Genomic DNA, 54,311 nt, shown 5'->3' on the forward strand with positions numbered 1-54,311 from the left:
CGCCAACACGATCTCAGCCTCACGCAGCTTGCCGATAATCTCTTCCGGCTTGTGCCTCTTGCCCATTTCCAAACTCCTTCATAATCCAAAATAACAGAGATTCTGGACCACTCAGAAGGGGGCAGATCAGTCGCCGACCAGGCCTGTCAACGGGTAGGATTTTATGCTACCCAGATATGCGGAGGCTTGAGTCCATGCAGCACGCCGAAAAGATCAGTATCACGATGACCGCGGAGCAGCTCGAAGCAATTCGGGCGAGCGTTCAGGCGGGTGAATATGCGTCGACCAGCGAGGCCTTGCGCGACGCGGTCCGCCTGTGGCAGCGCCAGCGCACCGCAGACGCCGAACGCCTGGCGTCGATCAAGGCCCGCATCCGCCGATCCATCGACGATCCGCGTCCCAGCCTGTCCGAAGCAGAGGTCGATGCACGCCTCGAACGCCTGTTCGCCGATGAATGAGGCCGAGGTTGTCTATCGTCCCGAGGCCATCGACGATCTCGAACATATCTTCCGTTCCATCCTGAAACTCAGCCTCGATCGAGCGACGGCACGCGCCTATGTCGCCAGAATAAGAGAACGGTGCAGGCGGATTGGCAATGTGCCGAAAGGCGGATCCATCCGTGACGACCTCGAACCAGGGCTACGGACTGTTCCTTTCGAACGACGAGCGGTCATCGCCTATCGCCTGAACGACGAGCGCGTCGAGATCACGAACATCTTCTACGGCGGACAAGACTTCGAGGCCATCTACCGCGCACGGCGCACAAGTGAGGATGAGTTCCCCACCGAAACGCACTGACCGCAAGGGGACCGGCGCGTTGGTTCATCATCATCCGCATGTAACCGCCCGATAGCAGCGGGACACACCACAAGGAAATCATCGGCTATGCACCTTCCGGGCATAGGACCCTCATAGCCTGCTGAACGATTTGTGGGAGGGAAGGAGGGAAGGGGTGGCGCTCTCGCCAGGGGAGCGGCTCCCGGAGACTTCCCTCATGCAAATCGAACTGCGCCGCATCACCTACAGCGCTGCGCACTCGCAAGAGACCAGCGCATATACCGCTGACGTCTATATCGATGGCGAACTCGCCTTCCATGCCCGCAACCAGGGCCATGGCGGGTGCGATTTCTACCACAAGGCCGGCCGATGGACCGAGGCCGAGGTCGATGCGTGGCTCAAGGTCAACCGGCCTGCCCGTTCGCATCAAGGCATCACCCTTGAGCACGATCTCGAAACGGAAATCGGCGACCTGCTCGCCCGAGAGCTTGAATATCGTCGCCTCAAGCGCCTGTTTCGCACCAATCTCGTCACGATCGAGCGCGGCGAGATATTCCAGTATCCGCTACGCAAACGCCCCCTGGCAGTCGTCACCCGCGCCGTCCTCGCCACCAATCCTGACGCGGTCGTCGTCAACGGCGCGGACGATGCGCGCCTTCGCGAGGCGGTCGATATTCTCATCGCCGCCGCCGGCTGACCAGGCTCCGCCTGCAAAATCCACTTTCACCGCATCGCCATCAAGGAGACCAGAGATGGCCAACAACTATCTGGAAACGGCGTTCAACATCGCCGTGACGCCGGAGGAAGCGGCGTTGCTCGAAGAATGTTTCGCGACCGCAGGAGAAATATCCAGCGGTTTCGCCAGCGTTCCGCAGGACGAGATGAATGCCGCCAAGGCCTGCTATGCCGCGCGCAGCGAGACCTTCAGGACGGTCTTCCCGCTGATGGTGGGCGAGGAGGATCCCTTTGCCAGTTTCCTCGCGCTCTGGTCCGATCCGGACTTCCCTGACTTCGACGCCGGTCTCAGCATCAACGACAATCCCGACAGCAAGGAAAAGATCGCCTTCATCAGCGGGCAGCAGGCCGATGTCTCGGCGCTCGCATCGCTGATCCAGAAGGTCTGCAAGTCGGCGCTGCCTTACGGCTTCGAATGGGCTGCGGTCTGCGACAAACTCCGGCCGGGCGAGTTGGGTGGCGGCTATTTCGTAATCACCGATACCGAAATCCTCGGAGGCTCGACGCATTGGCTCATGCAGGAAACGCTGCAGGGCCTGCGCGCGGGAGCATGACCATGGCAGGCGGCACCAACGCCAGCATCACGCTCCTTGTCGAGATATTCGATCCCCAAGCCATGTGGGACCACGCCCTGGGGATATTTGCAGGAGCGAGCCTTCCTTACAAAATCCACGATCAGGCGGACCCGACCCGCGTCGGCGACGAGCTTCACGACGGATTCGTCGCGATGTGCGGCAGCCGCGATGACCCCGACATCTGCGAATGCCTCCGCCAGATCTTCGATCCAGTCGAATGCCCGCCAGGCGTCCAGATCGACGACAGCACGGCCGAGCTCGCCCCGCCCACATGCGATGAAAAATATCCGCACTTCATCGGAGACCGCGGTGAACTGGGCGTCGATGGCTTTGGAGCCGGGCATGAATAAGGCTGTCCTCACCCAGCCCTGCAGCGAATGTCCGTGGCGCCGCAAACACCCACCCCGACTATGGCGAGGCGCTCAACACGATCGAGCAGGACACGCTGACCGTGTTCCAATGGGCGCATGAGTTCCTCGAACACCACAACAATCCCGGCGCCTGGGCCGAGAAGATCAGGGCCACTCTGATGGAGACGCACGATGGGAAAAGCGAACAAGACACTTGACGAGGCCGAGCTGGATTTCCGGCATGCGCCGGGTCCAGAGGGCGCCGCCGACCTGCTGACTGTCGCCACCGTCTATTGGAACGACGCCATGATCGGCGATGAAACCTATGCCGAGAAGGTTCGCCTGGTTCGTGACTGGCTGACCAGGCCAACGAACTCCATCGACCAAGCGCATGAAGGTCCGATCGCAAACGCCGCGCGCCGTATCGCGAGCTATACCGACGGTGCCGCTCGCATCAACATCTACAAGGCCGCGAAACAGGAACTGGCCCGGCACGGTGACGCACTTCGCTCGCTGCTGAAGGAACTTGCCGGCATCTTCGACGCCATCGATGACCTGCCGCTCAATGATGACGGTGCGCGGGAATTGCGTCCCGGAATGCTCGACCGCGCTCGTGAAATCTCGGCCATCGCTCAGGGTCAGGGAGGTGCGGCATGACCGAAGACGAATTCGACGCGCTGGTCGACGACGCGACGCATGCCGTCAACAATCTCATTCCCGATCGATATCTCACGCCGATGGGCGACAACGCACGCAGCGGACTGCTGGTGTCGATCAATGACGCCCTGACCGCGATCCTGCGCGACGTCGTCGAACCGGACAACGAGGCCTGACGCCATAGCCGCCTTGCTCGCTACTCGGCCGTCCCGTTCGGTTTAGCCCGGCGCGCGATCGGCCTCAGACGCCCGCATCACACCAACAACATCGAGATCCCCATGTCAGCATCGACAGCGGGTGTGTTCGAGCACGCCCTCCCGCCGCTCGCCATCGACGAGCCGATCCGCAAAGCCCTTTCCGACGGCGCATGGGTGGCCTTCAGCCTCTCGGGCGGCAAGGACAGCGGCGCCTCGGCCTATGCCGTCAGTCAACTGCTCGACCGCATGGGCCACCCCCGTAACCGCCGCATCGCCGTCCATGCCGACCTTGGTCGCGCCGAATGGAACTCGACGCCGGCCCTGGTCGAGGCGATCGCCGTGCGCATCGATGTCCCGCTGACCGTCGTTCGCCGCCCGGCCGGCGACATGGTCGCACGTTGGGAACAGCGGTTCGAGAGCGGCAAGCGCCGCTACGAGGCCCTGGAAACCTATAATCTGATCGGCCCCTGGTCATCCTCCTCGCTGCGCTTCTGTACGTCCGAACTCAAGGTTCAGGTAATCGGGCCGGACCTCGCTCGACGGTTTCGTGGACAGACGATCGTCTCCGTCATCGGACTCCGGCGCTCGGAAAGCCTGGGACGCCGCAATACACCGATCTCTCGCATCGATGACCGCTTCGCCAAATCCGGCAACGCCGCCGGCACGCGCATGATCAACTGGCATCCTCTGGTCGACTGGTCTGACGAACAGGTATTCGCCGCCCATGCCCGTCATGGCCTGCCGCTCCATGAGGCTTATCACCTTCATGGCGCAAGCCGTTTGTCCTGTGCCTTTTGCGTGCTCGCCTCGCTGCGCGATCTCTCTGCCGCGACGGGCGCGCCTGACAATCTCAACCTCTATCGGCATTTGGTCGGCATGGAGACGCGCTCGACCTTTTCCTTCCAGCCGCAGCGCTGGCTCGCCGACGTCGCACCGGCGTTGCTCCCTGCATCGCTCCTGCGAGACGTGCAGCGCGCCAAACGGGACGCCGGACAACGCCGCCAGATCGAGGCCGCGATGCCGTCCGGCCTGCGATTCGTGAAAGGCTGGCCGCCCCGGCTGCCCACACCGGCAGAAGCAACGCGGATAGCCATAGCACGCTATCCGATCCTTGAGCGGCACGGCCTCGAAAACCGCTTCCCCAACGGCCCGGCCGTGTTCGCCCGCTTCGCAGAACTGCTCGACTCCAAGGCGAGCCGCGCCACAGCCCTCTGAGGCAGATCACCGGAAGGAGAGGGGGTGAGCGGGAGGCGCGCGCGAATGCGCATGACCTCTCGGAGATCGCCCAATGTCCTATGACATCGCTGCGCGCTTTCAGCAGGCGCTCGATCCTTCGGCCCTCAACACGATCCCGGCCTGTCTGCACGCGCTCATCGCCGCGATCGAAGACTGCCGCAACGCCGGCAAACCGCAGGATGTCGACCCGGCCGTCCTGTTGCTCGCCCGCCACCTCGGGACGATCGCCGAAGACACCGGCGCACCCAGCATCCAGCTCCGGCACGACTGCATGGACGCCGTTGCCGATCTTCGGCGCCGTCCAGCCCTGATCGCGCTCGCCAACAAAGGCGTCGGCTATGATGCGCCCGCCAAGAAGCTCTTCCACGCCGATGGCCGCAAGGCGCTCAAGCGGCTCGCTGACGCGCTTGGACTGCCTTGCGAAAGCTACACCATTCGAAGCAGCCCGGGAGGCATCGCAGTCAGCGGTGAGATCCTGCTGCACGGCGCGGAAGTCTATGTCCAGCTGAGCCTCGGCTGCCTCGGACCAGGCCATGAAGTCCTGTTTCGCCGCGTTGCGGGCCGCGCCGATCATATCGGCGAACGCAACCATTGGGCCTCGGTGAACGAACTTGTCCAGCCCGACCGATTTGCCGCGCACATTCGGCGCGAACTTCATCTCACCGCACCGGCCGCAGATCGCGACCGGCTGTTCGCCTGACGGAGGCATGCCATGCAGATCATCGTTTCACGCACCCGCCTGTCGGGAACGCCTCCCGATTACGAATATCGAGCGCTCGCACTCGCCGAAGGGCTGACGGCCGAGCGCCTGGCGCGCGCGCCCACGGTTCCCGGCCCGAAATCCACCGCTCAAATTCCGTGCGTACGGATCGCGCAACTGATCGCACCGGAGCGCTATTTCACGATCGAGCGAGACCATGACAGGGCGGAACTCGCCACGCGCATTCTCATTGTCGCGAGGCGCATTGAGACGCTGATCGTGCGCAGCATCTTCCCCGAGATGACAGCCGACTGGCTGCCGATCACCTTCCGTGTCGAGCACGATCCTGCCGACGCCGCGACATGGACCTCCATCGACGATCTCGACGGGGCATTCGACAGGTTCAAACCGGATCGGGACATCCTCACCGCTTTCGACTTGGGACTGCGTCAGGACAGCGACCGCCGTGCCGCCTGAATTCCGCGTTCCCGAGCCAGTGCGGGCACCGCACACAAAGGAGATTTCCATGGGCGATATGTATCTGGCCGCCAGCCTCGAAACGGCCGCCTGTCTCTGGGAAGCCGTCCTGGAGATGCGCGACACCAGGCATGCCGCGGATCCGGCGACGGCCGCTCGATCGGCGGCTATACGCGCGGCGTTCGGTCGGATCGGCACCAGCGTCATCCGGCTGACCGTGCTTGGTTGGACCGAACCCGTCGACCTGTCCTGGGCGCAGGTGCGCGACAGCTACGACGCGCCGTTCGACTGGGAGTTCGTCCCCGGCTGGATTGCCGCCAACGTCGACTGGTCGACCGAATATCCCTCACTTCGGGCGCCATCGCCTGGGTTCGAACCATCCGCTGATCCACCCGGTTACGATCTGGAAATTCCACTCATGCTGACGGCGGTCGTGCGTACCCATCACGGGGAAGCCGCCGTCAACGCCGCGGCGAGGGCGCTCCTGTCCCGCATAGAAGCTGCAAACGACTGCCTGACCGGCGATGACTATGGCGTCGTGGCGGTCACAGAATTCGGCATCGGCAGGACCGGCGATGCTTTCATCATTACTCCCATCAGCGAGGACGTAATCCCATGAAGATCTTCATCGCCATCGGCGCGCACTATGCCCATCCCAACGAGCTTCGGCGTTACTGCGGCACCTTGCCGGGTGCGCGCGAAGCTGCCGTCACGATGGTCAATCTGCTCCGCAGCGATATCCACAGCGATATCCTCCCGCCAGTTCCCGCCGCCCAATGGGAGGAAGGGCTTCTGCAGGCGCAGCGCCAGCGCCTCGCCCAGCACGACCTGGACACCAGCGACCTCGATACCGAGGCTCTCGCCACCGCGGCCGAATGCGGCGTCTGGATTGTCGAGGCCGAACTTGAAGGCCATCAACTCCTTCCGGCGCTGGATGACCACGAACTGGCCACGATCCTCGCGGCCCTGCGTCTCTTGCAGGAACAGGGGTGCCCCGAGCACCTGACAGACATCGCAACGGAAGGCTTTTCCCTCGATCCGATGGCCGCTGACGAAATCGACGATCTCTGCGAGCGACTCAACATCGGCGGTACGCCCCATGAACTGCCGCATGTCGTCGTCGCGCTCGAAGGCGGGCTGGTTTCCGGCGTGGTGGCCGACCGTCCAATCATCTTGCGCACGGTCGATTACGATACCGAAGGCGCCGACGACGACGAAATCTCCCTGGTACCGCAGGACAACCGCGATCCCGTGGCGGCTATCGTCGCCTGCTGGTCAGACGATGCGGTGCTGGTCGACCCGACCTGGATCGTAGACCTCGAGACTTCGCTGGAATTTTGACCGTGGCCGGCTATTTCGCGAGAGCCAGCTACCGCACCAGGTCCGGCAATCCCCGATACTGGACCGGCCCCGTCGACGCCCCGGATATCGAAGCTGCCTTGAGCAAGGCAATGACGAGCATTGCCCGACGACATCGTGGCGCTAGCAAGATCGACATCCATCTCACAGCCACGCCGCTCGTTGACATCCGGGCACCGTCACGCCGGGAAAAAGGGGAGGCGGAGTGAACGGGCGTGACGGGGGAATGGTCCGCCCGTCCGTCCGGAGTGCTCTTATGTCGCTTCCACGCACCATCCAGACCGCTGTCGGTCAAACCCTGATCGGCAAGGTCGGCCGCCTGTTCAACGGCAGCGTCTCTGACGTTCTCCATGAACTCCTCCAGAACGCCAGGCGCGCGGGCGCGACCCGCGTCGACATCGACAGCCTGGACCTGGCTGGCCATCCAACCCTCATCATCCGTGACGACGGCGCCGGGATCGACGATCCGGCCAAACTCGTGACTCTCGGCGAGTCCGGCTGGAACAGCGACATCGCCGATCGCGAGGATCCCGCCGGAATGGGCGTCTTCAGCCTTGCCGGCCACCGCGTCGAGATTCGCTCCTTTTCTCCTGCGGCCAGCCAGGGCTGGCGCGTCATCATCACGCCCGACGCATGGGAAACGGGCATGCCGCTGGAAATCGCACCTCATTCCATCGATCGCGGAACCGAAATTCTCATCGACATGCCCGAAACCTGGGGCGACCAACTCGCGCCCGCAGCCTCCAGGGCGACTAAATATTATCCTCTTCCGGTCCGCTTGGGCAGCGACCCGCTCGAACGCCTGGACTTCCTCGCCGGCGCGAGGCGTGTCGAGGAGTGGAACGGCTGCCGAATCGGTGTCTTCCACGACCGTGAACTGTACACTTCGCAGGATCCCCGCATCAATTTCCACGGTGTCAGCATCCCATGCGAGCTGCCGCAAGTGCATGAGATCGAGGGTCAATATGCATGGAGGGTCCGCATCGATATCGTCGACGCCCCGGCGCTGCAGCTCGTCCTGCCGGCGCGCAAGGAGATGGTCCAGAACGCCGCGCTCGGGGCGCTCCGTGAAGCTGCCGAGCAGGCCATCTATCGAACCATAGCGACCAACGACAGCCATCGCCTGCCTCACGCGCAATGGCTGCGGGCCGTGACGCTCGGCATAATCTTGCCCGAGGCCGAACCGTGGCTGTCCGCATGGGAGCCGCGCATCGCCGACGGTCACGGGATCGCCGAAGGCAACCGCATCGCGGGCGAAGCGATGATCCTTCTGCCCACTGAAGAGCCCCATATCGAACAATGCGCCAACCGTGTGCTGCGTACCGGCAAACCGCTCGGCGGCACCCTCGTCCGGGAGATCCATGCCCTTGAGGGCTATTCCTGGTACGACGCTCTGCCGCGCGTCACGGGCCTTTCATTCCATGTCGACAGCGAAGCCGCCATCTACGACTATAATGCCGATTCCATCGTGCCGGAGGGCGTTGAGTCGGGCCGCGTCTCCGCCATCACCCTCGAGATAGCGATCAGCGCCTCGCGCGACCCGTCCGAAGACAGCGACGTCTACGCCTTTCCGACTGACGTCCTCATCGCGCCCGATGACGCCTGGTACGCAGACATCGACCAGACGGCGATCCTTCTCGCCAGCGACGCCATCATCTCTCCGATATCGCTGGCGGTTCTAATCGACGCAGCCTGTTTCTCGCCCGGCGACGATTGCGGTTACGATAGCTGGGAAACCCAGCACGCCTATTTCCAGAAACGGGCCCGCCATATCGCTAACGAACTCCTGCTCGGCGAGGAGACGGCGATCATCGAACGCATCCGCGGCGCACTGTGGGATGAAGTCAGCTGGCTCGTCCCCGACGGCCGCAAGATCAGCATAGTCGCTGGCCGAAACGAGATGACGGTCGCCTACATGCCGACGCCGGACGGCCCGGCGGCTCCCTCGGCCGCTTAGCCCAGCCGCGCCAACAACAGACCGCCGCCGCGCCCCAAGTTACGGCGGTCTGCCACCCGGTTCCCCTCATTTCCATCCAATGGGCCACCCGCCAGCGGCCAGGCGCTGTCATATATTGCCCGATTGCCAAGCTGCCGCGTGGCGTTCCCGCGCCGCCGACATCTACGCGACGAGCAACGACCTCATGACGAAGGGAAGGGGGAGGGCGCCTCGTGTCGCGTGAGCAAGACGCTCGCCCGACTCCCAGTGCGTTGCCGTCAGCTAACCTGGTCCGACATCCAACCGGCTCGATGCCACGCACGCGCACCATGCAGGAACGCCGCCATGCATATCGACTATTTGATCGAAGGAACTTTCCCCGTGCCGGACGGCACTACACCGGTTGAGGGGATCGCGAACCAGTTCAGGCTGCCGTCGGGCGAGATCATCTCCGTCCATCCGATTATCGAGATGGCGAGCGGTCTCCACACGGATGACCATCGTGACCTGAGCTATTCGCAAGCCGCCGAATATGGAATCGCGCTTGCGTCGCCGACCGCAAAGCAACAGTGATCTGCTGCGAACGCCACGCCGGAATGGAAAGCGTCGCGCCATCCAGCGTCAGGTCGGAAGGCGCGCGAAAGCAATAGCGAGCGCGCATGAACCCGCCAGGCGGCACGGTCAGGCTGGCCGGGACATTCGCGGCGCGTTCGAGCCATACGGTCCGGACAGATCCGGCAGCCCCGATCCGTGCCTCGATTCGGTCGGGCAAGGATACCGTTTGTGGATCTCGGTCCCCGTTGAGCAATCGCAGATCGACCAGAATGGCGCCGTCCTGGTCGCGCTGGCCGGCGTCGCCGATCAGGATCTCGACCGGCGAGGCGGCATGGGCCGTCGGCGCGAGGAGAATCGATGCGCCAGCCATGAACCAGAAGTGCGGACGGATCGTCATGCGCGCAGGTGCCAACCGCTGTCGCCTGCACCACGGACCGGATAATCGAACAGCCGCGTATGTTCGCGCGCGATCCTGGCGTTGCGCCGCGGTCGCTTGCCCGGCGGGAGGGCGAGGTGAAATGTCCGGTCGGAGAAGACCTGGAGGAGCATTGCGGGCGGAAAAGCCGAGGCGAGCCGGGTAACCGCGGCGCGAATGAATGTCTCTGCAACGTCTTCCAACGGGTCTGGTGGCGAAGTGGCGGCGGATGTGTCCATGTTCCTCATCTCCAATCGGACATGCCCTTCCATCGCCTGACAGCGAGGAACACGCACTACGCGATGACGTAGCCTGACTCAGCATCCTCCCCTGAAACCGCCTCCGATTATACCATCGTTATCAAGCGGCTACTCTCATCTTACCACCACGCATGTCTTTCCGAGAGTCGCCAATTTCACAGAACGGTACTGCAGGGGAGAGATAAGGCGCAACCCCGGCCATCAGTATATTTGCGCCTGGCCCGACACAGAATATGTCCTCCGCCATCCGATTTGTGACGATCCTGCCGCTCCAGCCGTCGTCCATTCCTCACGCTTTCCCGGATGGAAAGAGGAACGAATTAGCGTCGATACGAAACGCATAAGTATAGTTCCCGATGGCGGGGTGGTGCTCCGGCGATGCACATGAACCGCATATCCCGTGGTGATCGGGAATCCAAAACGCCAGGGAGAGGTGCCGGATCGGCTTGGCGACGCCCGTTTTGGGCGGCGGCTTTCGTGCGCTCTGGAGAACCGGATGTTCGACTTCAATGACAAGGTCGCGATCGTGACCGGAGCCGCCAGCGGGCTGGGCGAGGCCATCTCCCGTGAGTTGGCCGCCTCCGGCGCCCGGCTCGTGCTCGCCGATCTCGATATCGACCGTGTACACGCTCTCGCTGCCCAGATCGATGACGGCAGGGCCTTTCCGCTTCGGACGGACGTGGCGAATGCCGCGGATGTCGAGGCGATGGTGGCTTTCGCGGTGAAGACCTTCGGCCGGCTCGATCTTGCCGTGAACAATGCCGGCGTCGGCGGCGCCTCCGCTCCGGCCGGTGAATATGATCTTGCCGAATGGCGGCGCGTGCTCAGCGTCGACATGGACGGCGTGTTCTACGGCATGCGCTATCAGATCCCGGCGATGCTGGTTTCGGGCGGCGGTGCGATCGTCAACATGAGTTCGATCTGCGGCATGCTCGGCCTGCCCGGCACCATCGCTTACGCGGCTGCCAAGCACGCCGTGGTCGGCATGACCCGGACCGCAGCCGTCGACTATGCCCGCAAGGGCATTCGCATCAACGCGGTGGGGCCAGCGGTCATCGATACGCCGCTGATCCGGGCGCAGGGCGAACCGTCGCCCGCGCTGATCGATCAGCATCCCATTGGCCGGCTCGGCCGGCCCGAGGAGGTGGCGGCGCTTGTCGCCTTTCTGCTGTCCGATCGCGCCTCGTTCATGACCGGCGGCTACTATCCCGTCGATGGCGGCTATCTCGCGCAGTGACCGCGTCGCCCACTCCCTTTTCATCAGCACCAGCAGCAAGGAATTTCTCATGTCCCGTATAGCGCTTATCACCGGCGGCGTGAGCGGTATCGGCGCCGCGACCGCACGACTCCTCAAGGCGCATGGCTACACCGTCGTCGCCAATTATTTCGGCAACGAGGCCGAAGCCCAGGCGTTTCACGACGAGACGGGCATTCCGGTCTATGGCTGGAACGTGGGCGATTTTGCCGCGAGCCAGGCGAGCGTCGCCAAGGTCGTGGCGGAGGTCGGGCCGGTCGACATCCTCGTCAACAATGCCGGCATCACCCGCGACGGCACGCTCCACAAGATGAGCGAGGAGCAATGGCGCAGCGTGATCGACGTCGACCTCGGCGGCTGCTTCAACATGTGCCGCGCGGTGATCGAGGGCATGCGTGAGCGGCGCTTCGGCCGGATCGTCAATGTGAGTTCGGTCAACGCGCTGTCGGGGCAGTTCGGCCAGACCAACTATGCCGCCGCCAAGGCGGGCGTGATCGGCTTCACCAAGGCGCTCGCGCTCGAGGGCGCGGCGCGCAACGTCACGGTCAATGCGATAGCGCCGGGCTATACCGACACCGCCATGGTCGCCGCGGTATCGGCGGAGGCGATGAAGGCTGTTCTTGGCGCCGTTCCCGTGGGCCGTCTCGGCACGCCCGATGAGATCGCGCGCGGCGTCCTCTTCCTTGTCGAGGACGAAGCCGGCTTTGTCACCGGCGCCACGCTTTCGATCAACGGCGGCAAATACATGGCCTGAAGCGGCCGAATGGAAGGAGAAGATCATGACCAAGAATGTTGTTCTTTGCGCACCCGTGCGAACCGCGATCGGAAGCTATGGCGGCAGCCTCAAGGACATGGCCGCGCCGAGACTCGGCACTATCGCCATTGCCGAGACGCTCAAGCGCGCCGGCGTAACCGGCGACGCGATCGATACGGTCGTCATGGGCCAGGTGGTGCAGGCCGGAGCGAAGATGAACCCGGCGCGGCAGGCGGCGATCGGTGGCGGAATCCCTGACACTGTGCCGGCGATGACCGTCAACCGGGTCTGCGGCTCCGGAGCCCAGGCGATCGCCACTGCCGCGCAGGAGATCATGCTGGGCCTGACGAATGCCGCTGTCGCGGGCGGGATGGAGAATATGGACCAGGCGCCCTACCTTATCGAGAAGGGCCGCTGGGGTTATCGCATGGGCGACGGCAAGCTTTTCGACAGCATGCTCCATGACGGTCTCAACGACGCGTTCGTCGATCAGCATTCGGGCTGGGTGACCGAGGACCTCGTCACGAAATTTCAGATCTCGCGCGACGCCCAGGACAGTTGGGCAGTGCGCTCGCAACAGCGGTTCAGTACGGCCCAGGCGGCCGGCAAGTTCGACAGCGAGATCGTGGCGGTCGAAATTCCGGGACGAAAGGGGCCGACCAGCTTTTCGCGGGACGAGCAGAACCGACCGGATGCGACGCTCGAAAGCCTCGCCCACCTCAAGCCGGCCTTTCGTCCGGAAGGAACAATCACGGCAGGCAATGCGCCCGGCCTCAATACCGGCGCGGCGGCGATGATCGTGGCGAGCGAGGACTGGGCCAGCCAGCACGGCGTAGCTCCGGTCGGTCGGCTGGTCGCTTTCGGCGTGGGTGCGGTGGAGCCCGGACTGTTCGGGCTGGGGCCGGTCCCGGCCGTGCGCCAGGCGCTCACCCGTGCGGGCTGGTCGGTGTCGGATCTCGAACGGGTCGAGATCAACGAAGCCTTTGCCGCGATCGCCATCGCCGTCGTACGGGAACTCGGGCTGCCGGAGGACATCGTCAATGTCGAAGGCGGGGCGATCGCCCATGGCCATCCGATCGGCGCGACGGGCGCGGTGCTGACGACGCGGCTGCTCGAGTCGATGCGGCGCGACGGGCTCAGGCGCGGGCTTGTCACGCTTTGCATCGGGGGCGGGCAGGGCGTTGCCCTGGCTCTTGAAGCCGTCTCCTGAGCGAAGAGGCTTGGGGCGGCGATCGATCTTCCGTCGACGCCGCTCCGGTCCGAACGCAACCGATAAGGTGTCGCGTGCCCATGCTCATCGCGAGCTTTCTGGAAAACCCACTCTCGCAGGGGAACCGGAGAGCCGTGGATAGCGGCACGTCTGTTCATACGGATGGCGGTCCGGTGACCGGTCGACTAGGCGAATTGCAGAGTTCCGCCGGTGCGGCCGAAGGGCTCTCGATTGTGGGGATCGAAAAATCATTCGGTGCCCGAAAGGTCCTCCACGGCGTTTCGCTCAACGTCAAACCGGGCGAGATCGTGGGGCTGCTTGGTCCCAACGGCGCCGGAAAGACGATCTCCTTCTATGCGATCATCGGCTTGACGAGCGTCGATGCCGGCAGGATCCTGCTTGGCGGAGCGGATGTCACGGCGCTTCCGATGGACAGGCGCGCGGCACGGGGTCTGGGCTATCTTCCGCAGGAGCCATCGGTCTTTCGGGGCATGACGGTCGCGGAAAACATCACCGCGGTGCTCGAGTGCCGCACGGATGATCCCGCGGTGATCGCGGCGCGCCTCGATGAGCTGCTCGCCGAATTCAGCATCGCCCATGTCCGCGATACGCCGGCTCCGGCTTTGTCAGGCGGAGAACGCCGCCGCACCGAGATTGCTCGTGCGATGGCCGCGAAGCCGGCCATCATGTTGCTGGACGAGCCCTTTACCGGCATCGACCCCCTGTCGATCGTCGATATCAAGCTGATGGTGCGCGACCTCAAGCAGCATGACGTCGGCGTTCTCATAACCGACCATAATGTCCACGAGATGCTCGAACTGGTCGACCGGGCCTATGTCATCCATGAGGGAAGGGTGCTGTTCGAGGGGACGCCCGACGCGGTGCTTCACAATCCCGATGTGCGCAGACTCTACCTTGGTGAGGACTATGAGCAGTGACCTGTCCTTTGGTTGATCATAGCGCTCCGTTGCCGTCGGTCAGCACAGGCCATCTTTGACGGCGTCCTGCTCGTGCTCATGCATCGGGGCGACGCCATGGTGCCAGATTTGCGGTCGGAGTCCATGTCCAACAGGATCGAACATGGAGTTAACCGGAACAGTCTTCGTCCAGGAAGGGCATTCCGCGCGCGATGAGATTCATGGTGCGCTCAAGATAGTCGGATTTGGCGCGAGACGTGTTTTCCAGCTCATGCCGCAGGAGAATGCGCTGCCGCGGGCTTGTGACGAACGCGTCGAAGAGGAACGCCGCCAGGAACGACAGGTCGACCGAGCTGTCGCTGCCGTCGTTGCGATGGGCCTGCTCGAGAATTGACTGGATGATCGCAATTCCCGCCTTGGCTCCCATCGAAGGCTTGGCCTGGCCGGCTTCCGATTCATGATCGGCGATCCAGTTGATCAGGGAATCCAGGCCGATAACCTCACGCTTGAGCGATGCATCCAGGATTTTCCTGCCGACATGGAGCAGCTTGTCCCGCGTCGAGCCGGCCGGAATGGTCGATGCGATCGGCCTGAGATGATGCGCGATTCCATGCTCGACGGCAGCGACAAGCAGCGCCGTTTTGGACCCGAACCGGGAATAGAGCGTGCGCTTGGAGACGCTGGCGGCGATCGCGATCCCCTCCATGCTGGCGCCTTCCACGCCATGGGCGATGAACTGTTCGAGCGCCACATCAAGAATATGAACGCCCAGTAGCGCCGCGATTTCCTGCGTCGGCCGGCCCCCTTTGGGGTCACGCGGCGGCAGGCGCCTGGCACGTCCGGTTGATGTTGCTCTTGTCATAAAACCGTCTCTAACCCGATCATCCAGGTCTTGCATGAGTTTTGACTTGATCCGGTATCGCCAGGAGGCGATAACAAAACCGCTAAGTATACATACGCATTGTCCGGGGAGGAGCTGTGGGGGAAACCTCGCGGCGCATCTGAAACAGGAACGGACCCGGACGATCATGACGGATATCGCACTCGTAACCGGTGGCACGCGCGGGATCGGCGCGGCCATCGCCCGATCGCTGAAGGCCGAAGGCCATGAGGTGGCGGCCGTCTATCATGGCAATGACGCCGCCGCCGCCCGGTTCAAGCAGGACACCGGCATATCGGTGTTCAAATGGGACGTTGCGGACGAGGCGGCCTGCCGGGACGGCGTGGCCCAGGTCGAAGAACGGCTTGGGCCGGTGTCCATCCTCATCAACAATGCGGGCATCACCCGCGACGGGGTCTTCCACAAGATGAGCTGGGACAATTGGCGGTCCGTGCTGGCGAACAACCTCGACTCGATGTTCACCATGACCCGCGCAATCATCGAGGGCATGCGCGAGCGGCGCTTCGGCCGGATCATCAACATCTCGTCGATCAATGGGCAGAAGGGCCAGATAGGGCAGGTCAACTATTCCGCGGCGAAGGCGGGCGTGATCGGCTTCACCAAGGCGCTGGCTCAGGAAAATGCCGCGCGCGGCATAACCGTCAACGCGGTCTGTCCCGGTTATGTCGACACCGACATGGTCGCCGCCGTCAAGGAGGAGGTGCGCGCCGGGATCATCGCCGGCATCCCTGTCGGCCGTCTCGGCGACCCCGACGAGGTCGCGCAAGCGGTCTCCTATCTCGCCTCGCCAAAGGCGGCTTTCTGCACGGGCTCGGTGCTTACCATCAACGGAGGGCAATATATCGCCAATGGCTGAGCCTCGTCTGCCATCGTGCGTAAGGACAATCCCTCATATCGCAGCGCAGCATCGCAACGGAAACTGTTTTTCCTCCCGCCTCGATTCTCGAAAGGACCTGACCCATGAGCTATCCCCTCGATCAGATTACCGCCCTTGCCAAGGCCAATGGCGAGCTTGTCCTCAAATTCGCCGAGATCGCCCGGAGCGGTGGCGAGGAGTATGCACAGATCGGCAGCAAGGCGGCGACCCTCTTCGTCGATCAGTTCAAGGAACTGAAGCCGGGGACTGTCCCGAGCTTCAGAAGCGACGCGGTCACGAGCCTGCTCGGCGAGGTCGAAAAGAGCCGGGAGGCCTCGGTGAGCAAGATCAAGGCGGCCGTCGACGAATGGCAGGGTAGCTGGAAAGATCTGCTCTCGCAGACGACCAACCAGCAGGAACTGTCCGATACGTTCCGGACGTGGTTCCAGCCCCTGGCCAAGCAGATATCTGTGGCCGAGCCCGAGAAGGCGAAGGCGCCTGCAAAAGTTTCCGCGACAGCCTGAGGGTCGCAACTCACGGCGAACAACGGCTCCCGCCCGGTCCCCCGGGCGGGAGCTGCCTATTTGAAGACCGAACCAGGGGGCAGTGCGCGACGATATGGCCGTTCCAGAGATCACAGGGGCCAGATACCGACGGCCAGCGATAAGCGCAGCCTGTCTCGCTGCGTCCATGCTTCTGGCCGGCTGCTCGTTCGCGCCGGCGCATGTCCGTCCGCCGCAGCCCGTTCCGCAAACCTATGCCGCATCGGCCTCCGGCTCGCCGTCCATCGCCCGGATCGGCTGGTATGATTTCTTCCGCGAGGCGCAGCTTCGCACGCTGATCGCTGCTGCGCTGGAGAACAACCGCGATATCCGGATCGCTTCAGGGCGCGTCGCGGAGGCGCGGGCGGCGTGGCGGATCCAGGGATCGGCGCTCTACCCCCAACTCGATGCCGTGGCGACCGGAACGCGGGGACGAACCCCCGCCGATCTGTCGGTGACGGGCCAGGCGGTCACCGGCAACCAGATCTACGCCCAGCTGAGCGCCGGCTGGGAGATCGAATTCTGGGGCCGGCTGCGCAACCTCAACGAGGCGGCGCGGGCGCAATATCTGGCGACGGAGGAAGCGCGGCGCGCGATCGCGACCGACCTCATCGCCCAGGTCGCCAACGGCTATCTGCTCGAGCGCGAATATGAAGAGCGCGCGGAATTAGCGAGCCGGACGATCACGACGCGCGAGGAGTCGTTGCGCATCCTACGCCGGCGGTATGAGGTGGGATCGGGCTCGAAGCTCGAGATGACGCAGGCACAGACCCTGCTTGCGCAGGCGCAGACGGCGCTGCAGGCGCTCGACCAGGATCGCGACGTCAATCGCAACGCCCTGGCGCTGCTGGTCGGGCGTCCGGTCGACATCCCGCCCGGGCCGCTCGGTCTTGCCGAATCGGCCCCGGAGATGGCGCTTCCCGCTGGCCTGCCGTCGGAGCTTCTGGCCAACCGGCCCGATATCGTGGCGGCGGAATATTCCCTGCGCGCCGCCAATGCGAATATCGGCGCCGCGCGCGCCGCCTTCTTTCCCAATATCAGCCTGACCGGCGCCTTCGGCACGGCGAGCAGCGAGCTGGACGGTCTGTTCAGGGATGGAAGCCTCTCCTGGAACTTCACGCCGACCATCAGCCTGCCGCTGTTCAACGCCGGACGCCTCAAGGGCAATCTCGACGTCGCGAAGGCCCGGCAGGTGATTGCCGTCGCGGACTATGAAGGGACGGTGCAGGCCGCGTTCCGCGATGTTTCGGATGCCCTGGTCCGGCGCCGGCAACTCGGCCTCCAGATCGAAATGACGCGCACGATGCTCGCGGCGCTTCAGGAACGCGCGCGCCTTGCCCAATTGCGTTTCGACAACGGGCGCTCGGCCTATCTCGAAGTCCTCGACGCGCAGCGCGACCTGTTCGACACCGAGCAGACGCTTGTCCAGCTTCGCCGCGCCCATCTCGGGAGCGCCGTCGCCCTCTATGCGGCTCTGGGCGGGGGCTTCATCCAGAATCCAGCCTTCGACATCAACACGGCTGAAACCAGGAATCCAGTGCAATGACGATGCCCCAGAAGACGTGGATCATCAGGGGCGGCATCGCCATGGCCATTGTTGCCGTGGCCATCATCCTCTGGCTGCTGCTCAAGCCCGCTGACCTTCCAGACGGCATCATTGGCGGCAACGGCCGGATCGAGGCGATCGAGATCGACATCTCCGCCAAAACCCCTGGGCGGATACGCGACATCGTCGCCGACGAGGGCGACTTCGTGAAGGCGGGACAGGTTGTCGCGCATATGGACATCGATGTCCTCAACGCCCAGCGCTCCGAGGCACAGGCGCAGCTCGCCCAGGCGCTCAACGCCATCCTGATCGCGCAAAGCCAGGTGTCGCAGCGCCAGAGCGAGCGCGCGGCCGCCTTTGCCGCCGTCCGGCAGCGTGAGGCGGAGCTGAACGCCGCGCGCAAGCGGCTGGCGCGTTCGGAGACGCTGGCGCGCGAGGGCGCCACTGCCGTGCAGGAGCGCGACGACGATCAGGCGCAGGTCGAAGGCGCGACGGCCGCCGTCGAGGCGGCGCGCGCGCAGATGGCGGCGGTCGATTCGGCCATCGGCACCGCGCGCAGCCAGGTGATCGGCGCGCGCTCGAACGTCGATGCGGCCCGCGCTACGATCGAGCGGATCGAGGCCGATATCCGCGACAGCGACCTGCGCGCTCCGGTGGCCGGAAGGGTCCAGTATCGCGTGGCCCAGCCGGGCGAGGTCGTCGCCGGCGGCGGGCGGGTACTCAACCTCGTCAATCTCGGCGACGTCTACATGACCTTCTTCCTGCCCGAGACCGGGGCGGGACGCGTGGCCCTGGGGAGCGACGTGCGGATCGTGCTCGATGCCGCGCCCGACTATGTGATCCCGGCCAAGGTGTCGTTCGTCGCCGATGTCGCGCAGTTCACGCCCAAGACCGTCGAGACGGCAAGCGAACGGCAGAAGCTGATGTTCCGGGTGAAGGCGCGGATCGATCCCGCCCTGCTCGATCGCCACATCACCCAGGTCAAGACCGGGCTGCCCGGCATGGCCTATGTGCGGACCAGCCGCGATGCCGAATGGCCGGCGAAGCTGACCGTCAACGTGTCGCGATGACCGCGCCCGGCATGTCGGAGGGCGCCTCGCCGGAATTGGCGGCACGCCTTTCGGGCGTCAGCCTGCACTATGGCAGGACGCGGGCGCTCGACAGCATCGATCTGGAAATTCCGGCCGGACGCATGGTCGCGCTGATCGGCCCCGACGGCGTCGGCAAGTCCACCCTGTTCTCGCTGCTCGCCGGCGCGCGCGTGATCCAGGAGGGCAGTGTCGAGGTTCTTAGCGGCGATATGGCGGACCGGCGCCACCGCGAAGCGGTCTGTCCGCGCATCGCCTATATGCCGCAGGGCCTGGGCAAGAATCTCTATCCGACCTTGTCCATCGACGAGAATCTGGAATTTTTCGCGCGCCTGTTCGGGCAGGATGCACAGGAACGCGAGCGGCGGATCGCCCAGCTCACCGAGAGCACCGGCCTTGCGCCGTTCCGCAAACGTCCGGCCGGCAAGCTCTCCGGTGGCATGAAGCAGAAGCTCGGGCTGTGCTGCGCCCTCATCCACGACCCCGATTTCCTGCTGCTCGACGAGCCGACCACGGGCGTCGACCCGCTGTCGCGCGCGCAGTTCTGGGACCTGATCGACCGCATCCGCGCCGACCGGCCTGGGATGAGCGTGCTGGTCGCCACCGCCTATATGGAGGAGGCTGCGCGGTTCGATTGGTTGGTGGCGATGGATGCGGGGCAGATCCTCGCAACCGGCACTCCGGTGGATTTCTATGAACGCACCGGCACCGACGGCCTGGAGCAGGCGTTCATCGCCCTGCTGCCCGAAGAGCGCCGGCGTGGTCACAAGCCCGTGACCATCCCTCCGCGCAGCGACGGGAGCGATGCCGAGGTCGCCATCGAGGCCAAGGGGCTGACGATGCGGTTCGGCGACTTCACGGCGGTCGATCATGTCGACTTCCGGATCGAGCGCGGCGAGATCTTCGGCTTCCTGGGTTCGAACGGCTGCGGCAAGTCGACGACGATGAAGATGCTGACCGGCCTGCTCAAGGCGAGCGAGGGCCAAGCGTGGCTGTTCGGGCGCGAAGTCGAGAATGACGACGTGGCGACGCGTCGGCGCGTGGGCTACATGTCCCAGGCCTTCTCGCTCTATTCCGAGCTGACGGTCCGGCAGAATCTCGAGCTGCATGCACAGCTCTTCCATGTGCCGGCGGAAGAGATTCCCGCCCGGGTCGAGGAGATGGCCGGACGCTTCGACCTGACCGACATCATGGACGCGCTGCCCGACGCGCTGCCGCTCGGCCAGCGCCAGCGGCTCAGCCTGGCGGTGGCGATGATCCACAAGCCCGAGATGCTGATCCTCGACGAGCCGACATCCGGCGTCGATCCGATCGCGCGCGATCAGTTCTGGCAGATGATGATCGACCTGTCGCGGGGCGACAAGGTGACGATCTTCATATCTACCCATTTCATGAACGAGGCCGAGCGTTGCGACCGCATCTCGCTGATGCATGCCGGCAAAGTGCTCGTCAGCGATACGCCGGCGAAAATCGTCGAGAAGCGTGGCAGCAAGACCCTCGAGCAAGCATTCATCAGCTATCTGGAAGAGGCGGCGGGCGGAGACGAAAGGGCGGAGCCGGGAGGGCGCGCAGCGGCGTCAGCCACCGAGACAAAGGCCGAGTCCGGTTCGTCCTTTTCCCGCACCTTCAGCCGCCGACGCATGATGAGCTATTCCCGGCGCGAGGCGCTGGAGCTGCGTCGCGATCCGATCCGCGCGACGCTCGCCCTTTTGGGCAGCGTGCTGCTCATGTTCATCATGGGGTATGGGATCAGCATGGATGTGGAGGATCTGCCCTTTGCGATCCTCGATCGCGACGGCACCACCACCAGCCAGAACTATGCGCTCAATCTCGCCGGCTCGCGCTACTTTGTCGAGCGCCCCCAGATCACCGACTATGCGCAGCTCGACCGTCGGATGCGCGACGGCGAGCTTAGCGTCGCGATCGAGATTCCGCCGGGCTTCGCCCGCGATCTGAGGCGTGGCACGCCGGTGCAGATCGGCGTCTGGATCGACGGCGCGATGCCGCAGCGCGCCGAGACCGTGCAGGGCTATATCCAGGCGATGCACGCGCAATGGCTGGGCGACATGGCGGTGCAGGAACTCGGCGCGCGGCCCGCGGCCGGCCTCGTCACCATCGAGACCCGCTATCGCTATAATCCCGACGTCAAGAGCCTGGTGGCGATCGCGCCAGCGGTCATTCCCGTCCTGCTGCTGCTGTTTCCCGCGATGCTGACCGCCTTGAGCGTCGTGCGTGAGAAGGAGCTGGGCTCGATCATCAACTTCTACGTTACACCTATCACGCGAATCGAGTTCCTGCTGGGCAAGCAGTTGCCCTATGTCGCGCTCGCCATGCTGAACTATGTGCTGCTGGTCTTGCTGGCACTATTTGTCTTCCGCGTGCCGATTACCGGCAACGTGCTGGCGATGACCGTCGGGGCGCTGCTCTACGCTTTGTCGGCGACGGCAATCGGGCTGCTCTTCTCCATCTTCATGCGCAGCCAGATCGCTGCCTTGTTCGCCACCGCGATCGGCACGATCCTGCCGGCGGTGCAGTTTTCCGGACTGATCAACCCGGTATCGTCGCTGGAGGGCGTCGGCGCGTTCGTCGGGCGCATCTTCCCCACCACCCATTTTGTGACGATCTGCCGAGGTGTCTTCTCGAAGGGGCTGGGCTTCGGCGATCTGGCTCAGCCGCTTCTGGCGTTGGCGGCGGCCGTGCCGGTCCTGCTCGCGCTGTCCGTCGCGCTTCTCAAGAAGCAGGAGTACTGAGATGCAGCACGCCGGCAATATCCTGCGTTTGGGCGTCAAGGAGCTGCGCAGCCTGTGGCGCGATCCGATGATGCTGGTGCTGATTGTCTACGCCTTCTCGCTTGGTATCTATGTGGCGGCCTCCGCCATGCCCGAGACGCTGAACAAGGCGCCGATCGCGATCGTCGACGAGGATCAGTCCCCGCTCTCCAGCCGGATCACCGGGGCATTTTATCCACCCCATTTCAAACAGCCGGCGCTGCTCGCTTTGGGTGAGGTCGATCCGGCGATGGATGCCGGCCGCTACACCTTCGCGCTGGACCTGCCGCCCGATTTCCAGCGCGACGTGCTCGCCGGCCGGCAACCGACCGTCCAGCTCAACATTGACGCCACGCGCATGAGCCAGGCTTTCACCGGCGGCGGATATATCCAGCAGATCGTCCAGGGGGAGGTGTCGGAGTTCATGAGGGGCACGCGGGCGACATCCGCCCCGCCCGTCGACCTTGCCCTGCGCGCCCGCTTCAACCCGACCCTTGCGCAGAGCTGGTTCGGGTCGGTGATGGAGATCATCAACAACGTCACCATGCTCTCGATCGTGCTGACCGGTGCCGCGCTGATCCGCGAGCGCGAGCATGGCACGATCGAGCATCTGCTGGTGATGCCGGTCACGCCCTTCGAGATCATGGCGAGCAAGGTCTGGGCGATGGGGCTCGTCGTGCTGGCCGCCTGCGCCTTCGCGCTGCTGGTGGTGGTCGAAGGGATATTGAAGGTGCCGATCGAGGGATCGATCCCGCTGTTCCTGGCAGGGGCGGCGCTCCACCTGTTCGCGACCACGTCGATCGGCATCTTCATGGGGACGATCGCACGATCGATGCCGCAGTTCGGGCTGCTGTTGATGCTCGTGCTGCTGCCGCTCCAACTCCTGTCCGGCGGAATGACCCCGCGCGAGAGCATGCCGGAGTTCGTGCAGACGGTGATGCTCGCCGCGCCCACCACCCATTTTGTGAGAATGGCGCAGGCAATCCTCTATCGGGGAGCGGGCTTCGACGTGGTGTGGCCCCAGTTCCTTGCCATCGCCGTGATCGGTGCAGTGTTTTTCCTGGTCGCGCTCGCGCGGTTCCGCCGGACGATCGGAACGATGGCATAAGCAGGCACATGGTGATGGCCGCCTCAGTAACACTACCGATATGCCCGCCGGCCCGGCTGCACGAAACTTTTCTCACCACAAAGGGGAGAATCTCCATGCACGCCCTGGACAGAATTCGTCAGTCGATCGACGTCATTTTCCTGTATGGATTGACAGCAGGTCTGGTGATGGCGATCGCCGCCATCATCATGGCGAAGCTTCCCGAATGAAAAGGAAGACGCGTCTCCGGCGTCTTGCGCCGCTCGTTCTGAGTGTTCTTCTTGGGCTTTCTATTCACACCGCCGCCCAGTCGGCGCCCGCTGCCGCCGAAGCGACCGCCCCGGCGGGCTTCCGCCTCGATTCCGACGGGACCTTGGTGCATGTGGGAAGCGGTGCGCGCTTTCCCCATGTGCTCGCCGGATTCACCCGCGTAGCCGAGCAGGGATATGATCCCAGCGGCCAGTATGTTTCCGTCGAATATCGTTCGCCGGTGCACGGTTCGACGATCGTTGCCCGCATCTCGCTGGTTCATATCGAGCAAATGTCGGCGAAGGAGCATTATACGATCATGAAGTGGCTTGCGCGCAGCTATTTCGATGAAAGCACGCCGCTGTCCGAGGGGCCGGTCGTTCTTCCCGACATGCCAAAGGATGCCGTCTGGCGCGGACGGTTCCGCGGCAGCCGCGAAGGCGTTCCCTTTGAATTCAGCCTCACGACGGTCGATTTAGGCTATTGGGGCGCTCGCGTCGCGACGGCCTATCCCGAGGCTGATCAAGGCGAAGCCGAACAGCGGCTCGACACGCTGATCAGTGGGTTGCGGGCGTTGGCGCCGTCCGCACAGCGCAAGTAGAGTCGATCTCATCGGAGGCGTTGCCGCCCAGCTCCCAGGGCTGGGGCAGGAAACGCCGTCGCGCGATCAGAGATTAGGCTTGGATCGATTCGATCGCATATTATGTATGCCGACGATCCACTCGCTGACATTGCCCGAGCCCAACGACTCGATGGACGCCAAAGGCGAGACGATCGGAACGCCCTCCAAGCAAAGAAGAGGAAGAACCATGCTCGCAATCACCGGAGCGACAGGACAACTCGGACGGCTCGTCATCGCAGCACTGCTCAGGACGGTGCCGGCTGGCGAGATCGCGGCCCTGGTGCGTGACGTCGACAAGGCGTCCGACCTCGCTGCGAAGGGGGTCGTCGTGCGCGAAGCCGATTATAACCGGCCGGAGACCCTCGGCCCGGCTCTCGCGGGCGTAGACAAGCTGCTGCTCATTTCGGGAAACGAGGTCGGGCACCGCGTACCGCAACATAAGGCGGTGATCGATGCCGCGAAGACGGCCGGCGTGAAGCTCATCGCCTATACCAGCGCGCTGCACGCGGATACGTCACCGCTCGGCCTTGCCGAGGAGCATCGCCAGACCGAGGCGCTCCTCCGCGAAAGCGCACTGCCGACCGTGTTGCTGCGAAATAGCTGGTACACCGAGAACTACACCGCCTCGATACCCGCCGCTCTCCAGCATGGCGTCATAATAGGCTCCGCCGGAGTCGCCCGCATCGCCTCGGCGACCCGCGCTGACTTCGCCAACGCAACCGCGGCCGTGCTCGTCGCGCCGGAGGATCAGGCTGGACGCGTCTACGAACTGGCGGGCGATGAGGCCTATACGCTCGCCGAATTCGCGGACGAACTCTCTCGTCAGACAGGCAAGACGATCACCTTCCAGAACCTGAGCGAAGCTGACTACAAGGCGGCGCTGGTCGGAGCCGGACTGCCGGAGGCGGTCGCTGCGATGCTCGCCCAATCGGACGCGGCGGCGGGCCAGGGCGCCCTGTTCGACGACAGCCATGACCTTGGCAGGCTGATCGGCCGGCCGACCACGCCCCTGAAGGACGCGATCGCCGCAGCGCTGAAGGGTTGAGCGCCGACACCGGGTTCAACCGGCGCGTAGAGTTTTGCTGACCAGCACCAGGGTCGAGTCTCCAGGATATTCCTCGACCGAGAAGCCCATGTCGCGTTCGAGTTCGATCGCGGCGACATTGGCGCGGCTCTCGATCGACTCGATTTTCGAAAGACCCCGGGCTTCGGCCCGATCGGCCACGAAGGAGAGGAGAGTCCATCCGACGCCTCGGTGCCGATAGTCGGCGTCAACGGAGATCGCCACCTCGCCCCGCTCGCCCGCTGCATCGGAGACGAGCATCGCGCTTGCGACGGCGACACCGCTCTCGGCATCGAATGCGAGGAAGCTTACCGCGTTGCCGTCATCTATCGGGGTCAGCGCGCGCAGTTGCTCTGGACCGATTTCGTTCAATCCCGACAGGAACCGGAAGCGCAGATCCTCATGGCTCACATGGTGGAACAAGTGCGTCAGGATCGGCCCGTCCGTCGAGCCCGCCTGCCGCACGCAAAGGCGAAGCCCGCTCCGCGTCACGAGTTCCACGGTCTTGTCATTCATCTTTCTGGCCTTTTCCGGATGGTGGATTGGAGGACGCGCTGCGGCTGGTTTGCGCCGTCCAGTCGACGAGTTGTGCCGCATAACGGGTCACCGCCCGGTCGAAAGCCGGCACGATCCCGCTCGTGCTGTTCGCAAGCGCTGGTTCCTCGACCGAGAAACGGCGCGACGCGACCGGCTGTCTGTCATCGGCACCAAACAGGGTCACCTCCCCGGCGATGACGACGGTGGGCGGGGTCTTGCCATCGGCTTCCGGCGTGTAGCGCGCCTCAAACCTGTCGATGGTGACCTGCAGGGCCTGCGAGGCTCCCGTCGCGCTTCGGGGCGAAGCGAGGCGGAGGTCGGGCGCGCGCGCACCAAACTGCCGCGTCAGCGCCTGCGTGAAAAGATCGGGGACCGATGCGACCCAGCGGGCGTCCTTGATATAGAGCGCCTGCGCGCCGCGCGTGGTGAGGATGCGATCGCCCTCGATTTCCGGTGCGAAGCGAAGCCGCAACAGCGAAAGCGGCCGGCGGGCGACCGCCGCCTGCGGGGCGGTGTCGTTCGTCCGCTCGATCACGCCGAAACGGAAGAGATCATCACGCTTGCCACCCCCCAACAGGCTCCCGCAGCCGGCCAGCAACAGCGCTCCCATCAGGGTCGCGGATGTCCGATATCCAGGGGAATGCCTCATCGCGGTAGCTCCAGTTCCTTGCCACTGTCCTTGCCCAATGCCTGACGGGGATTTTGCCGGATCTGACGGATGAGCCCGTCCAGGGATTCGGCCGTCTCCTGCAGGCTGCGCATCGTGGCGTTGATGTTGGGGAGAGTGGTCGTGCCGATGTCGCCGCTCTGGGTATCGAGCTTCGCGATGACGCCGCGGGCCTCGTGAACCGCGACCTTGAGTTCGCCAGCCGCCCCGGAGATGTCTGCAAAAGCGCGTTTGCCGTCGCCATCGGCGATGTGACGGACGGATGCCGCCGCTCCCTGAATATCGGTGGCGGCGCGGTCGAGCTTGGTCAGCGCCGAGGCGGCGTTGGCGATCATGGTCCGGTTCGCCGCAAGCTCCCCAGTCGTCGTCCTGATGTCGTGGATGGCCGCGCCGACATCGGCAATGTTGCGATCGGAGAGCAGCTTGTTCACGCGGGTCAGGGCTTCGGTCGCGCTCGCGACCATCTGCCCTCCTCCCTGCAGCAGCGACGAGAGCGCATTGGGCTTGCTCGGAATGACCGGGCGCTTGCTATGATCGACCTTCCGTAGAAGCGGCTTGATCGCGGTCCCGGCGCTGATCTGGACGATGCTGACCCCCGAAATGCCCTGCGTTTCGGTCGACGCCATCGAATCCACGCGCACGGGCGTCCCGCGGTTGACCTCGATATCGGTGACCACACGGTTGGGATCGCGCTCGTCGAGCCTGATCCGCTGGATCTGACCGACCTTGATGCCGTTGAACTGGACCTCCGCCCCCACGCTCAGCCCCCGCACGGGACCATGAAAGACGATCTGATAGGGATCGTGCTCCCGTCTGAACTGCGAGCCGCCCAGCCACACCACGAACACGAGCGTCGCGATGAGCAGCACGATCGAGACGGCGCCCACCAGGGCATAATTGGCGTGGCGTTCCATCAGCCTTCTTTCTGCTTCTTGGCGGCACGGCCGCGCGGCCCCAGGAAATAGCTTTTGATCCAGGGATGGTCCGATTGCTCGAGCTCGGCGACCGGCGCGACCGCGACGATCTTCCTGTCGGCGACGACGGCGACCCGGTCGCAGATGGCATAGAGCGTGTCGAGATCGTGGGTGATCATAAAGACTGTGAGACCGAGCGCATCGCGCAGTGTCTTGACGAGGTCGTCGAACTCTCCCGCCGCGATCGGATCGAGACCGGCTGTCGGCTCGTCGAGGAACAATATGTCGGGGTCGAGCGCGATCGCACGCGCGACGCCCGCGCGTTTGCGCATGCCTCCTGAAAGTTCAGACGGTTTCAGGATGCCGGCATTATCGGGCAGGCCGGCAAGCTTGATCTTCAATCGCGCGAGATCACGCACGAAGCCCTTGGAAAGATGCGCATGCTCGAGGAGCGGCGTCTCGACATTTTCCTGCACGGTCAGGAAGGAGAACAAAGCGCCCTGCTGGAACATCACGCCGATCCGCCGTTCGATATCGGCCTGCGCGTCCGCATCGTCGATGTTCCGTCCGAAGATTTCGACGGTCCCGCCATCGGGCCGTTTCAATCCGAGTATGGTGTTGAGCAGGACTGACTTGCCGGAGCCCGATCCCCCTACGACGCCGAGTATTTCGCCGTGCCGGACCTCGAGATCGAGATCGTCGTGAATGACCTTTTCGCCAAATGCGGTCCTGAGGCCGCGGACACGGATCGGAGCATCGACGGCGTCGGTGGTCGATGGAGCGCTCACAGGTCCAACACCATGAAGAGCACCGCGAAGATCGCATCGAACATGATGACCATGAAGACCGACTGGACCACCGCCGAGGTGACGTTGCGCCCGAGGCTCTGGACATCGCCGCCGACCATCAGGCCATGCCGACAACCCGCCGAGGCGATCACCAGCGCCAGGAACGGCGCCTTGCTCATCCCGATCCAGAAATGCGTTATGCTCACCGTCTCGAGCGTGCGCTGGATGAAGAAGACCGGGCTGATGTCGATCGTGGCCCAGCTGACCAGCAGGCCGCCGGCGATGCCACCGATATCCGCGCAAAAGGTCATCAGCGGCATCATCAGCAGCGCTGCCAGAACCCGTGGAATGACAAGGGCGTCGAAGCGGTCGACGCCCATCACCTGCATCGCATCGGTTTCCTGGTTCATCCGCATCGAGCCGATCTGCGCGGCGAAAGATGATGCGGAGCGGCCCGACAGCAGGATCGCGGCGATGACCACGCCGAACTCGCGCAGGATTGCCACGCCGACAAGCTGAACCGTGAACACCTCGACACCAAGCGTCGTCAGCAGGTTGGTGCCGACGAGCGCGATCACCGCCCCGATGAAAAAGGTCATCACGAACACGATCGGGAGCGCGTTGACCCCCGCGTCCTGCATCATCGCAACCAGCGGCGTCAGACGCAGACGGCGCGGGTGCACGACCGTCCGGCCGAGCGCCACAACCAGCCGGCCGGCGAATTCGAGCATGTCGTAGGCGTCGCCGCCGAACTGGACGACCTGGCGGCCGAACCGGTCGAAAAAGCCTGTCCACCCCTTGAGGCCCTGTTTCGTCGGGGCTTCCTTCTCGAGGGCAGGTCGCACGAGGTCGATCAACCGCCGCAGATCCTCTCTCGGGCCGCAGTCGACATCGCCGCCGTTTGTCATGGACCGGAGCAGCGCCAGCGCACCGGCGGTATCCACTCGCCCCAGTTCGGAGACGTCGAGGCGCTGCGCGCTCCCGAATTTCGTGGCCAGGCGATCGGCAGCGTCGCCCAGATCAAGCGCCGTCCAGTCACCGCTGGGGTGAAGCGTCGGGACATCGGTGTCGTCGAGGCGCCAGTCGGCCTCGGTCACCGGACGAGCGCCACACCGATGCGCAGGCGCGTCGTTCGCCGGTTATGGTCGAGCAGGTTCTCGCCATAGCCGGCGAAGCTCTGGCCGAAGGGATAGACTTCCGGTCCGTCGCCGAGCATGCAATTCAAGCAGACGGCCGCCGCGTCGGCAAGGGAATCCGCGTGCTGCCGGTTGAAACCCGTCATGCGAGCAGGTGCAGGCCGCTATCGACCGGGATGACCGTGCCGGTGATCCGCTCGGCAGCATCGCTGACCAGGAACGCCGCCAGCGCGCCGACATCGTCGACATCGACGAGCCGGCCTTCCGGGACGGCCGCCGCGGCGCGCTCGATCAGTTCATCGAAGCGTTCGATGCCGCTCGCCGCCCGCGTCGCGATCGGACCCGGGGAAATCGCATGGGCGCGGATGCCCTTGGACCCCAGTTCGGCGGCGACATAACGGGTCGCGCTTTCCAGAGCCGCTTTTACCGGCCCCATCAGATTATAGTGCTCGACCACCCGGTCCGATCCGTAGAAGGTTACGCACAGCAGGCAGCCTCCGTCGGGCATCAGCGGTTCGGCCAGTCGCGCCATGCGTAGGAAGCTGTGGCAGGAAACATCCATGGCGATTGCGAAGCCTTCCGCAGAGGAATCGACGACGCGGCCATGAAGATCCTCCCGCGGCGCGAAGGCGATCGAATGGAGCAGGAAATCGAGGCCGCCCCATTTCGTGTTCACCTCGTTGAACAGCGCCTCCAGCTCGCCGGGAACGCGGACATCGCAAGGCGCGGTCCATTCGACCCCCAGCCGTTCCGCGACCGGCGCCACATACTGTTCCGTCTTGGCGTTGAGATAGGTGGCGGCGAGCCGTGCCCCGCAACGCGCGAACGCCTCGGCACAGCCGGCCGCGATGCTGTGTTCATTCGCAATGCCAACGACGAGCCCGCGCTTGCCGGCAAGATCGACCAGCGGTTTCATGATTGTCCTCCTGCCGGGGTCAGCGCGGCGAGTGTGTGAATGGCGATCATACGCTCCTCGTCCGTGGGAATGACACGAACGGCAACTCGGCTGTCCTCCGCGCTGATGATGGGGGCGTTGCGCGCATTGGCGAATGGGTCGATGACGATGCCCAGCCAGGCCAGTCGCGCGCAGATCGCTGCGCGGATGACGGGATCATTTTCGCCGATACCCGCGGTGAAAATCAGCGCATCGACGCCGCCGAGCGACGATATGAGGGCCGACGCCTCGCGCGCTGCCCGCCAGATGAAGAGATCGATCGCCTCGGCAGCGCGCGGATCGTCGCTGTCATGGAGTGCGCGCATATCGCTGGAGATGCCGGATACGCCGAGCAGTCCGGCCTGCTTGTAGAGCAGCGTCTCTACCTCAGCCGCGCTCATGCCCTCCTGGGTCTGTAGATGAATCACAACTCCGGGGTCGATCGCGCCGCACCGTGTGCCCATGATCAGCCCATCCAGCGCGGTGAAGCCCATCGTGGTATCGACACTGCGGCCGTTCTGCATCGCGCAGAGACTGGCACCATTGCCGAGATGGGCGGCGATCACGCGACCCGAGGCGAGCCCCGGATCGGCCTCCCCGAGCGCGCGGGCGATATATTCATAGGACAGGCCATGAAACCCGTAGCGCCGGATACCCTTGTCGTGCAGCGCGCGCGGCAGCCCGAAGCGGGTGGCGACCTCGGGCAGCTCATGATGGAAGGCGGTGTCGAAGCAGGCGACCTGCGGCAGATCGGGCGCGAGCGAGCGAATGGCCCGGATCGCGGCGAGATTGTGGGGCTGATGGAGCGGCGCGAGCGGACATAGCGCTTCCAGCCCGGCAAGCAGGGCGTCGTCGACGACCAGAGGGTGGAAGAACTTTGTCCCGCCATGGACAACGCGATGCCCGACAGCAACGATGTCGTGATCTGGCAGATGATCCCCCGCCCACGCGAACAGGTCATGCAGCAGGGTCTCGTGGCCGAGCCCGCTGCCATCGTCCCAGTTCCGGTCGATCAGGATAGTTCCGTCCTTATCGCGCGCGACGAGGTGCGGCGCGGTGCCGATCCCCTCCAACTTGCCGGCGGCGGCATGCTGAGGGCCGTCCGGCCCCAGCGTGAACAGCGCGAACTTGATGCTCGACGAGCCGGAATTGAGGCTGACGACGGCGCGGCTCATGTCAGAGCCTTGCCTTCGGGCAGGCCCGGCGAAGCCTTGGTGGCGGCGCGCGCCAGCAGCACGGCCACGGCGCAGGAAGCCAGGCGTGTTCGCGCGGAGTCGGCGCGGCTGGTGAGCACGATCGGTACCCGGGCGCCCAGGACGACGCCCGCCGCGTCCGCACCGCCCAGAAAGGTGAGCTGCTTGGCGAGCATGTTTCCGGCCTCCAGATTCGGGACGACCAGGATCTCGGCCTTGCCCGCCACGGGCGAGACGATCCCCTTTTCCTTGGCCGCCGCCTCGCTGATCGCATTGTCGAACGCCAGCGGGCCATCGAGCACGCCGCCTGAAATCTGACCGCGATCGGCCATCTTGCAGAGCGCGGCGGCGTCGAGCGTCGATCGCATCGACGGATTGACCGTCTCCACCGCCGACAGGATCGCGACCTTGGGACTTTCGATCCCGATCACATGGGCGAGGTCGATCGCATTGCGGATGATGTCCGCCTTTTCCTCAAGGCTCGGCTCGATGTTGATCGCGGCGTCGGTGATGATGAGCGGCGTCGGGTGGTCGGGCACGTCCATCAAATAGGCGTGGCTGATGCGCCGCTCCGTCCGCAGGCCAGTCGAGGAGGAGACCACCGCGCTCATCAGTTCGTCGGTGTGAAGCGATCCCTTCATGAGCAGCTTCGCTTCGCCCGAACGGACAAGCGCCACCGCGGCTGTCGCCGCGGCATGGCTGTGCGCGGCGGGGACGATGCGATAAGCGGAGATATCCTTCCCCGCTTCTTCCGCCGCCGCGCGGATTCGCGCTTCCGGCCCGACCAGAATCGGCAGGATCAGACCGGCTTCGGCGGCGTCGACCGCCGCGGTGATCGCCGCGGCGCTGCAGGGGTGGGCGACAGCGGTCGGCGGCGCTGCGTCCGCCCTCGTCCGTTCGATCAGCTTGCGATAGCCGTCATGGTCGGAGATGCGAACGTCGGGAAGCGCTATCCGTGGAAGGCGGATCTTCTCGGTCGGCGCCCTGACCTCGGCCTGGCCCGTAATGACCTCGTCGCCATTCTGGTTGACGCAGCGACAATCGAGCAAAAGCACATGATGCTCGGATCGTTTTTCGGTCACGGTCACCGAGGTTGTGATGGCGTCGCCCAGGCCCACCGGCCGGGTGAAGCGCAAAGACTGGCTGAGGTAGATTGCGCCCGGTCCCGGCAGCTCGGTGCCGAGCACGGCCGAAATCAGGCCGCCGCCCCACATGCCGTGGGCGATCACGCGGTGGAACAGGTCGGTCGCCGCATAATCGGCGTCGAGATGGGCCGGGTTCACGTCGCCCGAGACGAGCGCGAAGAGCTGGATATCCTCTTCCCGCAGCGTGCGCGTGACGCTCGCCGTATCGCCGACGGCGATCTCGTCGAAGGTGCGGTTTTCGATCATTTCCGGGACGGCCATCCCTCAATGCTCCAGCACATAGCGGCCGGGGGCGTTCTCGATCACCGGGTAGTCCTTGTCCGGCGCGCCCAGCGGCGGCGGGGCGGCCGGCTCGCCCGAACGCGCGCGCAGCCACTCTTCCCAGGCGACCCACCAGGACCCGTCGCGCACGGGCGCATGCGCCATCCAGTCGTCCGGATCGAGCGCGGCGCCGTCCGTCTCGCGGGTCAGGATATGATAGCGCCGCCCCTTGTGCCCGGGCTCGGAAACGATCCCCGCATTGTGCCCGCCGCTGGTCAGAACGAAGCAGATTTCGGCATTGCTGAGCATGTGGATTTTGTGGACCGACCGCCAGGGCGCGACATGGTCGCGCTCGGTGCCCACTACGAACATCGGCTTGCGCAGCGCGCCCAAGCTGATCGTGCGGCCATCGACCTTGTAGCGCCCCTCGGCAAGATCATCGTCCAGGAACAGGCGGCGCAGATACTGGCTGTGCATGGCATAGGGCATCCGCGTCCCGTCGGCGTTCCAAGCCATCAGGTCCGACATGGGTTCGCGCTCGCCCATCAGGTAGGTGTTAAGGATCCGCGACCAGACGAGGTCGTTGGAGCGCAGGATCTGGAAGGCGCCGCCCATCTGAGCCCCGTCAAGATAGCCGCGGCTCCACATCATGTTCTCTAGCACGTTGAGCTGCGCCTCGTCGATGAACAGGCCGAGCTCGCCCGGCTCGCTAAATTCGGTCTGCGCGGCGAACAGGGTGATGGTGGCGAGCCGTTCATCCCCGTCGCGCGCCATCGCCGCCGCCGCGATGGACAGCAGCGTGCCGCCGATGCAATAGCCGACGGCGTGAACGGCCGGCGCCCCGGTGATCGCTGTCACCGCGTCGAGCGCCGCCATCGGGCCCAGGCGCCGATAGGCCTCCATGTCGAGGTCGCGGTCCGCGCTGACGGGATTGTGCCAGGAGATGATGAAGACCGTATAGCCCTGCCCGGTCAGCCAGCGGACCAGCGAGTTCTCCGGCGACAGGTCGAGAATATAATATTTCATGATCCAGGCCGGCACGATCAGAATGGGTTCCGGCCGCACGGTGTCCGTGGTCGGCGCATATTGGATCAGCTCGATCAGCTCGTTTCGGTAGACGACCTTGCCGGGCGTGGCGGCGACGTCCTTCCCGACCTCGAACGCTTCGGTCCCCGCCGGCGGCTCGCCGCGCATCGTGCGCTGCATGTCCTCCAGCAGCAGCCTGGCACCCTCGACAAGGCATTGCCCGCCGGTCTCGAATATCCGCTTCTGGAGGACGGGATTGGTCGCGACGAAATTGGTCGGCGCCATCGTGTCGAGGATCTGCCGCGTCCCGAAGGCGACCATGTCTTCATGATGCCTCGTGACGCCCACCACGCCGGTCGTGGCCGCGTGCCACCATTGCTGGTTGAGAAGGAAAGCCTGCGCGATCAGACTGAAAGGCGCTTCCTTCCAGGCCGGATCGACGAAGCGACGATCCTGCGGCAGCGGCTCGATTGCGGGAGCGGCGTCGTGGTCACCGATGCTGCGCACCGCATATTCGCCGAGCCGCATGAATTTGCGTGTCGTCTTGGCCGCCAGCTGCAACTGCTTGCCCGGCGAGCCGGCAAGATGCATGCCCCAGTCCGAAAAGGCTTGGAAGATCGTTGCGGGCGACAGGCCGTGGGTGATCTGTGCGATGCCCGCGATCGCGGCCCGGTCCAGGGTTTCGGCAATGCCGTCGAGCGGATCGGACGCGTCCTGACGTGAATGCGCTGCTGCCATCTTGGAGCTCCTGAAAAAATCCTGTCTCTACTGCGGCTGAACACGCGCAAGCGCATTACGTAAATGCCCCATGCCGCATGTCCCACGGCATTCCATTGCTATCACTTTCGCCTGTATTCTCAGGTATTTTGGGCCAAGGCTTGATCCGTGCCTTGGAAAAGAATCGCACCTTCGCAACGGCAATAAACGGTACTGCAAAGGTTAGATACAGCGCAAGTCCGTCGGTTGCTCCCGAACATTTTCGTCAGCGATCCATCGCCGCGCGCGTCCCCTGAAAAGCAGCTTGCCTTCATGGATGACATAGGTGCGACACGGCGGAATTGATCTTGGTAAACCCAATGATCGAGCAGAAGCAGACGGTCTTGCCCAGCCGTCCTTACATTGTGACCCTATAGTGCGGCACCAGATCGCGACCGGACAAATGCTCTCCGTACGGTCATCCAGAGCGCGCTTCTTGCCGCTGTCGCCAGGGGGTTCGCAGGATCGGTCGCGGATGGATTGAGATCGCTCCCCTCGGAGGGGAAATCAGCAGTGGCGCTATCCGTCACTTGGGAAATCTACGTAGTTCAGAGCGGCGACGTTGCCGTTAGACCGAATCGACCGGACGATTCCGGCAGTCCTTGGTTTGTTTGGCACGAGTGACACATAGGCCCACCGACCCGCAGATTCCTCACGCTGTGATCCTCCTTGTCGAGAGCGACACCGGATTGAGGCGCGCGTTGCACCTGTTGTTTATGGCTCGCGGCTATAGCGTGAAAGCCTATGCAGAGGAGACCCGCCTCCTGGCAGATCCGATGAGAGAGGAGGCAGCTTGCCTGATCGCCGAGCATCGGCCCGTTCATGTGGATGGAATCGACCTTCTGCGTCAGCTCCGGGCGGCGGGCTGGCAGCGCCCGGCCATTCTAACCACAGCCGATCATTCCGCGGAGACCGAACTCTGCGCACGCGGTGCGGGCTACGCGCATATTCTCCACAAGCCGTTCGCGCACCATGTGCTGCTTGGCCTTGTCGATGGAGTCCTCTGGGTCTCGGTTAGACGCAGCAATAGGCAGGGGTACGCGCTCCCATGCACGCGCTGCAGCGGCCAACGCCGCTTCGCCGCTCACGAAGATGGGGCAGGGGAGGCGCGGGGCGGGGCCGTCAATCGCGCGACAGCGTCAGCGAGCGCATGCTCGCGCAACGGTTTCTCGATGACGATGCTGAAGCCCTCCTTCATCGCCCGCTCGACAAGATCTGGCGAGCCATAGGCGGTGACGAGGATGGCCGGTCCCCGCCATCCGCGCGCACGAAGCGATTGCAAGACCTCCAGACCGTCCATTTCGGGCATGCGATAGTCGGTCACCAGGCAGATCGCGTCGTTCACAAGCGGATCGGCAAACATGGCCGTGCTCGATGCGTAAGAGCGGATGTCATAGCCTCGGGCGTGAAGGAGAAGCTGGAGAGAGCGGCGGACGGCCGGCTCGTCCTCCACCAGTAAAATCTTAGGGCGCTCCACCGGGAGAGGTGCAACAGTGCCATTCATGATCGTCTCGCATTGATCCGGTTCCTAACGTCGACCGGATGCAAGGAATCGCAGGAAAATCGCGGCAAGTCGCTACGTAGAGGTCCTATGAGCGGTCGCCGCCGAGATTGGCGGCGAATGCGATACGCAGCGCATCGGACAGGCTACGGACCCCCAGTTTCGTCATCAGATTGGCGCGATGCACCTCGACGGTCCGGGGCGATATGCCGAGATCATAGGCGATTGTCTTGTTGGGTAAACCTTCGGCCAGTCCCTTGAGCACGTCCTGTTCGCGTCCGGTCAGCGCGGAGATCATCACGGCCGCGTCGGCCGCCCTTGTCGCCCGTTTGTCGCTGTCGTCGAGCCGTTCGAAGGCGGCGGCGATAGCATCCAGTAGCACGGCCTTTTCGAAAGGCTTCTCGATGAACTCGACTGCGCCTGCCTTCATGGCCCGCACCGCAATCGAGATATCGCCGTGCCCGGTCAAGATGATGACGGGCATGGCGACGCCGCGCTCGAGAAGCGCCTGCTGCACCTCCAGTCCGTCCATCTCGGGCATGCGGACATCGAGAAGGATGCAGCCGGGCTCGGCGTGCCGCACCTCGCGCAGGAAGGCGACTCCGGACGCGTAGCTCGCCACCGTGAAACCCGATGTTTTCAACATGAATCCGACTGATCGCCGGATCGCCTCCTCATCATCGACGATATGGATCATACGTCTTTCGGTCATTCGATAGTCTCCGGCTCGGCTTCGACGAGCGTGAAATGAAACTGAGCCCCGCCGCCGGGACGTGGCTCCAGCCATATCCGACCGCCGTTCGCCTCGACGATGGTGCGGCAGATCGAGAGCCCCAGACCCATGCCCTCGCTCTTCGTGCTGACGAAGGCGGTGAAGAGCTGTTCCGCGACTTCAGGCGAAACGCCCGGGCCAGAATCAGCAATAGTTAGCCGAATGAAGCCAGCTTTTTCACGGCGGGATGCAATCCACAGATGCCGTTCGGACGATTCCGCCATGGCCTCCACCGCATTGCGAAGGAGATTGATTAGCACCTGCTGGATCTGCACCTTGTCGAGAAGCACTTTCGAAGCGTCGGGAGCGAGATCGAACTGGGCGTCGATACCCTTCTCCCTAGCGCCCATCAGCCCGAGCGCCGCCGCCTCGCCAATGAGGGTGGGAAGATTCTCGACGGTCTTCTCAACCTCCCCGCGCGCAACGAAGTCGCGCAGCCGCCGTACGATCTGTCCGGCGCGCAGAGCCTCTCGAACCGAATCATCCAGGGCTTCGCGGATCATCGGCAGATCCTCGGGATTGGCTTCGGCGAGCAGGTCGCGCACCGCCTCCACATAGTTGGCGACGGCGGTGATCGGCTGGTTGAGCTCGTGGGCGAGCGTCGAGGCCATCGTGCCCATCGCGCTCACCCGGGCGACATGAATCAGCTTGGACTGCAGTTCATCGAGGCGCTCCTGGGTCTCCTGGCGTTCGGTCAGGTCCCGGATGAAGCCGGTGAAGACGCGCTGGGTCTCGCCAATGGCTTCGCCCACAGATAGTTCCATCGGGAAGGTCGAACCATCACGCCGCGCGCCGATGACGACGCGCCCGATCCCGATGATCCTTCGCTCGCCGGTTGCAAGATAGCGTTCGAGATAGCTGTCATGGCGTTCACGATCGGGCGACGGCATGAGCAGGCTCAGGTTCGATCCGCGAATCTCAGCCTCTGAAAAGCCGAACAGCCGTTCGGCCGCGGCGCTGAACGAGAGGATGATGCCGTGTTCGTCGATCACGATCATCGCATCGGGGACCGTCGAGAGGATCGAGCGGAGATGGCTGGCGCTGGCTTTGTGCGCACTCTCGGCGGCGCGCTCCCCCGTTGCATCGCGGACCACCTTGCCGAAGCCGCGCAAGGCTCCGCTTTCATCACGCAGCGCAGTGATCGAAACATGCGCGAGGAACTCGGAACCATCCTTCCTGAGCCGCCAGTCTTCCTCCTCGAATTTGCCCTCGTCGCGCGCGCGTTTGAGGTCGGCTTCGGGCTTGCCGGCCTGGACGGCGTCCGCCGGGTAGAAGATCGAGCAATATTGGCCGACGACCTCTTGCTCTCTCCAGCCCTTCAGCCGCTCGGCGCCGTCGTTCCAGATCGTGACGCGGCCTTCGGGATCGAGCATGTAGATTGCATAACCCTGTGCTCCGTCGATCAGCAGGTTAAGTTCGTCGGCGATCTCCGAGAGCTGGTTCTGGCGTCTCCTGTCCCAGGCTGCACGCCGCCGTCGCAAGGACGCGTTGCGAGCGTCGAGCAGGGCGATGCCTGCGGCCACCAGCAGCGAAAGCAGCAGATCGAAGGGTTCAAGACCAGGCAATGGGCGCAATAGGGCAAACAAGGCCCCGACCAGAATAGCGAGAATAGCCGCGCCCGTTGCGGCGCCCGTTCCACCCAGCGCGGCTGCAACGATGATCGAAAGGATGAGCAGCAGATAGGGGCTGTGGTTGACGCCCCCCGCGCGGAGAGCAAGATCGGCGGGTACGGCGAGGAGAACGGCCACGATGCCAATCGCATAGCCCCAGCGGGCCTGCCGTGTTGAGCTATCCTGCGCGTCACTTTCCATATGGAATCCCGTCTGGCTTTGATCCATCCTCTCTGGTTGCACCTTGATTATATTCCGAGCGTCGGAACTCGTCAGTTGACTACATCAGAAAATGCTACTCGATAGAACAGAAGGACTTTTTGGAATGAGATCGTAGCCCGTCTTCGCAACTCCACTGCCGTCCTTCTAAAAGCCTCGAATCGGCCCAAGACCCTCGCAGGTTCCGTCTCACTTTGAGACCTTTATCTGGCAACCTTGCCTTGGAAAAGCATCAAAACATCCGCGATGCCAGGCATCGTTCGGGTTCGCAGCCGAGTGCAATCCTGCCAACAGTGGGCGCCAACGCATCGGTCGATGCGTGAGCAAGCCAAGAGGCATCGCGGGTCATGAGGCATACGTCATTGGCCGTCCCGTGCCTGCCGCGCGTCCCGCCAGTCGGGACGGTTGATCGCGCGCAAACATAGGAAAACGCGCCCGGCGTATTTCCCGAAGGTTTTGTATTCCGCAGGCCGCCCGACCGAAGCCGAGAACCCATGTTTGCCGCGCGATGCGGACCCCTCTTCACGATCAAGATCGATCGGTCCATTGGATGTCTCATTGGTCTAGCTGTCGGTGATGCTTTGGGCACGACCCTCGAGTTCAAGCCGCGGGACACCTATCCCCACATCACAGATATGGTCGGGGGAGGGCCGTTCGGCTTGGACGCGGGGACTTGGACCGATGATACGTCCATGGCCCTTGCGCTTGGAGAGGCTCTTCTGGCCAGCGCAGCAAAAGGCTCGGCCTTCGAACCGGAAGAAGCACAGCGGCGGTTCATCGATTGGTGGCGGAACGGCGCCTTCAGCCCCACGGGAAGTTGTTTCGATATTGGCATTGCAACTCGCCAAGCCCTTGCACGCTTCGAGGAAACTGGCGACCCGATTGCCGGCTCGACCGATCTGCATTCAGCAGGCAACGGCTCACTAATGAGGCTTGCGCCTGTTGCGATTTGGGGGATCCGGCCGGATCCCGCTGTCGTAACGCGAGTAGCCCGCCGACAGAGCATGACCACGCACGCTGCAGACGCGTGCCTCGACGCCTGTGAAGCGTATGCACTAGTCTTGCGGGCGGTTATCCTAGGTGCGGACGTTGAGGAGGCCCTGGCGGTTCCAGCGGACGGATTTGGGCCTGTGATCGGCCCAATCATGGCCGGTAGCTGGCGTGGGAAAACGCGGGATCAGATTTCTAGCAGCGGCTTCGTGGCGCACAGTCTCGAAGCAGCGATCTGGTCCGTTGCAAACACCAGGAGCTTCGATGAAGCCGTGCTGTTGGCAGCTAACCTCGGTGATGATGCCGATACCACTGCTGCCATTGCCGGCCAGTTGGCTGGTGCGATCTATGGCGCTTCTTCAATTCGGCAGTCGTGGCTCGATAAGCTGGCCTGGCGCGACGAGATTGAGTCTCTCGCTCGCCGCTTGGCTTTCCCGACGGCTTCGCGGCTAGGCTAGCGAAGGCATTCCCATCGCCGGCTCATGATTGATGGTCACCAGTACGATTTTGGGTAAAACCCGCGATCATCGTCAGCTCCAAAGATATGTTGCTCCTGAAACAGTTCGTCCAGGCCAGCCGCACTTAACCTCTGATCGGCTGCAGACAGCTTCGTCCGGGCCCAGGCCACGAATTCGGCGACACGAGTGGCCTGTTCGTCCGCAAGTTCCTCCTCCAATCTTGTAACAAAAGCCGCCAGGCGATCTCTGCGTTCGAGACGGGCAAACACATCCTCAATGACCTTGTCCCTGCGCTCGGCAATGTAGGCCAGCCGTTGGGCTTCGATTCGGCGTCGTTTCGCCTCCTCCTCTCGTAGCCGCGCCTCTTCCGCTTTCTGGTCGTCTTCTGCCTTTGCGGCAGCCAGAACGGCGAGCCCAACAGCAATGTCTGGCGCCAAATTCTCAAGTCGTTGGAGCTTGGCGTCTTTGAATGCTCTGCGAACCTGCGACGCGTACCGTAGGTGGATATCAAACTCGAAGGCTAGCTGACCGGTGGGTATGTAGTCCCATTCCGGTCGTCCAAAACTGAAGCTGTGAGGCGTCCAATCGCTGCGGCTCCAATCCCGCGATCGCCGTCGCTGACGACGCTCGTCTTCGGCGATCTCCTCAGGTGTCAGAACATGCTTGATGCGTTTGTAGGCTTCCTTGATGGCGAACGGGATAGCCACAGAGCCGTTGGAGAAAGTCGCCTTGCTTGCCTTTGCGGAAAGCTCAAATCCTTGGGCCTTGGCGGCAGCTACGATCTGGAGGAGACACAACTCTGCCCGGTCGATTGAAGCCGGAGCCATTTCGAGATGGACATATCCTTCCGACGAAAGGGTGACGATGCCGGTGTTTCCGGGCTTTGCCTTTCGCAGCTTGTCGAAGCTCTTTTGCACCAAGGGATGCGAGAGCACCTCTCCCGACAGATCCAGTTCTGACGCCTTTATACGTGCTTGTTCTCGTGCCGACGCTAAGTTGCCAGGTTCTTGCCGGACCTCACCACTTGCTATGACTACTGTGAGGGCTACCCCAGCTTTGGCCTTCGGAAGCGGAATTCGCTTCACTTTGTGGCCGGCGGCATGCTTGGCCCACCAGCCGAGAGGTGGGTTGGGGATGTCGTGCTTTCTGCATATCTTGTGAAGTGCAACGTCCGACAGTCTGAAATCCTTGGCTAGGTGCGTCATCGGCTTTGACCAGACTAGCTCATAGAATTCTTCGCGGGTGAACCTTTGGCTCATCTCGGCGGATCTCCAGCCTTGCAAACAGGTATGTGCGGCACGAAGCAGAGCGTCAGACTATGCGACAAGCGGCTCTCGCACGGGCATCTGTCGAAACTCTGCGAACTAAAAACTACCTTCGTAGCTCCAGCGCTATCGCAGCCGTCCTTGCGATTCCGAATGCGTCCACATCCAGGACGCGACAAACTGCCAAAGCGATCAAGCCAATCGCATATCTACGCTGCTACCTAGAGAGCTACCTAGTAGAGCAAAGGGAGGCGAGCGCAAGGCTTCGGACGCCCGCTAAACCATTCAACTTATTGAAGAAAGTGGTGGACGCACTTGGGCTCGAACCAAGGGCCCGCTGATTAAGAGCAATCTTTCCGTCCGGATGTGTTCGCGTGCGACCGCATCGATGTGCAGGTGTCCAGAGGATCTGGTCAACTGACCGCGATCCCGTCGAGGATCGGACAATCGGGTCTGCTGTCGCCGCTGCACCCTTCGGCCAGTTCCAGCAAGGCGCGACGCATGGCTTCAAGTGTTGCGGCCTTGCGACCAAGATCATCGGCATGTGCCAGGGCAACGGCCTTCACTTCACTGCTCGTCCGCTCGCGGTTGTCCCATAGGCCGAGGAGAGTGGCGATCTCCTCAAGCGAGAAGCCAAGGCCGCGGGCGTTGGCAATGATGCGCAGGCGCTCGATCGATTGCGGCGAATAATCCCTGTAACCATTGTCGCGTCGGTCAGTGGGCGGCATCAACCCTACGCGCTCATAGTGCCGGATCATCCGCTCCGACACGCCAGTGGTCTTCGATGCCTGTCCGATGTTCATGGCCGCTGTTCGCCGAACTTCGGGTAGCGTCCTTGGTGGTGGCCGCCATGGAAGAAGTGCAGCAGCAGGCAGGCGAGCAGGAATGCGTAAGGGATCAGCCCGAAGAAGTGCTGCCGGTGTTCCGGATAGAGCAGGAAAGCGGCGATCAGCGCGCCCGATGCCGCGGCCAGCAGCCACGCGCGCTTGCTGGCAAGGTTCATAGCGCAATCCTCCTGAGACGCAGCGAATTACCGATGACGCTGACCGAGGAAAGCGCCATCGCCGCCGCCGCGATGATCGGTGAAAGCATGATGCCGAACAGCGGGTAGAGCGCGCCCGCAGCCACCGGGATACCAGCGACGTTGTAGGCAAAGGCAAAGAACAGGTTCTGCCGGATGTTGGTCATGGTTGCGTGGCTGAGGTGCCGGGCACGCGCTATCCCCGTCAAATCGCCCTTGAGCAGTGTGATGCCTGCGCTTTCAATCGCAACGTCTGTGCCGGTGCCCATGGCGATGCCGACATCGGCAGCGGCAAGCGCAGGGGCGTCGTTCACACCGTCGCCTGCCATCGCCACGATCCTGCCTTCGTCCCTCAAGCGCTTGACGATCGCGCTCTTTTGGTCTGGCAACACATCGGCTTCGATGTCGTCGATGCCGAGCCGCCGCGCGATGGCCTCAGCCGTGACGCGATTGTCCCCGGTCAACATGATGACATGGATACCCGCTCCGGCCAGCGCCTTGAGCGCGGCAGGCGTAGTCTGCTTTACCGGATCGGCAATGCCGATGGCACCCGCAACCTTGCCATCTATGCCAAGAAAAATTGCGGTCGCCCCGTCAGCGCGCAGGGCGTCAGCACGTTGCGCCAGGGGGGCAGTCGAGACCCCTTGTTCCTGAAGAAAGCGGGCATTTCCAGCAACAAGCCGATGTCCATCGACGATGCCGGTTATGCCCTTGCCGACTGGCTGATCGACGTCGCCCGGTTCGCTGATTGCGATCCTCTTGGCTTCTGCATCTCTGACAATTGCCAGGGCTAGCGGATGCTCGCTGCTGCGTTCGAGGCTCGCGGCAAGGCGCAGAACCTCTTGACTGTCGAACCCTTCGGCCGTCTCGATCGCAACCACCGCAGGCTTGCCTTCGGTGAGCGTGCCGGTCTTGTCGACGACAAGCGTATCGACCTTCTCCATGCGTTCGAGTGCCTCGGCGTTCTTGATGAGTATACCGGCCTGGGCACCGCGTCCGACCCCCACCATGATCGACATCGGGGTCGCGAGGCCAAGCGCACAGGGGCAGGCGATGATCAGCACGGCCACCGCTGCGATCAGGCCATAGCCCATTGCCGGCGATGGGCCGACTAGGGACCAGATGACGAACGCGATCGCTGCGACGGCGATCACCGCCGGCACGAACCAGCCCGACACGGTGTCGGCAAGCCGCTGGATGGGCGCACGACTGCGCTGGGCTTCTGCTACCATCTGGACGATGCGCGCCAGCATGGTGTCGCGCCCGATCTTCTCGGCGCGCATCACAATGCCGCCGGTCTGGTTTATCGTGCCACCGATCAGCTTCGACGCAGCCTCCTTGGTCACCGGCATGGACTCGCCAGTCACCATCGATTCATCGACCGTGCCGCGGCCCTCCAGTACCACGCCATCAACCGGAACCTTCTCGCCAGGGCGAACGCGTAGCGTGTCGCCGACCAGAACCTGGTCGAGTGTGATCTCCTCGTCACTACCATCGGGACGAACCCGGCGGGCGAGCTTGGGCGAAAGGTCGAGCAATGCGCGGATCGCACCGCTGGTTGTTTCCCGGGCACGCAGTTCAAGCAGTTGGCCAAGCAAGACCAGCACGGTAATGACCGCCGCCGCCTCGAAATAGACCGCGACTGAGCCGTCCATTGCGCGAAACGCGGGCGGGAAGATACCGGGCGCGAGCGCCGCCGCCATGCTGTAGATCCAGGCAACGCCCGTTCCCATCGCAATCAGGGTGAACATGTTGAGGTGGCCGCTCTTCACCGAGGCCCAGCCGCGTTCGAAAAATGGCCAGCCCGCCCACAGGACCACCGGCGTCGCCAGAACCATCTGGATCAGGTTGGCGATGTTTCCATCCAGATAATGGCGCAGTCCGGTCAAATGCCCGCCCATTTCGAGCGCAACCACCGGCAAAGCGAGGATGAGGCCGATTACAAAGCGCCGCTTCATGTCGGCATATTCGGGCGACGGTCCATCGTTGAGCGTCGGCGTCATCGGTTCCAAGGCCATGCCGCAGATCGGGCAGCTTCCCGGCCCCGACTGCTGGACCTCCGGATGCATCGGGCAGGTCCAGGTCGCGCCGTCTGGCACCGGCTCTGCCGGTCGCGGCGCATCGCTCATATAACGTGATGGATCGGCCTTGAACTTGGTTAGACAGGCAGCGCTGCAAAAGTAGTGATGGACGCCGTCATGGGTCGCGACATGCGTGGTCGTCGCAGAATCGACGCTCATTCCGCAGACGGGGTCAATCACCGTCCCTGGAGCCTTCGATCCGGAATGCGCGCATTTCGCATGGTCATGATGCGACTCGGTCATACTTCGTACTCCTCTGGTCGCAACACTCATCAACCTTGACATTATGTCAGGGTCAAGGGGTAATTCAACCGTTCGCCATGATCGGCTCCAGCGTACCCAGCCAGGCCACCACGGCGAGGATCGTAAGCACTGTGGACGTTTCCAGAACCAGGCTTTGCCGAAGACCACGTAACGCGGGGACCGGATTGCCGTTGGCTGCACCAAGAGCGGGTGTCAGCCGCCAGCGGTTGACACCCGCCAGCATCAGCATTGCAGCAAACAGGGCGAGCTTGATAAGCAGGAGTTGGCCGTAGCGCGAAGCGAACAAGGCGTATGGATGCGGCAAGCCCATTAGGCTCAGGCTGTTGATGATGCCCGTGAGAACGATCAACGCGACCGCAAGCGTCCCAACCCGCGAGAATTGTTCAAGCGCCCGATGCGCGATCCTGATCTGCGCATCGGATTGGTGCGCCAATGGCTGAAAAAGCAGCCAAGAGAACGCGGCAATTCCGCCGATCCATATAGCCGCCGCCAGCATGTGGACGATGTCGCTCAGCCGGTGGAGCGATCCAGTCCACCCTTCGGTTGCACCGGCATGGCCAGTCCAGACCAGCGTGGCGATGGCAAGCACAGCCGAGGCAAGCAGACAGTATCTTGCAAGGCGTGGGCTTCGGCCAAGCGCCAACGCGGCAAGCAGGGCAATTGCGACTGCCACCATGCGCACGACCCAGGCGCTGCCGATGGCGCTCTGTGTAACGATTTCCCTGAAGGCCGAGCCATCGACTTCCCAGAGGCTTGTCCCGGTCATGGCTGCGACAAGTGCGATCATGCCGGAGCCGGACAGCAGCAGTCCAAGCAGCGAAAGGAGGAGGGCAGGTTTGGCCAGCGGCAGCAAGGCAGTGCCTCGCTCCTCGGGTTTCAGCGCGTAAAGCGAGAAGGCTGTCACACCTGCCAGCACCATCAGGTCGACGTAAAGCGCGAACCGGATGGCGATGACAGGCAGGTTGTCCATGTCTTCAGCGTACGGTGAAGCTGAAGTTGCCGCCCATGCGATGCGTGTCGGCTCCGGCCGCGCTCCAGGTCACGCGGTAAGTCCCGCTGGCAAGCGGCCGACGGAGCAGCAAAGTCATCGATTTCCTGTCATTGCCAAGCCGGGCGGTGAAACCCGTGATCGGCATCGGCGCATGGTTTGCCATACCCGGCATTCCGGTCATTGTGATCTCGGCCCTTGCCGTTGCGCCGATCACGGCCTCATTGAAGCGCAGTTCGACCTTTGTCGGCGCTGCGACCGTGGCATTGGCTGTCGGGGTCGAAGACACGAGCTGCGTATGCGCGCTGGCTACCTGCGGCACGATGAGCCCCAAAGTCGCAACGGCAAAGGCAAGGCTGGGCAAACGCATCAGTTATCTCCTTGGAAATGTCTATCAGGTTGAGATACGCGGCCAGGAACAGCATCCCTTAAATTGGGCGGGCTCAGTTTTCCTGAGGGATTGGGAATATGGCCGCGTATAGGATCACAAGACCTCGGGAGACCCACCATGTCCGACCTTGATCAGGCGCTCCGCCGCCTGGGCACACTTCCGGCTCCTTCGGGGCTGGCGACTATCGACGATGCTGTGCTTGCCGGACTGGCTGCGAGCTGCCGTGAGGCTGCGGCCGGGTCGCGGCTGATGGGTTTTGCTGCAGCCTTGGCGCTTGTGGTCGGCGTGGCCGGTGGCGGACTGGCGGGCGGCGAACCCGCCACGGCTCAGCCAATCTCACCCTTTGCTCCCGACAATCCCCTCGCACCTTCGACCTTGCTGGATGTCCACCCGTGAATTGGACCACGCGGCTGATCCTGATCGCGCTTGTCGCATTTGCGGCGGCGCTGGGCGGCACTTATGCCGGCCGCGTCCTGTTTGCACCGGAAAGGCAGAGCGAGACCGAACTCCACGCCTTGCTGCACAGCGAGCTCGAACTAGATGCCGCACAGGAAGCAAAGATCGAGGCAATCGAGCAGCGTTTTGCCACACGACGCAAGGCGCTCGAACTCGAGATGCGGGCCGCCAATGCCCATCTGGCCGACGCGATGGAAGTGGAACACGGCTATGGTCCGCAAGTCACGGCCGCCATCGACCACACCCACAAGGTCATGGGTGAAATGCAGAAGGAAACGCTTGAGCATCTCTTTGCCATGCGCGCCGTCCTGAGGGCTGATCAGGCGGCCAAATTCGACAGGTCGGTTACCAGAGCCCTGACCCCAGAAGTGCGGTGAGCCTTCCGCTGTCCGAGGGGAGCGACGGCGAGCTCGCGGCACTGGCGCTCGCGGGCCGGCAGGACGCTTATCGCGAATTGCTGGCGCGCCACCGTGACGCTGTGTTTCGCTTGGTGCGAGCGTCAGTCGGCGATCCGCACGAGGCCCTCGACGTCACCCAGGAAACCTTCATTGCCGCATTCTCGGCCCTTGGGCGTTACGACCATGGGCGACCGTTTTTGGCATGGCTCAAGCACATCGCGCTCAACAAGTGCAGGGACTGGGGACGAAGGCGCAAGGTGCGCTCCTTCTTCACGCGCGCAGTGCCGCTCGAGATGGCTTTCGATGTTTCAGACGATGCCATTCCCGCCGATTTGCAAGCGGCGGACCGGGCCGAGCTGGCGCGCGTGACCGCTGCCATATCCCGCTTGCCATCCCGTCTGCGCGAGGTCCTGGTCCTCCGCACGATCGATGGCCTCGGCCAGGCCGAAGCTGCCGACGTGCTCGGTGTCAGCGAGAAGACGGTCGAGACCCGCCTCTACCGGGCCAGGGGGAAATTAAAGGCGATGCTTGGCGACCAGATCTGAGGGCTAGGGAAAGCGGCTGCGTAGAGGACAATGAAGCCGTCAATCTTACCGGATACCACTCATGCATTCTTTTGCGCTCGATCGCCGTACCCTCATTCGTTCGGCTGCTTTGGGGGGCGGGGGCCTCGCGCTTTCGGCAGCGCTCCCCGCGTGGGCGCGCAGTGGAACTCCTGGCCTCGCAGGCCCGATGTCCGTGGTTTCCGGGGAGCAAATCGCACTATCCATCGGTCATGCCTCGCTCCGGGTCGGCGGACGTGAGGGGCATGCCATCGGCATCAACGGTGCGACACCTGGCCCGGTCATCCGGTTAAAGGAGGGCCAGAACGTTCGCTTCGCGGTGAACAACACGCTGAACGAGGAAACCTCGATTCATTGGCATGGGCTGCTCGTGCCCTTCCAGATGGACGGCGTGCCGGGGGTGAGCTTTCCGGGGATCAAGGTCGGCCAGACCTTCTTGTACGAGTTCCCCGTCAAGCAGTCTGGCACCTATTGGTATCACAGCCACTCCGGCATGCAGGAAGCGATGGGAATGTATGGCGCGATCATCATCGATCCCGCCGCGCCCGATCCGGTCGCCTATGACCGTGAACATGTAATCATGCTCGCCGACTGGAGCTTCATGCATCCGCATACCCAACTGCGCAAGTTGAAGGCGCAGCCTGGCTACTTCAACATGCAGAAGCAGACCCTCTCCGGCCTGCTCGCGGGCAAGGACCAGTCGGCCTCCGAACGCCGCATGTGGGCCGGGATGCGGATGGACCCGACCGACATTTCGGACGTCACCGGCGCAACCTATCATTTCATGGTCAACGGTCATGACAGTACCGCGAACTGGACCGGACTGTTCGCGCCCGGCGAGCGGGTGCGCCTGCGCATCATCAATGCAGCCGCCATGACGAATTTCAATCTCCGGATTCCGGGTCTGGCGATGACGGTGGTCGCCGCGGATGGGCAAAACGTGCAGCCAGTCGAGACCGACGAATTCCAGATCGGCATCGCGGAGACCTATGACGTGATCGTCGAACCCAGGGCCGACGAGGCCTATGGCTTCATTGCCGAGGCCATCGATCGCTCCGGTCAGGTACGCGCGACGCTTGCTCCGCGCCTCGGCATGGTCGCGCCGATTCCGGCAATCCGCGAACGTCCTCTGCTCACCATGAAGGACATGGGCATGGGCGATATGGCTGCGTCCGGCGGCGATACAAGCGGAGCAGACCACGCAGCCATGGGCCACGACATGCCCGGGGCGGATCATGGTTCGATGAAGATGCGCGATCCCTCGGTCGCGCCGCAGGTCAAGCTGGGGCCTGGCGTCGCAACGTTCTCGCCGATGCCCATGGACCGCACGGGAGAACGTCCGACCGGTCTTGAGAAGGTCGAGCACCGGGTGCTGACCTACCGCGACCTCAAATCGCTCGCGCCCAATCCAGACAAGCGCACGCCGTCGCGCGAGATCGATCTGCACCTGACCGCCAACATGGAGCGCTACATGTGGTCCTTCGACGGCGAGAAGTTCAGCGAAAATACTGAGCCAATCCCGTTCCGCCACATGGAGCGGGTGCGCATCAATCTCATTAACGACACCATGATGCCCCATCCGATTCACTTGCACGGACACTTCTTCGAACTGGTTACGGGCAGTCCCGGCCATCATCCGCTGAAACACACGGTCAACGTCCTGCCCGGCGGCAAGGTCTCGTTCGATCTGACTGCCGATGAGCTCGGCGACTGGGCATTCCACTGTCACATGCTGCTGCATATGATGTCGGGGATGTTCCGTGTCGTGACCGTGCGCCATGAGGAGGACGCGGCATGAAGACGACCCTTCTCATCAGTGCTGCGGTCCTGCTGGCAGCGCCTGGCATCGCGGCGGCCCAGTCCTCCATGTCAGACGTGGCAATGAAGGATGCGCCGGCGCCAATTCCCCAAGGCGCAGCCACGCAGCCTGCTGCAGATCATTCCGGCCATGGTCAGCCAAAGTCCGCAGTTTCCGCGCCCGCCGCGGCCGATCCCCATGCCGGACACGCTGCCGACCCAAAGACGGCCAGTGCGCCAGAGGTCGAAGCCGTGGATCATTCCGGCCACGACATGAATGCTATGGCGGGCATGTCTGAGGACGGTCCGGTGATCGGGACTTCGCCCGCCCCGGCGCCGCCAAGTGATCATGCCGCCGATGCTGTGTTCGATCCTGCCGAAATGGCGCGGGCGAGAGAGGCGCTGCGGCGAGAGAACGGGGCGTTCTACGGATCGATGGTGCTCTTCGACCTTGCCGAATTCCAGGCCCGAAAGGGCAGGGACGGCTATCGCTGGGCAGGCGAAGCATGGTTTGGCGGCGACATCGATCGCCTCCTGATCAAGACGGAAGGCGAGGGCACTTTCGGCGAACCAGTCGAGGACCTGGAGATTCAGGCGCTCTATTCGCGCGCGATCTCGCCATTCTGGAACGCCCATGTCGGCGTTCGGCACGATATAGTCCCCAATCCCTCGCGAACCTATGCCGTACTCGGGATAGAGGGGATCGCACCCTACTGGTTCCACCTGACCGGACAGATGTTTTTTTCGGACAAGGGTGATCTGCGGGCTCGCCTTGAGGGAAGTTACGATGAGCGCATTACCCAGCGCCTGATCCTCCAGCCTCGGGCGGAGTTCAACATCTCCGCTCAGGACATGCCGGCGATCGGGGTAGGATCAGGTCTCACGGACTTCGAACTGGGCGCGCGCCTGCGCTACGAGATACGGCGGGAATTCGCGCCCTACGTTGGCGTGGAATGGAGCAAAAAGACTGGCGAGACTGCGCGATTGGCGCGGCTTGCCGGGGAAGATCCCGAAGCAGTCAGTTTCGTGGCCGGGCTCAGGGTTTGGTTCTGATGGCAACGGGCAAAGACTTGGTCTGGACCTATCGGTCGCGCCGGAGCAAGACTTGATCCTATGAACTCGGCCGTCGCTCTCATTGTTGCGCTTGCATCGGTGTTCGGCTCAGGCCCGCTTTGTGCCGCGACGGCACAGGCTCCGGTTCAGACGGTTAGCATGGAATGCGGCGACATGCCGGGAAGCGGCAACCGCTCACCTCGTCATGACACACCAGACGTGGCGCGGGCCTGCCATTCGTGCATCTTTCCGGCACCCGCTATCGGCACCAATCTGAATGCCACTGGATGGCATTGGATCAGTCCTGAGGTCCGGGCTCCGCAAAGCCTGTCCGGGTTGACGCTTGAACCGCCGACACCGCCCCCGCGCCAAGTGCTTCCTCGATCCATTTCAAACTTATCTGGAGAATACACATGAAATCCAAGTATCTGCTGGGCGCCCTCGCGGTCTCGCTTTCTACCGCCGTGTTTGCAGCAGAGCCTGCACCGACGCCAGAAAAGCCGTGCTGTTGCTGTAAGAAGGACGAGCACGGCCAGATGGCCTGCTGCAAGGAACATGGCGAGCAGGCTGGTGAGCATGCTGGTCACGACATGAGCGGCATGGACCACAAGTAAGTCAAGGTACGCGGAGGGTGGTTCGCCACCCTCCGCGCGTTGCCATGTGACTACCGGCAAATGCGGACTGGACCTTAGTTTACACCGGGGCGGTTAGGCGGCCACCCGCGGATAAGGAGATCACACATGCGAAAGCTCGTTTTGGCACTGGCGTTGTTTTCGACGCCCGCGCTAGCGGCAGGCGACATCCTGATGCATCGCGATCCGGGGTGTGGGTGCTGCGAACAATGGGCTGCGCGGGTTCGGCAGGCCTTCGGCAGAAATGTGCGAATCGTCGATGACGCGAACCGTACCGCGTTCCAACGGCAGGTGGGTCTTCCCGCAAACCTGGTGTCATGCCACACCGCGATCGTGGACGGGATCGCCTTCGAGGGACACGTTCCTATTGCGGACATGAACCGCGTACTGGCGAGCCGCCCGAAAGGTGTTCGTGGGCTTGCAGTTGCGGGAATGCCCATCGGATCGCCGGGCATGGAGGTGCCGGGTGTTCGCGCGCAGCGGTATAACGTCATTGCCTTCGGGGCCGCACGCAGCAGCGTATACGCACAGCATTAGTCGTCGCATTAGATGCGAGCGACTTCGTGAACGGCAGTCGCATAGCGTCGGCACGTTGCAAGGCTGCTGCCAAAATGGCGGTATCAAGATCGACGCCCGTAACCCTTACACCCCTGCCGCAAAAACTGGCCAGGAGGGTGCCATCCTCGCAACCGACATCGAGAACATCAAGCACTTCGAGTTCGCCTGTCAGTTCGTCGATCAGTTCCGCTTCACGGTGATCTGGCCGCAGAGGCTGCAGCGCCGTAGCCATTCGGTGAAGACCTCACCCCAAGGGTAGGATGAAGCCGACGACATCCATCTGCTTTCGTGACGCGACCAGTGCGCCAGTCAGCGAGAGAACTACAATCCCGAGCCAGTCGAGGAAAGTCACGGTGCTCTCGAACATGCTATCCCCTTATCTCTCTGTGCCATTGGCCTGGCCGTGCAGTCGGTTTTGGTGTGCGTTGACGGGCAGGGCACCATCGTGTGACGGCACCCTGCCGCTCGAGATCAGCCGAACAGCTTGGCAGCAGTTCTTGCGACGCGCGCACCGAGATAGCGGGCCCCGACGAGTTCATCCTCATCGGGCTGGCGGCTGCCATCGCCGCCGGCAATGGTCGTGGCGCCGTACGGCGCGCCGCCACGGACCTTGTCATGGCCCGATTGTCCGGCGAAGCCGTAATCGAGCCCGACGATGGTCATGCCGAAATGCAGCATGTTGGTGATGAGCGAAAACAGTGTCGTTTCCTGCCCGCCATGCTGGGTGGCCGTTGATGTGAAGGCCGCGCCGACCTTGCCGTTGAGCGCGCCGCGCGCCCACAGCCCGCCGGCCTGATCGAGAAAGGCGGCCATCTGCGACGAGATCCTTCCGAAGCGCGTGCCTGTCCCGATGACGATGGCGTCATAGTTCTCAAGCTCGGCCACGGTCGCGACGGGAGCAGCCTGGTCGAGTTTGAAATGGCTGGCCCGCGCCACCTCCTCGGGAACGGTTTCGGGCACGCGCTTGATATCGACCGTGGCGCCCGCTTCGCGCGCACCTTCCGCGATGGCCTGCGCCATCGTCTCGATATGGCCATAGGTCGAATAATAGAGGACGAGAACCTTGGTCATGACTGCTTTCCTTTTTGATTGGTCGGAATAGTTGAGGCGCCGAAGGCGTAGGCATCCATGCGAAGGACGCCGTAGGTATTGCTGGCATGGAGCCGTTGCACGGGGGCGCCGGATCCCGCCGCTCCTAGTGCAACGAACAGGGGCAGGAGATGCTCCTCGGTTGGATGGTTACGCTGCGCGTGCGGGGCGAGGCGGCGATAGGCCAGCAGATCGCAGGTGCGACCCTCTTTGAGCGCCGCGTCGAACCAGTCTGCAAACTCCGTAACCCATTCGGGCTCTGCCATGCCTGCTTGGCCGCGCCAGCTCGACAGGTCGTGCGTGAAGCTGCCGCTGGCGACGATCAGCACGCCTTCCTCAGCGAGCGGCGCGATTGCTCGGCCGACTTCCAGGTGGTGGCCGGGACCGAGCTGGCTTTGCACGGACAGTTGCACCACCGGGATGTCGGCGTCCGGCCAGGCGAGCATCAGTGGCACCCAGGCTCCGTGATCGAGACCCCTTGCGGTATCCGTGGCCGATGGAAGTCCCGCCTCGGCGAGGAGATCGACGATCCGGTCGGCAAGCTGCGGGTCACCCGGCGCGGGATAGGTCAGCTGATAGAGCGCCTCCGGAAAGCCTGCGAAGTCGTGGATCGTCCGGTTGCGTTCGACCGCATTGACGGCGGGAACGCGCGTTTCCCAGTGCGCGGAAACCACCAGGATCGCGCGGGGCCGCGGCAGGGCGGCCGGGAGACCCTTGAGGAAGTCGCGGGCGGCGACATCCTCGAAGGGCAGCGTCGGCGCGCCGTGCGAGAGGAACAGCGGGCGGATCATGTGATTCAGTCCTTCTGCTTCAGGGGGTTGCCAATGGCATAGGCGCCGTCTCCGAGCATCGCCTGGACGGCCAGAGCGATGGCCCAGAACACCGGATATTCCCAACCACCGCCGGTATTGGAAAAGGTGAAGCCGTTGCCGGCATGTGGCACGATCGCCCCGATCATGATCGGCAGCGCCGCCAGTGCGGCCCAGCGCGTCATGAAGCCGAGGATCAATGCAAGACCAAGCCCGATCTCACCAGCCATGACCGGATAGGCCAGGATGCCCGGAAAGCCGATACTTTCGAAGAAGCCAGCCGTTCCGGCGGGCGTGAACACCAGGAGCTTGATCAGCCCATGGGTGAGGAGAAGGCCGCCGCTGGTCACGCGGAGCAGGGCAATTCCTTGCGAAGTCGAAGCTGTCTGGGTCATGGTCAATCGTCCTTTGTCTCGTTGACCCTCAGATACGCGCTTGCGAAGCTGCATGTCATTCGCGAAGATTGACTAGCGGCCATGCGTTTTCGTATGAAATTGCATGGACTGGGACGATCTTCGCACATTCCTCGCCATTGCCCGGCACGGGACACTGTCTGCTGCGGCACGTGCGCTCGGAGTGACGCAGCCGACGATGGGGCGCCGGCTCACTGCGATGGAGTCACGGACGGGTGCGCGGTTGCTGCAGCGCCTGCCCGGTGGCTATGCGTTGACTCCCCTTGGAGAGACTGTGCTGGGCAACGCCGAACGCGTGGAAGCAGAGGTCCTGGCCGCCGAACGCACCATCACCGGCAAGGACGTGGCGCTCGAAGGCCTAGTCAGGCTGACCACGGTCGACACGCTTGCAGCGCGGATCGTCACCCCGGCGCTCGTTGCCCTGCAAGCCAAGCATCCGGGCATCGTTGTCGAACTGGTTCCCGACACGCGTTCGCTCAGCCTGTCCAAGCGGGAGGCCGATATCGCGCTGCGCATGTCTCGCTTCGAGGGGAACGAGG

63 protein-coding genes and 2 pseudogenes (1 of these 65 running past the window's edge) are annotated in these 54,311 nt (G+C 63.5%); 37 read left to right on the forward strand and 28 right to left on the reverse strand.

Annotation, left to right across the window (positions count from 1 at the left end):
• The first annotated feature begins 194 nt into the window (after positions 1-194).
• The 14 genes from QMG56_RS10220 (at position 195) to QMG56_RS10285 (ending at position 9,020) form a co-directional block, all read left to right on the forward strand.
• Positions 195-458, forward strand: coding sequence for a ribbon-helix-helix domain-containing protein (locus tag QMG56_RS10220; protein WP_281822469.1), 264 nt, complete (start codon positions 195-197; stop codon positions 456-458).
• Positions 451-798: a type II toxin-antitoxin system RelE/ParE family toxin gene (locus QMG56_RS10225; RefSeq protein ID WP_281822470.1), complete on the forward strand. Its 348-nt coding sequence runs from the start codon at positions 451-453 to the stop codon at positions 796-798. The genes QMG56_RS10220 and QMG56_RS10225 overlap by 8 nt, the downstream gene beginning before the upstream one ends.
• A gap of 196 nt (positions 799-994) precedes the next feature.
• Positions 995-1,474, forward strand: a complete 480-nt coding sequence (locus QMG56_RS10230) for a hypothetical protein (RefSeq protein WP_281822471.1) — start codon at positions 995-997, stop codon at positions 1,472-1,474.
• A 55-nt stretch (positions 1,475-1,529) separates the two neighbouring features.
• Entirely contained in the window at positions 1,530-2,066 is a 537-nt protein-coding gene (locus QMG56_RS10235; protein ID WP_281822472.1) for a hypothetical protein, read from the forward strand.
• Positions 2,063-2,437, forward strand: a complete 375-nt coding sequence (locus QMG56_RS10240) for a hypothetical protein (RefSeq protein ID WP_281822473.1) — start codon at positions 2,063-2,065, stop codon at positions 2,435-2,437. The genes QMG56_RS10235 and QMG56_RS10240 overlap by 4 nt, the downstream gene beginning before the upstream one ends.
• Before the next feature lie 192 nt (positions 2,438-2,629).
• Entirely contained in the window at positions 2,630-3,094 is a 465-nt protein-coding gene (locus QMG56_RS10245; RefSeq protein WP_281822474.1) for a hypothetical protein, read from the forward strand.
• Positions 3,091-3,270: a hypothetical protein gene (locus QMG56_RS10250; RefSeq protein ID WP_281822476.1), complete on the forward strand. Its 180-nt coding sequence runs from the start codon at positions 3,091-3,093 to the stop codon at positions 3,268-3,270. Before QMG56_RS10245 ends, QMG56_RS10250 begins: the two co-directional genes overlap by 4 nt.
• 123 nt (positions 3,271-3,393) lie before the next feature.
• Positions 3,394-4,506, forward strand: a complete 1,113-nt coding sequence (locus tag QMG56_RS10255; protein WP_281822478.1) for a phosphoadenosine phosphosulfate reductase family protein — start codon at positions 3,394-3,396, stop codon at positions 4,504-4,506.
• Positions 4,507-4,579: 73 nt separating this feature from the next.
• Positions 4,580-5,227: a hypothetical protein gene (locus QMG56_RS10260; RefSeq protein WP_281822479.1), complete on the forward strand. Its 648-nt coding sequence runs from the start codon at positions 4,580-4,582 to the stop codon at positions 5,225-5,227.
• 12 nt (positions 5,228-5,239) lie between these two features.
• Complete coding sequence (locus QMG56_RS10265; RefSeq protein WP_281822480.1) at positions 5,240-5,704, forward strand: hypothetical protein; 465 nt, start codon at positions 5,240-5,242, stop codon at positions 5,702-5,704.
• A gap of 49 nt (positions 5,705-5,753) precedes the next feature.
• Positions 5,754-6,323, forward strand: coding sequence for a hypothetical protein (locus tag QMG56_RS10270; protein WP_281822481.1), 570 nt, complete (start codon positions 5,754-5,756; stop codon positions 6,321-6,323).
• Entirely contained in the window at positions 6,320-7,045 is a 726-nt protein-coding gene (locus tag QMG56_RS10275) for a hypothetical protein (protein ID WP_281822482.1), read from the forward strand. The genes QMG56_RS10270 and QMG56_RS10275 overlap by 4 nt, the downstream gene beginning before the upstream one ends.
• Positions 7,042-7,272 (forward strand): hypothetical protein, encoded by a 231-nt coding sequence (locus QMG56_RS10280; RefSeq protein ID WP_281822484.1) that lies wholly within the window; start codon positions 7,042-7,044, stop codon positions 7,270-7,272. Before QMG56_RS10275 ends, QMG56_RS10280 begins: the two co-directional genes overlap by 4 nt.
• Positions 7,269-9,020: an ATP-binding protein gene (locus QMG56_RS10285; protein WP_281822485.1), complete on the forward strand. Its 1,752-nt coding sequence runs from the start codon at positions 7,269-7,271 to the stop codon at positions 9,018-9,020. The genes QMG56_RS10280 and QMG56_RS10285 overlap by 4 nt, the downstream gene beginning before the upstream one ends.
• A 442-nt stretch (positions 9,021-9,462) precedes the next feature.
• On the opposite strand, the gene QMG56_RS10290 is transcribed toward QMG56_RS10285, so the two are convergent.
• Together QMG56_RS10290 and QMG56_RS10295 are read right to left on the reverse strand one after the other, a co-directional pair.
• A complete protein-coding gene (locus QMG56_RS10290) occupies positions 9,463-9,951 on the reverse strand; it encodes a hypothetical protein (RefSeq protein WP_281822486.1) in 489 nt (162 codons plus the stop codon).
• Positions 9,948-10,208 carry a hypothetical protein gene (locus tag QMG56_RS10295; protein ID WP_048576319.1) on the reverse strand — a complete coding sequence of 87 codons (261 nt, stop codon included), beginning with the start codon at positions 10,206-10,208 and terminating at the stop codon, positions 9,948-9,950. Before QMG56_RS10295 ends, QMG56_RS10290 begins: the two co-directional genes overlap by 4 nt.
• A gap of 517 nt (positions 10,209-10,725) precedes the next feature.
• Between QMG56_RS10295 and QMG56_RS10300 the strand changes: the two genes are divergently transcribed.
• From QMG56_RS10300 to lptB, 4 genes are all read left to right on the forward strand, one after another.
• Positions 10,726-11,466 (forward strand): SDR family NAD(P)-dependent oxidoreductase, encoded by a 741-nt coding sequence (locus QMG56_RS10300; RefSeq protein ID WP_048576320.1) that lies wholly within the window; start codon positions 10,726-10,728, stop codon positions 11,464-11,466.
• A 49-nt stretch (positions 11,467-11,515) separates the two neighbouring features.
• Positions 11,516-12,238, forward strand: coding sequence for an acetoacetyl-CoA reductase (phbB, locus tag QMG56_RS10305; RefSeq protein ID WP_043153860.1), 723 nt, complete (start codon positions 11,516-11,518; stop codon positions 12,236-12,238).
• 25 nt (positions 12,239-12,263) lie between these two features.
• Positions 12,264-13,448 (forward strand): acetyl-CoA C-acyltransferase, encoded by a 1,185-nt coding sequence (locus QMG56_RS10310; protein ID WP_281822489.1) that lies wholly within the window; start codon positions 12,264-12,266, stop codon positions 13,446-13,448.
• 80 nt (positions 13,449-13,528) lie between these two features.
• On the forward strand, positions 13,529-14,386 hold the full coding sequence (lptB, locus tag QMG56_RS10315) for an LPS export ABC transporter ATP-binding protein (RefSeq protein WP_082166103.1): 858 nt from the start codon (positions 13,529-13,531) through the stop codon (positions 14,384-14,386).
• A 148-nt stretch (positions 14,387-14,534) separates the two neighbouring features.
• Here the strand turns inward: lptB and QMG56_RS10320 are convergent, their stop codons facing one another.
• Entirely contained in the window at positions 14,535-15,263 is a 729-nt protein-coding gene (locus tag QMG56_RS10320) for a TetR/AcrR family transcriptional regulator (RefSeq protein ID WP_281822491.1), read from the reverse strand.
• Positions 15,264-15,393: 130 nt separating this feature from the next.
• Between QMG56_RS10320 and phbB (QMG56_RS10325) the strand changes: the two genes are divergently transcribed.
• The 9 genes from phbB (QMG56_RS10325) to QMG56_RS10365 all read left to right on the forward strand — a co-directional run bounded on the left by phbB (QMG56_RS10325) (position 15,394) and on the right by QMG56_RS10365 (position 25,069).
• Positions 15,394-16,122: an acetoacetyl-CoA reductase gene (gene phbB, locus QMG56_RS10325; protein WP_048576323.1), complete on the forward strand. Its 729-nt coding sequence runs from the start codon at positions 15,394-15,396 to the stop codon at positions 16,120-16,122.
• 104 nt (positions 16,123-16,226) lie between these two features.
• Complete coding sequence (locus QMG56_RS10330; RefSeq protein WP_092959735.1) at positions 16,227-16,646, forward strand: hypothetical protein; 420 nt, start codon at positions 16,227-16,229, stop codon at positions 16,644-16,646.
• A 166-nt stretch (positions 16,647-16,812) separates the two neighbouring features.
• Entirely contained in the window at positions 16,813-18,210 is a 1,398-nt protein-coding gene (locus QMG56_RS10335; RefSeq protein ID WP_281822493.1) for an efflux transporter outer membrane subunit, read from the forward strand.
• Complete coding sequence (locus tag QMG56_RS10340) at positions 18,207-19,280, forward strand: HlyD family secretion protein (protein WP_281822494.1); 1,074 nt, start codon at positions 18,207-18,209, stop codon at positions 19,278-19,280. Before QMG56_RS10335 ends, QMG56_RS10340 begins: the two co-directional genes overlap by 4 nt.
• An 11-nt stretch (positions 19,281-19,291) precedes the next feature.
• On the forward strand, positions 19,292-22,048 hold the full coding sequence (gene rbbA, locus QMG56_RS10345; protein ID WP_192832852.1) for a ribosome-associated ATPase/putative transporter RbbA: 2,757 nt from the start codon (positions 19,292-19,294) through the stop codon (positions 22,046-22,048).
• A 1-nt stretch (position 22,049) separates the two neighbouring features.
• On the forward strand, positions 22,050-23,174 hold the full coding sequence (locus QMG56_RS10350; protein WP_048576327.1) for an ABC transporter permease: 1,125 nt from the start codon (positions 22,050-22,052) through the stop codon (positions 23,172-23,174).
• Positions 23,175-23,182: 8 nt separating this feature from the next.
• Positions 23,183-23,383 (forward strand): hypothetical protein, encoded by a 201-nt coding sequence (locus tag QMG56_RS10355; protein ID WP_281822495.1) that lies wholly within the window; start codon positions 23,183-23,185, stop codon positions 23,381-23,383.
• Positions 23,380-24,003 carry a hypothetical protein gene (locus QMG56_RS10360; protein ID WP_048576328.1) on the forward strand — a complete coding sequence of 208 codons (624 nt, stop codon included), beginning with the start codon at positions 23,380-23,382 and terminating at the stop codon, positions 24,001-24,003. The genes QMG56_RS10355 and QMG56_RS10360 overlap by 4 nt, the downstream gene beginning before the upstream one ends.
• A 106-nt stretch (positions 24,004-24,109) precedes the next feature.
• Positions 24,110-25,069, forward strand: a complete 960-nt coding sequence (locus QMG56_RS10365; protein ID WP_309298554.1) for an SDR family oxidoreductase — start codon at positions 24,110-24,112, stop codon at positions 25,067-25,069.
• Positions 25,070-25,084: 15 nt separating this feature from the next.
• On the opposite strand, the gene QMG56_RS10370 is transcribed toward QMG56_RS10365, so the two are convergent.
• The 10 genes and pseudogenes from QMG56_RS10370 to QMG56_RS10415 all read right to left on the reverse strand — a co-directional run bounded on the left by QMG56_RS10370 (position 25,085) and on the right by QMG56_RS10415 (position 34,426).
• Positions 25,085-25,603 carry a GNAT family N-acetyltransferase gene (locus QMG56_RS10370; RefSeq protein ID WP_053085634.1) on the reverse strand — a complete coding sequence of 173 codons (519 nt, stop codon included), beginning with the start codon at positions 25,601-25,603 and terminating at the stop codon, positions 25,085-25,087.
• Positions 25,596-26,234 (reverse strand): ABC-type transport auxiliary lipoprotein family protein, encoded by a 639-nt coding sequence (locus tag QMG56_RS10375; protein ID WP_048576330.1) that lies wholly within the window; start codon positions 26,232-26,234, stop codon positions 25,596-25,598. Before QMG56_RS10375 ends, QMG56_RS10370 begins: the two co-directional genes overlap by 8 nt.
• A 35-nt stretch (positions 26,235-26,269) precedes the next feature.
• Entirely contained in the window at positions 26,270-27,205 is a 936-nt protein-coding gene (locus tag QMG56_RS10380) for an MlaD family protein (protein WP_048576331.1), read from the reverse strand.
• Entirely contained in the window at positions 27,205-27,993 is a 789-nt protein-coding gene (locus QMG56_RS10385) for an ABC transporter ATP-binding protein (RefSeq protein WP_048576332.1), read from the reverse strand. Before QMG56_RS10385 ends, QMG56_RS10380 begins: the two co-directional genes overlap by 1 nt.
• The gene (locus QMG56_RS10390; protein WP_048576333.1) at positions 27,990-29,090 is read right to left on the reverse strand and encodes an ABC transporter permease; all 1,101 of its coding nucleotides are present in this window, start codon (positions 29,088-29,090) and stop codon (positions 27,990-27,992) included. Before QMG56_RS10390 ends, QMG56_RS10385 begins: the two co-directional genes overlap by 4 nt.
• Positions 29,087-29,209: pseudogene (locus QMG56_RS10395) on the reverse strand (phospholipase); the annotation flags it as partial. The gene QMG56_RS10390 and the pseudogene QMG56_RS10395, both read right to left, overlap by 4 nt.
• Positions 29,210-29,271: 62 nt before the next feature.
• Positions 29,272-30,045: an enoyl-ACP reductase FabI gene (gene fabI, locus QMG56_RS10400; protein ID WP_048576335.1), complete on the reverse strand. Its 774-nt coding sequence runs from the start codon at positions 30,043-30,045 to the stop codon at positions 29,272-29,274.
• Entirely contained in the window at positions 30,042-31,238 is a 1,197-nt protein-coding gene (locus tag QMG56_RS10405; protein ID WP_272799571.1) for an acetate/propionate family kinase, read from the reverse strand. Before QMG56_RS10405 ends, fabI begins: the two co-directional genes overlap by 4 nt.
• Positions 31,235-32,662 carry a bifunctional enoyl-CoA hydratase/phosphate acetyltransferase gene (locus tag QMG56_RS10410; RefSeq protein WP_048576337.1) on the reverse strand — a complete coding sequence of 476 codons (1,428 nt, stop codon included), beginning with the start codon at positions 32,660-32,662 and terminating at the stop codon, positions 31,235-31,237. The genes QMG56_RS10405 and QMG56_RS10410 overlap by 4 nt, the downstream gene beginning before the upstream one ends.
• A gap of 3 nt (positions 32,663-32,665) precedes the next feature.
• Positions 32,666-34,426, reverse strand: a complete 1,761-nt coding sequence (locus tag QMG56_RS10415) for an alpha/beta hydrolase (RefSeq protein WP_048576338.1) — start codon at positions 34,424-34,426, stop codon at positions 32,666-32,668.
• A gap of 734 nt (positions 34,427-35,160) precedes the next feature.
• Here QMG56_RS10415 and QMG56_RS23440 point away from each other — a divergent pair.
• Positions 35,161-35,370: pseudogene (locus QMG56_RS23440) on the forward strand (response regulator); the annotation flags it as partial.
• On the opposite strand, the gene QMG56_RS10420 reads toward QMG56_RS23440, so the two are convergent.
• The 4 genes from QMG56_RS10420 to QMG56_RS10435 form a co-directional block, all read right to left on the reverse strand.
• Positions 35,329-35,532: a hypothetical protein gene (locus tag QMG56_RS10420; protein ID WP_281822497.1), complete on the reverse strand. Its 204-nt coding sequence runs from the start codon at positions 35,530-35,532 to the stop codon at positions 35,329-35,331. The pseudogene QMG56_RS23440 and the gene QMG56_RS10420 overlap by 42 nt on opposite strands.
• Positions 35,529-35,948 carry a response regulator transcription factor gene (locus QMG56_RS10425; protein ID WP_048576339.1) on the reverse strand — a complete coding sequence of 140 codons (420 nt, stop codon included), beginning with the start codon at positions 35,946-35,948 and terminating at the stop codon, positions 35,529-35,531. The genes QMG56_RS10420 and QMG56_RS10425 overlap by 4 nt, the downstream gene beginning before the upstream one ends.
• Before the next feature lie 85 nt (positions 35,949-36,033).
• Entirely contained in the window at positions 36,034-36,657 is a 624-nt protein-coding gene (locus tag QMG56_RS10430; protein ID WP_048576340.1) for a response regulator transcription factor, read from the reverse strand.
• On the reverse strand, positions 36,654-38,528 hold the full coding sequence (locus QMG56_RS10435) for a PAS domain S-box protein (RefSeq protein WP_048576360.1): 1,875 nt from the start codon (positions 38,526-38,528) through the stop codon (positions 36,654-36,656). The genes QMG56_RS10430 and QMG56_RS10435 overlap by 4 nt, the downstream gene beginning before the upstream one ends.
• 512 nt (positions 38,529-39,040) lie before the next feature.
• On the opposite strand from QMG56_RS10435, the gene QMG56_RS10440 reads away from it, so the two are divergent.
• On the forward strand, positions 39,041-39,994 hold the full coding sequence (locus tag QMG56_RS10440) for an ADP-ribosylglycohydrolase family protein (RefSeq protein WP_281822499.1): 954 nt from the start codon (positions 39,041-39,043) through the stop codon (positions 39,992-39,994).
• A 35-nt stretch (positions 39,995-40,029) separates the two neighbouring features.
• On the opposite strand, the gene QMG56_RS10445 is transcribed toward QMG56_RS10440, so the two are convergent.
• The 6 genes from QMG56_RS10445 to copC all read right to left on the reverse strand — a co-directional run bounded on the left by QMG56_RS10445 (position 40,030) and on the right by copC (position 45,983).
• On the reverse strand, positions 40,030-41,253 hold the full coding sequence (locus tag QMG56_RS10445; RefSeq protein WP_281822500.1) for a hypothetical protein: 1,224 nt from the start codon (positions 41,251-41,253) through the stop codon (positions 40,030-40,032).
• 419 nt (positions 41,254-41,672) lie between these two features.
• Positions 41,673-42,062 (reverse strand): Cu(I)-responsive transcriptional regulator, encoded by a 390-nt coding sequence (cueR, locus tag QMG56_RS10450; RefSeq protein ID WP_281822501.1) that lies wholly within the window; start codon positions 42,060-42,062, stop codon positions 41,673-41,675.
• On the reverse strand, positions 42,059-42,262 hold the full coding sequence (locus QMG56_RS10455) for a DUF2933 domain-containing protein (protein WP_279332217.1): 204 nt from the start codon (positions 42,260-42,262) through the stop codon (positions 42,059-42,061). Before QMG56_RS10455 ends, cueR begins: the two co-directional genes overlap by 4 nt.
• Positions 42,259-44,604: a heavy metal translocating P-type ATPase gene (locus QMG56_RS10460; protein ID WP_279332219.1), complete on the reverse strand. Its 2,346-nt coding sequence runs from the start codon at positions 44,602-44,604 to the stop codon at positions 42,259-42,261. Before QMG56_RS10460 ends, QMG56_RS10455 begins: the two co-directional genes overlap by 4 nt.
• A gap of 64 nt (positions 44,605-44,668) precedes the next feature.
• Positions 44,669-45,595, reverse strand: a complete 927-nt coding sequence (gene copD / locus QMG56_RS10465) for a copper homeostasis membrane protein CopD (protein WP_279332221.1) — start codon at positions 45,593-45,595, stop codon at positions 44,669-44,671.
• 4 nt (positions 45,596-45,599) lie between these two features.
• Positions 45,600-45,983 carry a copper homeostasis periplasmic binding protein CopC gene (gene copC / locus QMG56_RS10470; RefSeq protein ID WP_281822502.1) on the reverse strand — a complete coding sequence of 128 codons (384 nt, stop codon included), beginning with the start codon at positions 45,981-45,983 and terminating at the stop codon, positions 45,600-45,602.
• A gap of 138 nt (positions 45,984-46,121) precedes the next feature.
• On the opposite strand from copC, the gene QMG56_RS10475 reads away from it, so the two are divergent.
• The 7 genes from QMG56_RS10475 to QMG56_RS10505 all read left to right on the forward strand — a co-directional run bounded on the left by QMG56_RS10475 (position 46,122) and on the right by QMG56_RS10505 (position 51,440).
• On the forward strand, positions 46,122-46,400 hold the full coding sequence (locus tag QMG56_RS10475; protein WP_279332226.1) for a hypothetical protein: 279 nt from the start codon (positions 46,122-46,124) through the stop codon (positions 46,398-46,400).
• On the forward strand, positions 46,397-46,837 hold the full coding sequence (locus QMG56_RS10480) for a periplasmic heavy metal sensor (protein WP_279332228.1): 441 nt from the start codon (positions 46,397-46,399) through the stop codon (positions 46,835-46,837). The genes QMG56_RS10475 and QMG56_RS10480 overlap by 4 nt, the downstream gene beginning before the upstream one ends.
• Complete coding sequence (locus tag QMG56_RS10485; protein WP_279332230.1) at positions 46,834-47,403, forward strand: RNA polymerase sigma factor; 570 nt, start codon at positions 46,834-46,836, stop codon at positions 47,401-47,403. Before QMG56_RS10480 ends, QMG56_RS10485 begins: the two co-directional genes overlap by 4 nt.
• Positions 47,404-47,464: 61 nt before the next feature.
• Positions 47,465-49,219, forward strand: a complete 1,755-nt coding sequence (locus QMG56_RS10490; RefSeq protein WP_281822503.1) for a copper resistance system multicopper oxidase — start codon at positions 47,465-47,467, stop codon at positions 49,217-49,219.
• Positions 49,216-50,271 (forward strand): copper resistance protein B, encoded by a 1,056-nt coding sequence (locus QMG56_RS10495; protein WP_279332233.1) that lies wholly within the window; start codon positions 49,216-49,218, stop codon positions 50,269-50,271. The genes QMG56_RS10490 and QMG56_RS10495 overlap by 4 nt, the downstream gene beginning before the upstream one ends.
• 413 nt (positions 50,272-50,684) lie before the next feature.
• Complete coding sequence (locus QMG56_RS10500; RefSeq protein WP_279332235.1) at positions 50,685-50,885, forward strand: hypothetical protein; 201 nt, start codon at positions 50,685-50,687, stop codon at positions 50,883-50,885.
• 126 nt (positions 50,886-51,011) lie between these two features.
• Positions 51,012-51,440 carry a DUF411 domain-containing protein gene (locus tag QMG56_RS10505; RefSeq protein WP_281822504.1) on the forward strand — a complete coding sequence of 143 codons (429 nt, stop codon included), beginning with the start codon at positions 51,012-51,014 and terminating at the stop codon, positions 51,438-51,440.
• Here the strand turns inward: QMG56_RS10505 and QMG56_RS23445 are convergent.
• The 5 genes from QMG56_RS23445 to QMG56_RS10525 form a co-directional block, all read right to left on the reverse strand.
• Entirely contained in the window at positions 51,394-51,693 is a 300-nt protein-coding gene (locus QMG56_RS23445) for a class I SAM-dependent methyltransferase (RefSeq protein ID WP_369523876.1), read from the reverse strand. The genes QMG56_RS10505 and QMG56_RS23445 overlap by 47 nt on opposite strands.
• 12 nt (positions 51,694-51,705) lie before the next feature.
• Complete coding sequence (locus QMG56_RS10510) at positions 51,706-51,828, reverse strand: TRIC cation channel family protein (protein WP_279332239.1); 123 nt, start codon at positions 51,826-51,828, stop codon at positions 51,706-51,708.
• Positions 51,829-51,932: 104 nt separating this feature from the next.
• Entirely contained in the window at positions 51,933-52,532 is a 600-nt protein-coding gene (wrbA, locus tag QMG56_RS10515) for an NAD(P)H:quinone oxidoreductase (RefSeq protein WP_281822506.1), read from the reverse strand.
• Entirely contained in the window at positions 52,529-53,341 is an 813-nt protein-coding gene (locus QMG56_RS10520) for a class III extradiol ring-cleavage dioxygenase (protein ID WP_281822507.1), read from the reverse strand. Before QMG56_RS10520 ends, wrbA begins: the two co-directional genes overlap by 4 nt.
• 5 nt (positions 53,342-53,346) lie before the next feature.
• Complete coding sequence (locus QMG56_RS10525) at positions 53,347-53,754, reverse strand: DoxX family protein (protein ID WP_281822508.1); 408 nt, start codon at positions 53,752-53,754, stop codon at positions 53,347-53,349.
• Positions 53,755-53,857: 103 nt separating this feature from the next.
• Between QMG56_RS10525 and QMG56_RS10530 the strand changes: the two genes are divergently transcribed.
• Positions 53,858-54,311 carry the 5' portion of a LysR family transcriptional regulator gene (locus QMG56_RS10530; protein WP_281822509.1) on the forward strand. The gene runs 419 nt beyond the window's last position, so only the first 454 of its 873 coding nucleotides appear in the window; it begins with the start codon at positions 53,858-53,860; its stop codon lies off the right edge, out of view.

The organism is Sphingobium sp. BS19 (assembly GCF_027925545.1).
Classification (GTDB): Bacteria; Pseudomonadota; Alphaproteobacteria; order Sphingomonadales; family Sphingomonadaceae; genus Sphingobium.

What these genes read in the sequence shown, in the direction of transcription:
- QMG56_RS10220 (WP_281822469.1), top strand. Translation starts at nt 195, where the DNA reads ATGCAGCACGCCGAAAAGATCAGTATCACGATGACCGCGGAGCAGCTC.
- QMG56_RS10225 (WP_281822470.1), top strand. Translation starts at nt 451, where the DNA reads ATGAATGAGGCCGAGGTTGTCTATCGTCCCGAGGCCATCGACGATCTC.
- QMG56_RS10230 (WP_281822471.1), top strand. Translation starts at nt 995, where the DNA reads ATGCAAATCGAACTGCGCCGCATCACCTACAGCGCTGCGCACTCGCAA.
- QMG56_RS10235 (WP_281822472.1), top strand. Translation starts at nt 1,530, where the DNA reads ATGGCCAACAACTATCTGGAAACGGCGTTCAACATCGCCGTGACGCCG.
- QMG56_RS10240 (WP_281822473.1), top strand. Translation starts at nt 2,063, where the DNA reads ATGACCATGGCAGGCGGCACCAACGCCAGCATCACGCTCCTTGTCGAG.
- QMG56_RS10245 (WP_281822474.1), top strand. Translation starts at nt 2,630, where the DNA reads ATGGGAAAAGCGAACAAGACACTTGACGAGGCCGAGCTGGATTTCCGG.
- QMG56_RS10250 (WP_281822476.1), top strand. Translation starts at nt 3,091, where the DNA reads ATGACCGAAGACGAATTCGACGCGCTGGTCGACGACGCGACGCATGCC.
- QMG56_RS10260 (WP_281822479.1), top strand. Translation starts at nt 4,580, where the DNA reads ATGTCCTATGACATCGCTGCGCGCTTTCAGCAGGCGCTCGATCCTTCG.
- QMG56_RS10265 (WP_281822480.1), top strand. Translation starts at nt 5,240, where the DNA reads ATGCAGATCATCGTTTCACGCACCCGCCTGTCGGGAACGCCTCCCGAT.
- QMG56_RS10270 (WP_281822481.1), top strand. Translation starts at nt 5,754, where the DNA reads ATGGGCGATATGTATCTGGCCGCCAGCCTCGAAACGGCCGCCTGTCTC.
- QMG56_RS10275 (WP_281822482.1), top strand. Translation starts at nt 6,320, where the DNA reads ATGAAGATCTTCATCGCCATCGGCGCGCACTATGCCCATCCCAACGAG.
- QMG56_RS10290 (WP_281822486.1), bottom strand. Translation starts at nt 9,951, where the DNA reads ATGACGATCCGTCCGCACTTCTGGTTCATGGCTGGCGCATCGATTCTC.
- QMG56_RS10295 (WP_048576319.1), bottom strand. Translation starts at nt 10,208, where the DNA reads ATGGACACATCCGCCGCCACTTCGCCACCAGACCCGTTGGAAGACGTT.
- QMG56_RS10300 (WP_048576320.1), top strand. Translation starts at nt 10,726, where the DNA reads ATGTTCGACTTCAATGACAAGGTCGCGATCGTGACCGGAGCCGCCAGC.
- phbB (WP_043153860.1), top strand. Translation starts at nt 11,516, where the DNA reads ATGTCCCGTATAGCGCTTATCACCGGCGGCGTGAGCGGTATCGGCGCC.
- QMG56_RS10310 (WP_281822489.1), top strand. Translation starts at nt 12,264, where the DNA reads ATGACCAAGAATGTTGTTCTTTGCGCACCCGTGCGAACCGCGATCGGA.
- lptB (WP_082166103.1), top strand. Translation starts at nt 13,529, where the DNA reads ATGCTCATCGCGAGCTTTCTGGAAAACCCACTCTCGCAGGGGAACCGG.
- QMG56_RS10320 (WP_281822491.1), bottom strand. Translation starts at nt 15,263, where the DNA reads ATGCAAGACCTGGATGATCGGGTTAGAGACGGTTTTATGACAAGAGCA.
- phbB (WP_048576323.1), top strand. Translation starts at nt 15,394, where the DNA reads ATGACGGATATCGCACTCGTAACCGGTGGCACGCGCGGGATCGGCGCG.
- QMG56_RS10330 (WP_092959735.1), top strand. Translation starts at nt 16,227, where the DNA reads ATGAGCTATCCCCTCGATCAGATTACCGCCCTTGCCAAGGCCAATGGC.
- QMG56_RS10335 (WP_281822493.1), top strand. Translation starts at nt 16,813, where the DNA reads ATGCTTCTGGCCGGCTGCTCGTTCGCGCCGGCGCATGTCCGTCCGCCG.
- QMG56_RS10340 (WP_281822494.1), top strand. Translation starts at nt 18,207, where the DNA reads ATGACGATGCCCCAGAAGACGTGGATCATCAGGGGCGGCATCGCCATG.
- rbbA (WP_192832852.1), top strand. Translation starts at nt 19,292, where the DNA reads ATGTCGGAGGGCGCCTCGCCGGAATTGGCGGCACGCCTTTCGGGCGTC.
- QMG56_RS10350 (WP_048576327.1), top strand. Translation starts at nt 22,050, where the DNA reads ATGCAGCACGCCGGCAATATCCTGCGTTTGGGCGTCAAGGAGCTGCGC.
- QMG56_RS10355 (WP_281822495.1), top strand. Translation starts at nt 23,183, where the DNA reads ATGGTGATGGCCGCCTCAGTAACACTACCGATATGCCCGCCGGCCCGG.
- QMG56_RS10360 (WP_048576328.1), top strand. Translation starts at nt 23,380, where the DNA reads ATGAAAAGGAAGACGCGTCTCCGGCGTCTTGCGCCGCTCGTTCTGAGT.
- QMG56_RS10365 (WP_309298554.1), top strand. Translation starts at nt 24,110, where the DNA reads ATGCCGACGATCCACTCGCTGACATTGCCCGAGCCCAACGACTCGATG.
- QMG56_RS10370 (WP_053085634.1), bottom strand. Translation starts at nt 25,603, where the DNA reads ATGAATGACAAGACCGTGGAACTCGTGACGCGGAGCGGGCTTCGCCTT.
- QMG56_RS10375 (WP_048576330.1), bottom strand. Translation starts at nt 26,234, where the DNA reads ATGGGAGCGCTGTTGCTGGCCGGCTGCGGGAGCCTGTTGGGGGGTGGC.
- QMG56_RS10380 (WP_048576331.1), bottom strand. Translation starts at nt 27,205, where the DNA reads ATGGAACGCCACGCCAATTATGCCCTGGTGGGCGCCGTCTCGATCGTG.
- fabI (WP_048576335.1), bottom strand. Translation starts at nt 30,045, where the DNA reads ATGAAACCGCTGGTCGATCTTGCCGGCAAGCGCGGGCTCGTCGTTGGC.
- QMG56_RS10405 (WP_272799571.1), bottom strand. Translation starts at nt 31,238, where the DNA reads ATGAGCCGCGCCGTCGTCAGCCTCAATTCCGGCTCGTCGAGCATCAAG.
- QMG56_RS10410 (WP_048576337.1), bottom strand. Translation starts at nt 32,662, where the DNA reads ATGGCCGTCCCGGAAATGATCGAAAACCGCACCTTCGACGAGATCGCC.
- QMG56_RS10415 (WP_048576338.1), bottom strand. Translation starts at nt 34,426, where the DNA reads ATGGCAGCAGCGCATTCACGTCAGGACGCGTCCGATCCGCTCGACGGC.
- QMG56_RS10425 (WP_048576339.1), bottom strand. Translation starts at nt 35,948, where the DNA reads ATGAATGGCACTGTTGCACCTCTCCCGGTGGAGCGCCCTAAGATTTTA.
- QMG56_RS10430 (WP_048576340.1), bottom strand. Translation starts at nt 36,657, where the DNA reads ATGACCGAAAGACGTATGATCCATATCGTCGATGATGAGGAGGCGATC.
- QMG56_RS10435 (WP_048576360.1), bottom strand. Translation starts at nt 38,528, where the DNA reads ATGGAAAGTGACGCGCAGGATAGCTCAACACGGCAGGCCCGCTGGGGC.
- QMG56_RS10440 (WP_281822499.1), top strand. Translation starts at nt 39,041, where the DNA reads ATGTTTGCCGCGCGATGCGGACCCCTCTTCACGATCAAGATCGATCGG.
- QMG56_RS10445 (WP_281822500.1), bottom strand. Translation starts at nt 41,253, where the DNA reads ATGAGCCAAAGGTTCACCCGCGAAGAATTCTATGAGCTAGTCTGGTCA.
- cueR (WP_281822501.1), bottom strand. Translation starts at nt 42,062, where the DNA reads ATGAACATCGGACAGGCATCGAAGACCACTGGCGTGTCGGAGCGGATG.
- QMG56_RS10455 (WP_279332217.1), bottom strand. Translation starts at nt 42,262, where the DNA reads ATGAACCTTGCCAGCAAGCGCGCGTGGCTGCTGGCCGCGGCATCGGGC.
- QMG56_RS10460 (WP_279332219.1), bottom strand. Translation starts at nt 44,604, where the DNA reads ATGACCGAGTCGCATCATGACCATGCGAAATGCGCGCATTCCGGATCG.
- copD (WP_279332221.1), bottom strand. Translation starts at nt 45,595, where the DNA reads ATGGACAACCTGCCTGTCATCGCCATCCGGTTCGCGCTTTACGTCGAC.
- copC (WP_281822502.1), bottom strand. Translation starts at nt 45,983, where the DNA reads ATGCGTTTGCCCAGCCTTGCCTTTGCCGTTGCGACTTTGGGGCTCATC.
- QMG56_RS10475 (WP_279332226.1), top strand. Translation starts at nt 46,122, where the DNA reads ATGTCCGACCTTGATCAGGCGCTCCGCCGCCTGGGCACACTTCCGGCT.
- QMG56_RS10490 (WP_281822503.1), top strand. Translation starts at nt 47,465, where the DNA reads ATGCATTCTTTTGCGCTCGATCGCCGTACCCTCATTCGTTCGGCTGCT.
- QMG56_RS10495 (WP_279332233.1), top strand. Translation starts at nt 49,216, where the DNA reads ATGAAGACGACCCTTCTCATCAGTGCTGCGGTCCTGCTGGCAGCGCCT.
- QMG56_RS10500 (WP_279332235.1), top strand. Translation starts at nt 50,685, where the DNA reads ATGAAATCCAAGTATCTGCTGGGCGCCCTCGCGGTCTCGCTTTCTACC.
- QMG56_RS10505 (WP_281822504.1), top strand. Translation starts at nt 51,012, where the DNA reads ATGCGAAAGCTCGTTTTGGCACTGGCGTTGTTTTCGACGCCCGCGCTA.
- QMG56_RS23445 (WP_369523876.1), bottom strand. Translation starts at nt 51,693, where the DNA reads ATGGCTACGGCGCTGCAGCCTCTGCGGCCAGATCACCGTGAAGCGGAA.
- QMG56_RS10510 (WP_279332239.1), bottom strand. Translation starts at nt 51,828, where the DNA reads ATGTTCGAGAGCACCGTGACTTTCCTCGACTGGCTCGGGATTGTAGTT.
- wrbA (WP_281822506.1), bottom strand. Translation starts at nt 52,532, where the DNA reads ATGACCAAGGTTCTCGTCCTCTATTATTCGACCTATGGCCATATCGAG.
- QMG56_RS10520 (WP_281822507.1), bottom strand. Translation starts at nt 53,341, where the DNA reads ATGATCCGCCCGCTGTTCCTCTCGCACGGCGCGCCGACGCTGCCCTTC.
- QMG56_RS10525 (WP_281822508.1), bottom strand. Translation starts at nt 53,754, where the DNA reads ATGACCCAGACAGCTTCGACTTCGCAAGGAATTGCCCTGCTCCGCGTG.